The sequence below is a fragment of the Dietzia sp. Die43 genome (genome assembly GCF_024519835.1).
GTDB lineage: Bacteria > Actinomycetota > Actinomycetes > Mycobacteriales > Mycobacteriaceae > Dietzia > Dietzia kunjamensis.
The window spans coordinates 114,023-171,693 of sequence record NZ_JALJRF010000005.1; the positions used below are offsets into that span (position 1 = coordinate 114,023).

General features: G+C 69.9%; 49 protein-coding genes and 2 pseudogenes (2 of these 51 running past the window's edge). 13 read left to right on the plus strand and 38 right to left on the minus strand.

Features of this window, described 5'->3' with window-relative positions:
• The 3 genes in view from NR111_RS05705 to NR111_RS05715 are tightly spaced (at most 30 nt apart) and all read right to left on the minus strand, a layout consistent with a single transcriptional unit that may run on beyond the window.
• On the minus strand, window positions 1-366 hold the start of the coding sequence (locus NR111_RS05705) for a phosphotransferase family protein (protein ID WP_256820215.1). It extends 651 nt beyond the left edge of the window; the window shows 366 of its 1,017 coding nt (coding positions 1-366); it begins with the start codon at window positions 364-366; the stop codon falls past the left edge of the window.
• Window positions 363-1,586 carry an acyl-CoA dehydrogenase family protein gene (locus tag NR111_RS05710; protein WP_154830040.1) on the minus strand — a complete coding sequence of 408 codons (1,224 nt, stop codon included), beginning with the start codon at window positions 1,584-1,586 and terminating at the stop codon, window positions 363-365. Before NR111_RS05710 ends, NR111_RS05705 begins: the two co-directional genes overlap by 4 nt.
• Window positions 1,587-1,616: 30 nt before the next feature.
• Window positions 1,617-2,294: an HAD family hydrolase gene (locus NR111_RS05715; RefSeq protein WP_154830039.1), complete on the minus strand. Its 678-nt coding sequence runs from the start codon at window positions 2,292-2,294 to the stop codon at window positions 1,617-1,619.
• On the opposite strand from NR111_RS05715, the gene NR111_RS05720 reads away from it, so the two are divergent.
• A complete protein-coding gene (locus NR111_RS05720) occupies window positions 2,293-3,741 on the plus strand; it encodes an MFS transporter (protein ID WP_256820216.1) in 1,449 nt (482 codons plus the stop codon). The two genes, NR111_RS05715 and NR111_RS05720, sit on opposite strands and share 2 nt — an antisense overlap.
• Complete coding sequence (locus tag NR111_RS05725) at window positions 3,738-4,547, plus strand: enoyl-CoA hydratase-related protein (RefSeq protein ID WP_120285570.1); 810 nt, start codon at window positions 3,738-3,740, stop codon at window positions 4,545-4,547. Before NR111_RS05720 ends, NR111_RS05725 begins: the two co-directional genes overlap by 4 nt.
• A 46-nt stretch (window positions 4,548-4,593) precedes the next feature.
• Here NR111_RS05725 and NR111_RS05730 read toward each other — a convergent pair whose 3' ends face one another.
• The 11 genes from NR111_RS05730 to NR111_RS05780 all read right to left on the minus strand — a co-directional run bounded on the left by NR111_RS05730 (window position 4,594) and on the right by NR111_RS05780 (window position 20,348).
• Complete coding sequence (locus NR111_RS05730; RefSeq protein WP_154830038.1) at window positions 4,594-5,556, minus strand: phosphotriesterase; 963 nt, start codon at window positions 5,554-5,556, stop codon at window positions 4,594-4,596.
• A gap of 175 nt (window positions 5,557-5,731) precedes the next feature.
• Complete coding sequence (locus tag NR111_RS05735; protein WP_256820217.1) at window positions 5,732-7,078, minus strand: MFS transporter; 1,347 nt, start codon at window positions 7,076-7,078, stop codon at window positions 5,732-5,734.
• Window positions 7,079-7,634: 556 nt separating this feature from the next.
• Window positions 7,635-9,311, minus strand: coding sequence for an AMP-binding protein (locus NR111_RS05740; RefSeq protein WP_154830037.1), 1,677 nt, complete (start codon window positions 9,309-9,311; stop codon window positions 7,635-7,637).
• Window positions 9,312-9,328: 17 nt separating this feature from the next.
• Complete coding sequence (locus tag NR111_RS05745; protein ID WP_256820218.1) at window positions 9,329-12,520, minus strand: carboxyl transferase domain-containing protein; 3,192 nt, start codon at window positions 12,518-12,520, stop codon at window positions 9,329-9,331.
• Window positions 12,521-12,545: 25 nt separating this feature from the next.
• Entirely contained in the window at window positions 12,546-13,742 is a 1,197-nt protein-coding gene (locus NR111_RS05750) for an acetyl-CoA C-acyltransferase (RefSeq protein ID WP_154830035.1), read from the minus strand.
• Window positions 13,743-13,782: 40 nt separating this feature from the next.
• Window positions 13,783-14,853: an acyl-CoA dehydrogenase family protein gene (locus tag NR111_RS05755; protein WP_256820219.1), complete on the minus strand. Its 1,071-nt coding sequence runs from the start codon at window positions 14,851-14,853 to the stop codon at window positions 13,783-13,785.
• Window positions 14,850-16,019 (minus strand): acyl-CoA dehydrogenase family protein, encoded by a 1,170-nt coding sequence (locus NR111_RS05760; RefSeq protein ID WP_256820220.1) that lies wholly within the window; start codon window positions 16,017-16,019, stop codon window positions 14,850-14,852. The genes NR111_RS05755 and NR111_RS05760 overlap by 4 nt, the downstream gene beginning before the upstream one ends.
• On the minus strand, window positions 16,012-17,229 hold the full coding sequence (locus NR111_RS05765; protein ID WP_256820221.1) for an acyl-CoA dehydrogenase family protein: 1,218 nt from the start codon (window positions 17,227-17,229) through the stop codon (window positions 16,012-16,014). Before NR111_RS05765 ends, NR111_RS05760 begins: the two co-directional genes overlap by 8 nt.
• Window positions 17,230-17,245: 16 nt before the next feature.
• The gene (locus tag NR111_RS05770) at window positions 17,246-18,772 is read right to left on the minus strand and encodes a class I adenylate-forming enzyme family protein (protein ID WP_256820222.1); all 1,527 of its coding nucleotides are present in this window, start codon (window positions 18,770-18,772) and stop codon (window positions 17,246-17,248) included.
• Window positions 18,769-19,575, minus strand: a complete 807-nt coding sequence (locus NR111_RS05775) for an SDR family oxidoreductase (protein ID WP_154830030.1) — start codon at window positions 19,573-19,575, stop codon at window positions 18,769-18,771. The genes NR111_RS05770 and NR111_RS05775 overlap by 4 nt, the downstream gene beginning before the upstream one ends.
• An 11-nt stretch (window positions 19,576-19,586) precedes the next feature.
• Window positions 19,587-20,348, minus strand: coding sequence for an SDR family oxidoreductase (locus NR111_RS05780; RefSeq protein WP_256820223.1), 762 nt, complete (start codon window positions 20,346-20,348; stop codon window positions 19,587-19,589).
• A 108-nt stretch (window positions 20,349-20,456) separates the two neighbouring features.
• Here NR111_RS05780 and NR111_RS05785 point away from each other — a divergent pair, with 108 nt between their 5' ends.
• Window positions 20,457-20,927 carry a MaoC family dehydratase gene (locus NR111_RS05785; protein ID WP_154830028.1) on the plus strand — a complete coding sequence of 157 codons (471 nt, stop codon included), beginning with the start codon at window positions 20,457-20,459 and terminating at the stop codon, window positions 20,925-20,927.
• 89 nt (window positions 20,928-21,016) lie between these two features.
• Here NR111_RS05785 and NR111_RS05790 read toward each other — a convergent pair whose 3' ends face one another.
• Genes NR111_RS05790 through NR111_RS05800 form a run of 3 tightly spaced genes read right to left on the minus strand, consistent with a single transcriptional unit; the run spans window position 21,017 to window position 23,483 of the window.
• Window positions 21,017-21,520 (minus strand): thioesterase family protein, encoded by a 504-nt coding sequence (locus NR111_RS05790; RefSeq protein WP_154830027.1) that lies wholly within the window; start codon window positions 21,518-21,520, stop codon window positions 21,017-21,019.
• Window positions 21,517-22,470: an NADPH:quinone oxidoreductase family protein gene (locus NR111_RS05795; RefSeq protein ID WP_256820224.1), complete on the minus strand. Its 954-nt coding sequence runs from the start codon at window positions 22,468-22,470 to the stop codon at window positions 21,517-21,519. The genes NR111_RS05790 and NR111_RS05795 overlap by 4 nt, the downstream gene beginning before the upstream one ends.
• Before the next feature lie 11 nt (window positions 22,471-22,481).
• Window positions 22,482-23,483 (minus strand): NADP-dependent oxidoreductase, encoded by a 1,002-nt coding sequence (locus tag NR111_RS05800; protein WP_256820225.1) that lies wholly within the window; start codon window positions 23,481-23,483, stop codon window positions 22,482-22,484.
• 131 nt (window positions 23,484-23,614) lie between these two features.
• On the opposite strand from NR111_RS05800, the gene NR111_RS05805 reads away from it, so the two are divergent.
• Window positions 23,615-24,400, plus strand: coding sequence for an SDR family oxidoreductase (locus NR111_RS05805; RefSeq protein WP_256820226.1), 786 nt, complete (start codon window positions 23,615-23,617; stop codon window positions 24,398-24,400).
• A gap of 28 nt (window positions 24,401-24,428) precedes the next feature.
• Here NR111_RS05805 and NR111_RS05810 read toward each other — a convergent pair whose 3' ends face one another.
• Window positions 24,429-25,058, minus strand: a complete 630-nt coding sequence (locus tag NR111_RS05810) for a TetR/AcrR family transcriptional regulator (protein WP_206680941.1) — start codon at window positions 25,056-25,058, stop codon at window positions 24,429-24,431.
• A 206-nt stretch (window positions 25,059-25,264) separates the two neighbouring features.
• A pseudogene (locus tag NR111_RS05815) lies at window positions 25,265-25,503 on the minus strand (integrase core domain-containing protein); the annotation flags it as partial.
• 293 nt (window positions 25,504-25,796) lie between these two features.
• Here NR111_RS05815 and NR111_RS05820 point away from each other — a divergent pair.
• Both NR111_RS05820 and NR111_RS05825 read left to right on the plus strand, forming a co-directional pair.
• Window positions 25,797-26,780: an IS110 family transposase gene (locus NR111_RS05820; protein WP_256820227.1), complete on the plus strand. Its 984-nt coding sequence runs from the start codon at window positions 25,797-25,799 to the stop codon at window positions 26,778-26,780.
• Window positions 26,713-27,997: pseudogene (locus NR111_RS05825) on the plus strand (IS3 family transposase). Before NR111_RS05820 ends, NR111_RS05825 begins: the two are co-directional and overlap by 68 nt.
• A 156-nt stretch (window positions 27,998-28,153) precedes the next feature.
• On the opposite strand, the gene NR111_RS05830 reads toward NR111_RS05825, so the two are convergent.
• The 13 genes from NR111_RS05830 to NR111_RS05890 form a co-directional block, all read right to left on the minus strand.
• Window positions 28,154-29,749 carry an ABC transporter substrate-binding protein gene (locus NR111_RS05830; RefSeq protein WP_256820228.1) on the minus strand — a complete coding sequence of 532 codons (1,596 nt, stop codon included), beginning with the start codon at window positions 29,747-29,749 and terminating at the stop codon, window positions 28,154-28,156.
• Between the two features lie 60 nt (window positions 29,750-29,809).
• Window positions 29,810-31,189: an aldehyde dehydrogenase family protein gene (locus NR111_RS05835; RefSeq protein ID WP_256820229.1), complete on the minus strand. Its 1,380-nt coding sequence runs from the start codon at window positions 31,187-31,189 to the stop codon at window positions 29,810-29,812.
• 49 nt (window positions 31,190-31,238) lie between these two features.
• Complete coding sequence (locus NR111_RS05840) at window positions 31,239-31,988, minus strand: enoyl-CoA hydratase-related protein (RefSeq protein WP_256820230.1); 750 nt, start codon at window positions 31,986-31,988, stop codon at window positions 31,239-31,241.
• On the minus strand, window positions 31,985-33,586 hold the full coding sequence (locus NR111_RS05845) for an acyl-CoA synthetase (protein ID WP_256820231.1): 1,602 nt from the start codon (window positions 33,584-33,586) through the stop codon (window positions 31,985-31,987). The genes NR111_RS05840 and NR111_RS05845 overlap by 4 nt, the downstream gene beginning before the upstream one ends.
• 35 nt (window positions 33,587-33,621) lie before the next feature.
• A complete protein-coding gene (locus NR111_RS05850) occupies window positions 33,622-34,314 on the minus strand; it encodes a nitroreductase (RefSeq protein ID WP_256820232.1) in 693 nt (230 codons plus the stop codon).
• Between the two features lie 208 nt (window positions 34,315-34,522).
• A complete protein-coding gene (locus NR111_RS05855) occupies window positions 34,523-35,470 on the minus strand; it encodes a TauD/TfdA family dioxygenase (protein ID WP_256820233.1) in 948 nt (315 codons plus the stop codon).
• A gap of 4 nt (window positions 35,471-35,474) precedes the next feature.
• Window positions 35,475-36,110, minus strand: a complete 636-nt coding sequence (locus NR111_RS05860; RefSeq protein ID WP_244294238.1) for a TetR/AcrR family transcriptional regulator — start codon at window positions 36,108-36,110, stop codon at window positions 35,475-35,477.
• A 474-nt stretch (window positions 36,111-36,584) separates the two neighbouring features.
• Complete coding sequence (locus tag NR111_RS05865) at window positions 36,585-37,385, minus strand: metal-dependent hydrolase (RefSeq protein ID WP_256820234.1); 801 nt, start codon at window positions 37,383-37,385, stop codon at window positions 36,585-36,587.
• 91 nt (window positions 37,386-37,476) lie between these two features.
• Window positions 37,477-39,300, minus strand: a complete 1,824-nt coding sequence (gene dnaB, locus NR111_RS05870) for a replicative DNA helicase (protein ID WP_372509951.1) — start codon at window positions 39,298-39,300, stop codon at window positions 37,477-37,479.
• Window positions 39,301-39,786: 486 nt separating this feature from the next.
• Window positions 39,787-40,239: a 50S ribosomal protein L9 gene (rplI, locus tag NR111_RS05875; protein ID WP_067720010.1), complete on the minus strand. Its 453-nt coding sequence runs from the start codon at window positions 40,237-40,239 to the stop codon at window positions 39,787-39,789.
• A 115-nt stretch (window positions 40,240-40,354) separates the two neighbouring features.
• Entirely contained in the window at window positions 40,355-40,936 is a 582-nt protein-coding gene (locus tag NR111_RS05880; protein ID WP_256820235.1) for a single-stranded DNA-binding protein, read from the minus strand.
• A gap of 105 nt (window positions 40,937-41,041) precedes the next feature.
• Window positions 41,042-41,329, minus strand: coding sequence for a 30S ribosomal protein S6 (rpsF, locus tag NR111_RS05885; protein WP_067720016.1), 288 nt, complete (start codon window positions 41,327-41,329; stop codon window positions 41,042-41,044).
• Window positions 41,330-41,486: 157 nt separating this feature from the next.
• Window positions 41,487-41,747, minus strand: coding sequence for a LuxR C-terminal-related transcriptional regulator (locus tag NR111_RS05890; RefSeq protein ID WP_067720216.1), 261 nt, complete (start codon window positions 41,745-41,747; stop codon window positions 41,487-41,489).
• A 177-nt stretch (window positions 41,748-41,924) separates the two neighbouring features.
• On the opposite strand from NR111_RS05890, the gene NR111_RS05895 reads away from it, so the two are divergent.
• A complete protein-coding gene (locus NR111_RS05895) occupies window positions 41,925-45,908 on the plus strand; it encodes a hypothetical protein (protein WP_256820236.1) in 3,984 nt (1,327 codons plus the stop codon).
• 60 nt (window positions 45,909-45,968) lie between these two features.
• Here the strand turns inward: NR111_RS05895 and NR111_RS05900 are convergent, their stop codons facing one another.
• From NR111_RS05900 to NR111_RS05915, 4 genes are all read right to left on the minus strand, one after another.
• A complete protein-coding gene (locus NR111_RS05900; RefSeq protein WP_067720022.1) occupies window positions 45,969-46,160 on the minus strand; it encodes a hypothetical protein in 192 nt (63 codons plus the stop codon).
• Window positions 46,157-47,725 carry a glycosyltransferase family 87 protein gene (locus NR111_RS05905; protein ID WP_067720024.1) on the minus strand — a complete coding sequence of 523 codons (1,569 nt, stop codon included), beginning with the start codon at window positions 47,723-47,725 and terminating at the stop codon, window positions 46,157-46,159. The genes NR111_RS05900 and NR111_RS05905 overlap by 4 nt, the downstream gene beginning before the upstream one ends.
• A gap of 36 nt (window positions 47,726-47,761) precedes the next feature.
• A complete protein-coding gene (locus NR111_RS05910; protein ID WP_256820237.1) occupies window positions 47,762-50,059 on the minus strand; it encodes a transglycosylase domain-containing protein in 2,298 nt (765 codons plus the stop codon).
• 130 nt (window positions 50,060-50,189) lie between these two features.
• A complete protein-coding gene (locus tag NR111_RS05915; RefSeq protein WP_256820280.1) occupies window positions 50,190-50,588 on the minus strand; it encodes a DUF5318 family protein in 399 nt (132 codons plus the stop codon).
• A 278-nt stretch (window positions 50,589-50,866) separates the two neighbouring features.
• Between NR111_RS05915 and NR111_RS05920 the strand changes: the two genes are divergently transcribed.
• The 5 genes from NR111_RS05920 to NR111_RS05940 all read left to right on the plus strand — a co-directional run bounded on the left by NR111_RS05920 (window position 50,867) and on the right by NR111_RS05940 (window position 54,073).
• Window positions 50,867-51,418 carry a PadR family transcriptional regulator gene (locus tag NR111_RS05920; RefSeq protein ID WP_067720031.1) on the plus strand — a complete coding sequence of 184 codons (552 nt, stop codon included), beginning with the start codon at window positions 50,867-50,869 and terminating at the stop codon, window positions 51,416-51,418.
• Window positions 51,415-52,503, plus strand: a complete 1,089-nt coding sequence (locus NR111_RS05925; protein ID WP_067720034.1) for an inositol-3-phosphate synthase — start codon at window positions 51,415-51,417, stop codon at window positions 52,501-52,503. The genes NR111_RS05920 and NR111_RS05925 overlap by 4 nt, the downstream gene beginning before the upstream one ends.
• A 21-nt stretch (window positions 52,504-52,524) precedes the next feature.
• Window positions 52,525-53,091 (plus strand): hypothetical protein, encoded by a 567-nt coding sequence (locus tag NR111_RS05930; protein ID WP_256820238.1) that lies wholly within the window; start codon window positions 52,525-52,527, stop codon window positions 53,089-53,091.
• A 108-nt stretch (window positions 53,092-53,199) separates the two neighbouring features.
• Window positions 53,200-53,868, plus strand: a complete 669-nt coding sequence (locus NR111_RS05935) for a HemK2/MTQ2 family protein methyltransferase (RefSeq protein ID WP_132063497.1) — start codon at window positions 53,200-53,202, stop codon at window positions 53,866-53,868.
• A gap of 34 nt (window positions 53,869-53,902) precedes the next feature.
• Entirely contained in the window at window positions 53,903-54,073 is a 171-nt protein-coding gene (locus tag NR111_RS05940; RefSeq protein WP_067720218.1) for a CDGSH iron-sulfur domain-containing protein, read from the plus strand.
• Window positions 54,074-54,229: 156 nt separating this feature from the next.
• On the opposite strand, the gene NR111_RS05945 is transcribed toward NR111_RS05940, so the two are convergent.
• Together NR111_RS05945 and NR111_RS05950 are read right to left on the minus strand one after the other, a co-directional pair.
• Window positions 54,230-55,267: an iron-containing redox enzyme family protein gene (locus NR111_RS05945; protein ID WP_206473952.1), complete on the minus strand. Its 1,038-nt coding sequence runs from the start codon at window positions 55,265-55,267 to the stop codon at window positions 54,230-54,232.
• Between the two features lie 9 nt (window positions 55,268-55,276).
• On the minus strand, window positions 55,277-56,533 hold the full coding sequence (locus NR111_RS05950) for a hypothetical protein (RefSeq protein WP_256820239.1): 1,257 nt from the start codon (window positions 56,531-56,533) through the stop codon (window positions 55,277-55,279).
• Window positions 56,534-56,726: 193 nt separating this feature from the next.
• Between NR111_RS05950 and fdh the strand changes: the two genes are divergently transcribed.
• Window positions 56,727-57,671: the 5' end (the start) of a formate dehydrogenase gene (fdh, locus tag NR111_RS05955; RefSeq protein ID WP_256820281.1), read on the plus strand. It continues 2,310 nt past the right edge of the window; only the first 945 of its 3,255 coding nucleotides appear in the window; the start codon lies at window positions 56,727-56,729; the stop codon falls past the right edge of the window.

Here is a 57,671-nt window from a genome sequence, read left to right on the forward strand (position 1 = left end):
GGCCGGCGACAGGTGCTCCGCGTCGACCCGGTGGTCGAGCACGAGCCCGTCGACAAAGGACACGACGAGCACCGGGCGGTCGGCGACCGCCGGGTCCTCGCACAACCCGTGGACGACAGGAAGCGGCACCCCGGTCCCCTGGAGCGCCGAGAGGATCCGGTGCTCCCGGGCGACGTCGTGCGCGGAGGCGAGCAGTTCGCCCATCGGCGGGCGTCGCAAGACCACCCGTCGGCCCCGGACGTCCTTCGCCAGGTAGGTGAGGTTGGACTGCCCCAGGCCCACGCGTTCATAGGTCAGCGGCTGCTCGACCTCGACCCGTTCGGCGAGCCACGCCGTCATCGCGGTCGTGTGGATGCCCTCGATCATTTCTGCCGGCCCCACTCGGGGCTGCGCCGGCGGTATTCGCGACGCGCGATGGTCATCTTGTGCACCTCGTCCGGGCCGTCCGCGAGGCGAAGGGTGCGCATGTGGGCGTACCAGAGGGCGAGCGGGAAGTCGTCACTCACGCCACCGCCACCGTGGACCTGGATGGCGCGGTCGATCACCTTGAGCGCGACCGCGGGGGCCGCGACCTTGATTGCCGCGATCTCCGTGCGCGCCACCTTGTTGCCGACGGTGTCCATCATGTGCGCCGCCTTGAGGGTGAGCAGACGGGCCATCTCGATCTCGATGCGCGACTCGGCGACCCAGTCCATGATGTTGGCCCGGTTGGCCACGGGCTCACCGAAGGTCACCCGCGACTGAGCGCGGTCGATCATCAGGTCAAGGGACCGCTCGGCGACACCAATCGCGCGCATGCAGTGGTGGATGCGCCCCGGACCGAGCCGGGCCTGGCTGATCATGAAGCCGTCGCCCTCGCCGGCGAGGAGGGCCTCGCGGGGCACGCGCACGTCAGTGAAGGTCACCTCGGCGTGGCCCTCGCGGTCCATGTAACCGAAGACGGGCAGACCGCGCTCGATCGTCACTCCCGGGGTGTCGACCGGGACGACCATCATCGACTGCTGGCGGTGGGGTGGGGCGTCCGGGTCGGTCTTGCCCATGACGATCATGACCTTGCAGTTCTTGTGCAAAGCGTTCGACGTCCACCACTTGCGGCCGTTGATGACGTACTCGTCACCGTCGCGCTCCATGCGCGTCTCGACGTTGGTGGCGTCGGAGCTGGCGACGGCCGGCTCGGTCATGGCGAAGGCGGAGGCCATCTCGCCGGCGAGGAGCGGCCCCAGGTACTTCTCCTTGTGCTCGTCGGTGCCGAAGAGCGTGAGCACCTCCATGTTGCCGGTGTCCGGGGCGTTGCAGTTGATGGCCTCGGGCGCGATCTCGAGACTGCGGCCGGTGATCTCGGCGAGGTGCGCGTACTCGAGGTTGGTCAGGCCCGGCCCCCACTCGGGGTGCGGGTGGAAGAGGTTCCACAGGCCCTGGCTGCGCGCCTCGGCCTTGAGGTCCTCGAGCACCTGCGGCTGGTGGTTGGCATCACCGGAGGCGCGCATCTGCTCGCGGTAGACGCTCTCCGCGGGGTAGACGTGCTCGTCCATGAAGGTGAGGAGACGGTCGCGGTAGTCCTGTCCGCGTTGGCTGAGTTCGAACATCGTGGTCGTCCTTGTCTGGAGGTGTGCAGGTCAGGTGGTGACACCAGACGGTGCCGGGAGGGAGAGGGCCTCGTGGACCCGGGGGATCGTGTCCTCGGCGGTCCGGTGGTGGATGCCGCGGATGCCGAGGCGGGCGGAGCCGGCGAGGTTGTGCTCGAGGTCGTCGACGAGGACGCACTCGTCCGGGTCGACGCCGAGCTGGTCGCAGGCGATGCGGTAGATCTCGCGGGAGGGCTTGCGCACGCCGACCTGGCCGGAGACCACGCTGACGTCGAAGAGTTCCTCGAGGTCGACCCGGGCGTAGCAGTCCCGCCCGAGGGAGTTGGAGACGAGCGCCACCGGCGTGCCCGCGGCGCGGACCCGGCGCACCAGGTCGACCATCGGCGGGTCGAGTTCGAGGTGGGCGGCCAGACGGGCGAGCAGGCCCCGCGCCTCGACCCGGCCGCCCGCCTCGACGAGCGCCGCGGCGAAGGCATCCTCGAAGCCCTCGTCGTCGAGCCGGCCCACCTCGTGCTCGACGAGTGCGCGGCGGGCCCCCTCGTGGGTGGCGAGCACGCCGAGCGCCCGGTCCGGTTCGAGCCCAACGTCGGCGGCAAGCGCGCGGAAGGCGGTGCTGATCGGGACGGTGAGCACTCCCCCGAAGTCGATGAGCAGTGCCTGGACGGGGCGCGCGTCGGACGGGGTCGACTCCGGTGACGTCGACGTCATGGCGTGGCTCCTTCGGTACTTCGTGGTGACAACAGGTATACTTGAACCCAGATTCATATTCAAGTCCCGGATCGCCGCTACCCGAGGAGCCACCATCCCCAGCGCCAGCCTGCCGTCGACGCCACACCGCGGGGCGCTCGCCGGCGCCCTCGCCGTGCTCTTCGGCGTGACCGGCCTCGGCAGCGCCGCGGTCGCCGTCGCCCTGCCGGCGATCTCCGCGGACCTCGGCCTGACCACGGGGCGTGCCGCGCTCGTCGTCAGCTGCTACTCGCTCGCTCTCGCCGTCGGCAGCGCGATCTTCGGGCGGCTCGGCGACCTCTTCGGCATCCGGCCGCCCCTCATCATCGGGATCTCGGTCATGGTGACCGCGGCCTGCGCGGGGTCGCTCGTCGACTCCCTTCCCGCCCTCGTCGCCACCCGGACCCTGCAGGGCCTGGGTGCAGCCGCCGTCCCAGCGCTCACCATTGCCGCGATCCAGGCGCTCTTCGCCGGTGACTCGCGAGCCCGGGCCATGGCTACGTACTCGGGAGTCGGCGCGACGATCAACGTCCTCGGACCGGTCGTCGGCGCCCTGCTCGTCGACCCCTTCGGCTGGCGACCTGTCGTCGCCATCCCGCTGCTCACCCTGCTCGTCGTACCGCTCGTGTGGCGCGACCTGCCGACGCAGCGGCAGCAGGGCGCGACCCTCGACCCCGTCGGGGCGGCACTCGTCGGCGGGGCGGCCATCGGCGCCGTGCTGTCCCTGCAGGCAGCGACCCTCGGCCCGGTCGTCGCGGTCGCCGGCGGGGTGCTTCTCCTCGCCTGCGCGCCCACCGCCGTCCTGCGCTCGCGCAGGCGGCCGCACGGCGTCGTCCCCGCCGCCCTGGTCCACAACCGGGCCGCCCGCCGGAGCCTGCTCACCGCGGCGAGCCTTCCGGCGGCGTGGTTCGGCATGCTCGTCACCGTGCCGACGGTGCTCATCGCCCACGGTTGGTCGGGCACTGCGGTGGGGATGCTCCTGCTGCCCTGCGCTGCGCTAGGCCTCATCGCTCCGCGCATCACCGGGCCGGCGCTCATCAGGTTCGGCGCGGCGCGCAGTCAGCTACTCTCCGCGATCGGCACCACCCTGGCCATCGTCCTGGCCGCGTTCGGGGCCGACCGGGTCGACGCCCTCGCCCTCATCGCCGCCACGCTCGTGCTCATGCTCGCCTTCGGCCTGGGCCAGCCGGCGATGACCGCGCTCGTGGCCGACTCGGTGTCCGTGCACCACCGCGGTGGGGCGCTCGGCCTGCTCACTCTGGTCTTCCTGCTGGGCGGCAGCCTCGGCGCCGCCGCGGTCGGTGGCCTCGGTGAGGCCATCGGCTTTCCCCGCGCCCTGCTCGTCCTGGCCGTCCTCCCGCTGACGGCCGCCCTCGCCTTTGCCCGTCCACTTCCGTCAACCCGACCACGACCCCAGGAGAACCCATGACCACTACCGATCACGTCCTGTACGAGCTGACCGACGGCATCGCGACGATCACACTCAACCGGCCCGACCGGCGCAACGCCATGTCCGTGCCGATGATCGAACGGCTCGGCGAGTTGCTCGCCAGGGCCGACGAGGATCCCGCCGTGCGCGTCCTCGTGCTCACCGGCGCGGGGCGCTCCTTCTGCGCTGGCGGCGACGTCCAGCAGTTCGACGAGAACGGCGGAGAAGGGGGCGGCGCGAGCGAGGTCGACCCCACGGCGGTCGCCGCGCAGCTGCACCACCAGGAGCTCACCGTCGGGCGCCTGCACGCCTTCACCAAGCCGACGATCGCAGCCCTGCCCGGCGCGGCCGCTGGGGCCGGCCTCGGCCTGGCACTCGCGACCGATCTGCGCATCGGGACCCCGCGAACCGTCGCCGCGACGGCTTTCGCCGCGGTCGCCCTGTCCGGCGACTTCGGTGTCGCGTGGCTGCTCGACCGGCTCGTCGGTCCTGCGCGCGCGCGTGAGCTGATGCTCCTTAACCCGCGCCTCGACGGGCAGGCCTGTCTCGACATGGGCCTGCTCACGCGGCTCGTCCCCGAGGAGGAGCTCGCACAGGCGACCACCGAGCTCGCGACCCGTCTGGCCCACGGTCCGGCGCTGACCCTGGCGCACATCAAGAGCAACCTGCGCGAGGCCCCGCACCAGACGCTGTCGGAGTCGATGGCCGGCGAGGTCCCGCGGCACAAGGAGTGCGGCCTGACCGACGACCACGTCGAGGCGGCCCGCGCCTTCGTCGAGAAGCGCCCCCCGGTCTTCGTGCACTGACGGCTCGACCGGAGGCGGCCACAGCGAGACGCGGCCGTCGGGTGAGCTACCCCTCGAAGTAGGCGCGCGGGTTCTTCACCAGCATCGTGTCGATGTCGTCCTGCGACGCGCCGCCCTCGAGCAGCGCCGGGATGACGTCCTCGCTGATGTGCCGGTAGTTCCAGCGCGGGACCACCTGGCGCTTGGCCTCGGGGTCGAACCAGTCGATGAAGCACGCCGCGTCATGTGCGAGCACCATCCGCTCGGCGTAGCCGCGGCGCAGCAGCTCCAGCACCGTCGCCACGCGGTCCTCGAACGGCAGGAGAACGTCGAGGCCGAAGCGGTCCATGCCCAGGTAAGAGCCTGCGTCGGCGACCTTGCAGAGGTAGTCGAGGTCGGTCGTGTCGCCACTGTGGCCGATGACGATCTTCGCCAGGTCGGCACCCTCCTCGGCGAGGACGCGCTGCGCGACGAGTCCGGACCCGGTGTGCGGGTTGGTGTGCACGGTGATCGGAGCCCCGCTCTCGGCGCTCGCCGCACCGACCGCCCGCATGGCCCGCTCGACGCCCGGGGTGAGCCCCTGCTCCTCGATCGCGCACTTGAGGAATCCGGCGCGCACGCCCGTGTCGGCGATGCCCTCGCGCAGGTCCTTGAGGAAGAGCTGCGTGAGCGGCTCGGGCACGTCGAAGAGCAGGCCGGGGCCGGTGTAGTGGAACTGGAAGGGGATCTCGTTGTACGTGTACAGACCGGTGGCGACGACGATGTTGACGTCGACCTGCTCAGCGACGCGCTGCACGCGCGGGAGGTAGCGCCCCAGCCCGAGGACGGTCGGGTCGAGGATCGTGTCGATGCCGAGGGCCGGCAGCTGCCCGAGCTCGACGACGGCCTCGGCCACCTTGACGTCCTCGTCCCAGTCGCCCTGGTAGTTCTCCCGGTACTCCTCCCCCAGCACGAAGATGTGTTCGTGGGCCAGCACGCGGCCCAGGTCGGCGGAGTCGATGCTCCCTGTCACGGTCGGTACGGCCACCATGGCGCTCTCCTTCGGGTCGGTCCTCGGAGCATAGGTCTACTTGAACTTGAATTCAAGTACTAATCGAGGCCCGGTTCGTGTGGCGATCGTCGGCGAGAGACGCGCCGGCGGCACGAGAGAGCCGGCCGCACCGACCAGCGGGTCGGTACGGCCGGCTGCCTCGTTCAGGGCCGGGTCAGATCGCCTGGGCGGGGACGACCTCCGGCTGCGCCACCGGGTGGTCGCGGTCGTGGCGGGCGAGCTTGCCCTTCAGGAGCGGAAGAAGGAGCAGACCGAGGATGGTCGCACCCACGAGCACCCACAACCCGGAGGACGGCGAGCCGGTCGCCTTCTCCGTGAGGCCGAACGCGTACGGTCCGACAAAGGCACCGGTGAGCCCAATCGTGTTGACGAAGGCCAGGCCCGCGGCCGCGGCCACCCCCCCGAGGCGGGCCATGAGGACTGACCAGTAGAGGGGCTGGACGCCGACGATGAAGACCATCGTCGCGCTGAGCAGGAGCATCTTGGCCACCGGGTTCTCCGTGGAGACGAAGGCGAGAGCCATGACGATCGCGGCGGCGGTCGTGATGCCGATGAGCCGCACCTCGGTGCCGGGGTTGCGCTTGAGCAACCGTGGCACCACGAGGACGCCGATGACGGCACCGACACCCACGACGCCCGAGATGAGCCCGATCATGAAGCTGTCGGTGACCTCCATCGCCTCGACGATGGAGGGGACGAAGAAGACGACGCCGTAGGTCGCGATCTGGTTCATGAAGTAGATCGCCGCGATGGTCAACAGAAAGGGCTTGGACATCGCGGTGCGGACGATCGCGCCGGGGCGCGACTCCTCGGGCTGCTCGCCGACGGCCCGGCGGGTCAGCTCGCGCGCCTCCTCCGGCTCGAGCCACGGCGCCGTCTCCGGCGAGTTGGGCAGGGCGAAGAATATGAAGATGCCGAGGAGGACGGTGGGGATGCCCTCGAGGACGAAGAGCCACTGCCAGCCGTGCAGGCCGGCGATGCCGTCCATCTTCATGAGCGCACCGCCGATGGGGTTGGCGACGATGAAGGCGACGGACGAGGCGGTGAGGATGAGGCCGACGGCGGTGGCGCGATCCTTTTGCGCGAACCAGGTCGTGATCAAGTACATGATTCCCGGGTAGAGGCCGGCCTCGGCCGCACCGAGCAGCAGCCGCAGGATGTAGAAGACCATCGGGCTGGAGATGAACATCATCGCCATGGTGATCAGGCCCCACGTGACCGCGATGCGGCTGATCCAGACCTTGGCTCCGATCCGGTGGAGGATGAGGTTGCTCGGCACCTCGAGGGCCGCGTAGGTGATGAAGAACAGGCCCGCCCCGAGCCCGTAGGCCGCGGCGTCGATCCCCGCGTCGATCTCGAGCGAGGTCTTGGCCAGGCCGACGTTGGTCCGGTCGACGAAGGCCATGAAGTAGGCCGCCATCAACAGGGGCATCAGGCGCACGAAGGCTTTCCTGGTCGCCCTGGCGTGCACGAGGTCCGACGGGGTTGTCGGTGCAGTCATGTGAACTCCTGGATCTGAATGATCATTCAGGTTCATATTGAACCCGGATTCAGATTGTGTCAAGGGTCACAGAATTTGAGCCCCTGGACGCGTCGAGACGACCGGCACGGTGCCGTGTTCGTCGACCGGGATGGCGGCGCGGGGATCAGGGACGAGGTGGTACTTGTGCGACGGTTCCCCGGCGTTCACGAACACCACGTACTCGTGTCCGGCCCGCCAGTCGACGCCTCGGGCACGGTCGTTCTCGAACTCGACGTCGGGTACAGCGGCCCCGTTGTGCTGGGCTCGCTGGGCCTGTCGCAGCGAGCACGAACGCGATGCCGGCCGCCACGGAGAGGGCTACGAGGGTCGCCGTGACAGGGATATGGCCACGGGCAGGCCGCGGGTGGGGCTCTCCGTCGCACAGGTCCTTCCTGCAGCGGCACACCCAGCAGTGCGGCAACCAGGATCCGGCGCCCGCTCACCCCCCACACCCGGCGAGGCGCGGCCACTGGAAGGTATCGAGAGACGACGGTAGTGGCCTTGACCGCTGACCGCCGCGCACCCCTCATCACTGTCAGTCCCGGGTGTCGGCGAGCTCCTGCGCGCGGGCGAGCAGCTGGGGCTTGCGGATCTTGCCCGTGTCGGTGAGCGGGAATGCCTCGACGACCTCGACGAGGGGCACCTTGTAGCCCGCCATCCGGCCGCGCGCCCACTCCTCCACGGTGTCGGCGCTCAGTGACCCCCCGGCCCGCGCGCTGACAAAGGCGACCGGCCGCTGACCGCTGGTCGCGTCCTCGGCGGGCACGACGGCGACCGAGCCGATCTCGGGGTGGTCGGCGAGCATCATCTCCACCTCGGCGGGGAAGACGCTCATTCCCTTGACCTTGATCATGTCTTTACTGCGCGCCAGGTAGTGCAGGCACCCGTCGTCGTCGAGGTACCCGGTGTCGCCCGTGTGCAGCCAACCGTCGCGGAGCTGCTCGGCGCTCGCGGCCGGGTTGCCCCAATAACCGGTCATGATGGAGGGACTGCGAAGGAGGATCTCCCCCGCCTCGCCGAAGGGAATCGGCGCGGCGGTCACCGGGTCCACGACGATCACGTCGGTGCCGGGCACGGGCAGCCCGCAGAAGACCGGTTCCGTCAGCAGGTCGTGGTCGTCCTCGTGGAAACCGTGGGGCACGACGTCGACGGTGTGGCTCTCGGTCATGCCGTAGGACCCCTCCCGCAGGATCGACCCCGCGCCGACGACCTGCGACCAGCGACGCCGGATCTCGGGGGTCAGCTTGCGGATGAAGGACATCGCCATGGGGGCGGTGAAGGAGGTCAGGTCGCGCTGCTCCACCCCCGGCACCTGCAGGATGTCGAGGTAGCTCTCGACGGTCGCCGCGGTCATCGTCACCCCGTGACGCTCGATCAGGTCGACCACCGTCGCTGCGTCCCAGCGTTCGAGGAGGACCGTCGTGCCACCCATGACGAGTGGGATGAGGATGCCCAGGTCCTCCCCCGCGATCCAGAAGACCGGGATGAAGCACAGCGACACGATGTCGCGGCCGGCGAGCCCGTTGGCCCCCGTCGCGCTCACCGCGGTGTAGACCATGTGTCGCTGAGCGTGCTCGCAGCCCTTGGGCAGGCCAGTCGTTCCCCCGGTGTAGTTGAGCGCGGCGAGGGCGTCGAGGTCCCCGGCCGGCTCGAGCAGCGGTTCCGCGCCGACTGTCTCGGACCAGCGCACGACCTCGACACCGTCGGCGGAGGGCAGGGGCTCCCCCTCCCCCCCGACGACGACGATGGTGCGCACCTCGGTCTCGACGGCCGCGCCGCAGAGCCGCTCGGCAAGCGCAGCGCTCGTCACGACGACCCGGGCGCCGGAGTCGCCGAGCTCGTGGACGAGCTCGGCGTGCTGGAACATCGGGTTGACCGGGACGTGCACGCAGCCCGCCCGCAGGGTCCCGAGGAAGGCCACGACGAACTCCGGAACGTTGCCCAGGTGGACGCCGACGCGGTCTCCGGGAGCCACCCCCTTCGCCCGCAGCCAGCCGGCCCACCGTGCGTGCCGGTCGGCGAGCGCGCGGTAGTCGATGACGACGTCGTCGTGGACCACGGCGGACCGGTCGGGGCGCTGCCGGGCCCAGGCGTCGATGTACTCGGGCACCGTGAGGTCGCCCAGGGGGTGGACGACGTCACGCGGCGTGTCCGCAGGACGGACCCGCTCCTGCCGGCGTCGGACGTCCTCGAGGTGCTGGGTGTATTCCATTCCTGCGCTCCTTCGCGTCACCAGGTGTCGATGTAGCGGGTCGGTCCGTCGACCGGGGTCGCGGTCGCCATCGCGGTGAGGATCCACCGTCGGGTGTCGGCCGGGTCGATGACGTCGTCGAGCTCGACGACGGCGGCCGCGTTGACGGCCCGTCCGCGTTCGTACAGGTCGGCGAGGAGTCGGTCCTCGAGCTCACGCCGCTCGGTCGGGTCGGCGACGGCCTCGAGCTCGCGACGGAAGCCGAGCCGCACGGCCCCCTCGAGCCCCATCCCCCCGACTTCGCCGGTGGGCCAGGCGAGCGTCGCGGCCGGTCGGTGGAAGCTGCCGGCGGCCATCGCCTGCGCTCCCAGTCCGTAGGCCTTGCGCAGGACGACGGTGACGATCGGCACCCGAAGGTGGGCTCCGATGACGAAGAGCCGGGCGAAGTGCCGCACGGTCGCAGTGCGCTCGTGATCGGGTCCGACCATGAAGCCGGGGGTGTCGCACAGGGAGACGACGGGCAGCCCGTGAGCGTCGCAGAGCTGCAGGAAGCGCGCGAGCTTGTCGGCGGCCGGCGTGTCGATCGCCCCGCCGAGGTGCCGCGGGTTGTTGGCGACCAGACCCATCGGCCTCCCCTCGATGCGCACCAGGGCAGTGACGACACCGGGGGCGAAGCCCGCCCTCAGCTCGAGCACCGACCCCTCGTCGGCCAGGGCGTCGATCGCGGCGTGGATGTCGTAGGCGCGCACCCTGTTCTCGGGGACGACGTGGCGCAGCGCGCGCTGGTCGGCCGCGGTCCACTCCTCGTGCACACCCTGAAAGTAACCGAGGTAGCGCCGCGCCACCGTGACGGCCTCCGCCTCGTCCTCGACGACGACGTCGACGACCCCGTTGCTGCTCTGGACGTCGATCGGGCCGACCTGCTCCGGGGAGAATGCCCCGAGGCCACCGCCCTCGATCATCGCCGGGCCGCCCATGCCGATCGTCGAGTCGCGGGTGGCGACGACGACGTCGCAGCACCCGAGAAGAGCGGCGTTGCCGGCGAAGCAGCGTCCGGCGGCGATGCCGACCGTCGGCACCTGCCCGCTGAGCCGTCCCATCGTCGCGAAGGTCGGCACGTCGAGGCCGCTGGCCACGGTCGTGTCGGTGTCGCCGGGGCGGCCGCCGCCCCCTTCGGCGAAGAGGACGACCGGCAGCCGCTGCCGCTCGGCGATCTCGAGTATGCGGTCGGTCTTCTTGTGGTTTAGGTAGCCCTGGGTGCCGGCGAGAACCGTGTAGTCGTAGGCGAGGACGGCGCAGCGGGTGTCCTCGGCGGGTGCCGACGTGATCCGCCCGATCCCGGTGACGATGCCGTCGGCCGGGGTGTTCGCGATGAGGTCCTCCTCGCTGCGTCGGGCCCGCTGGGCCGCCACCGCGAGACCGCCGTACTCGACGAAGCTCCCCTCGTCGACGAGGTCGGCGATGTTCTCCCGCGCGGTCCGCTGACCGCGGGCGTGGCGCCTGGCGACGGCCTCGGGGCGCGCGTCGTCCATGCGCCGGTCGCGGCGCTCGAGCACACGCGTGAGGTCGGGTCGCTCGGCGTCGAGGTCGGGGCGGTCGTCGACGGCACCGGCCGCGGACTGGTCTACCGACGGGAGGAGCCGCACGAGCAGGTCGCCGGCGGCGACGGTCGCGCCGGCGGCCGCCCGGACCGCCGTCACCTCCCCCGAGACCGGCGCGGGTACGAGGTGCTCCATCTTCATCGCCTCGACGACGACCAGCGGCATCCCCGCGGCGACGTCCTGCCCCTCCTCGACGAGGACCGCGACGACGGTCCCGCCCATCTCGGCGAGGACCTCGCCGTCGACGCCGTCGGCGGGTCCCGCGGCGCGTGACAGGCCGGCGGAGGCGAACCACTGGGTCGTCACCGCCCATGTTGCTACGTCGTCGTGCCCGAGCAGCTCGCGCAGCACGGGCAGGGTGGTCTCCAGGCCCCCGACCGCGCACTCGTCCACCGCCTGGCGCGCCTTGGCGAGCGCCCCGGCGTGCCCACCGTGGCTGTGGGTGACGATCTTGGCGACGAGGGAGTCGAAGGAGCCGTCCACCCGGGTGCCCTCGACGAGGTGGGTGTCGACGCGCACCCCCGGGCCGGCCGGGAGCGCGAGGCCGGAGACGACACCCTGCGCGGGGAGGGTCTCGCCGCTGCTGCCGGTGCGCTCGGCCGCGACCCGCACCTCCACCGCCGCGCCGGTGACGCGGGGAGGGGATGACAGACCGAGGTCGGCGAGCGTCTCACCCGAGGCGAGGCGCAGCTGGGCGAGCACGAGGTCGACGCCGGTGACGAGTTCGGTCACCGGGTGCTCGACCTGCAGGCGGGGGTTGACCTCGATGAACCACCACCGGGTCGGGTCGTCGGCGTCGACGAGGAACTCGACCGTCGCCAGCCCGCGGTAGCCGCGGCCGGCCAGGATCCGCAGCGCTGCCGCGTGGAGATCGGCGCGCACCTCCTCGGGCAGGTGGGGCGCGGGGGCGACCTCGACGACCTTCTGGAAGCGCCGCTGCAGGGTGCAGTCACGCTCGCCGAGGTGGCTGACGCCCCCGTCGCCGTCGGCGACCACCTGGACCTCGAGATGACGGGCCCTCTCGACGTAGAGCTCGGCGAAGAGGGCGCCGGAGCCGACGCTGCGCTCGGCCTCCGAGCGAGCCCGCTCCCACGCGTCGGCGAGCGGCTCACCGGCGGGGACGGCCCGCATGCCGCGGCCCCCGCCTCCGGCCGCCGCCTTGACCATGACACCGGCGGGCTCGTGCTCCCGGGCGAAGGCCTCCGCCTGCTCCCGGGTGACCCCGACGTCGGTGGCGGGCAGGACCGGCACACCGGCCTCGTGCGCCGCCGCCCGGGCGCTGCCCTTGTCGCCGAAGAGCTCGAGAAGCGACGCGTCCGGGCCGACGAAGGTCACGCCCGCGGCGGCGCAGGCCCGGGCGAGCACCGGGCTCTCGCTGAGGAACCCGTAGCCGGGGTGGAGTAGGGTGCACCCGTGCTCCGCCGCCCCGGCGACGAGGGACTCGGCGTCGAGATAGGCGCCCGCCCCCTCGCCGGGGAGTATGTGGACCCCCGTGGCGACCCGAGCGGCGAGCGAGTCGACCTCCGCCCGGGTCACGGCCACGACGACGTCGAGACCGATCTCCCTGGCGGCACGGACGATGCGGAGGGCGATCTCTCCACGGTTGGCGACGAAGACGGACTCAGGCACGCGGGCTCCTCAGCGAGACAGGGGGTCAGAAGATCTCGAACAGGCCGGCGGCGCCCATGCCGCCTCCGACGCACATCGTCACGATGCCGTACCCGGCGCCCCGGCGGCGGCCCTCGATGAGGAGGTGGCCGGCCATGCGGGCGCCGCTCATGCCGTACGGGTGGCCGACGGAGATGGCCCCGCCGTTGACGTTGTACTTCTCTGGGTCAATGCCGAGCGTGTCGCGGCAGTAGAGGGCCTGGACGGCGAAGGCCTCGTTGAGCTCCCACAGGTCGATGTCGTCGACGGTCAGGCCGTGCTGTGCGAGCAGCTTCGGCACGGCGACAACCGGCCCGATTCCCATCTCATCGGGCTCGCACCCCGCGACGGCCATCCCGCGGAAGGCGCCGAGCGGGGTCAGTCCCCGGCGCGAGGCCTCCCCGGCCTCCATGACGACCGCGGCGGAGGCACCGTCGGACAGCTGGGAGGCGTTGCCCGCGGTGATCGAGAAGCCCTCGGTGCCGTCCTTGGCGAGCACCGGTCCGAGCGTAGCCAGATCATCGATCGTCGTGGTCGGCCGATTGCCCTCGTCCCGGGTGAGCGTGACCTGCTGCGAGCCGACCTCGCCGGTGGCCCGGTCCCTGGTGAGCATCGTCGACTCCAGCGGGACGATCTCGTCGTCGAAGGCCCCGGCCGCCTGGGCGGCCGCGGTGCGCAGCTGCGACTGCAGGGCGTACTCGTCCTGCGCGTCGCGGCTGATGCCGTAGCGCTTGGCCACGACCTCTGCGGTCTCGAGCATCGACATGTACGTCGCGGGCACGTGCTCGACGAGCCACGGGTCCTGCGCGCGGTAGGTGTTGAGGTGCTCGTTCTGCACGAGCGAGATCGAGTCGACGCCACCGCCGACGGCGACGTCCATGCCGTCGAGGACGACCTGCTTGGCCGCGGTCGCGATGGCCATGAGGCCACTCGCGCACTGGCGGTCGACGGACATGCCGGCGACGGACACGGGAAGGCCGGCGCGCAGGGCGGCCTGCCGTCCGATGTTCATCGCGGTGGAGCCCTGCTGCAATGCGGCTCCGATGACGACGTCCTCGATGCGGTCGCCCTCGGCACCGGCGCGCTCGACGGCGTGCCGGACGGCGTGGCCGATGAGCTCCTGGGCCTGGGTGTCGTTGAATGCGCCGCGGTAGGCGCGACCGATCGGGGTTCGGGCGGTAGAGACGATGACTGCGTCGCGCATGGTCACTCCTGTGTTGACTGGGGTGGGGTCGGGTGGGCGGTCAGCTCGCGGGGAGGTCCACGAGCGCTGCGAGGTCGGTGCGGTGGCGGTCCGGCGTACCGAGGGCGAGTTGGTCGGACTTGGCCCGCTTGAGCCGGGTGTGGACCGGCGCCTCCCACGTCATGCCGATGCCGCCGTGCAGTTGCAGGGCCTCCTCGGTGGCGTTGACGGCCGCGTCGGAGCAGAAGGACTGGGCGAGGGCCTGCGCGACGTACTGGTCGGGGTCCTCGTCGGCGAGCGTGGCGGCGGCGTACCGGGCGGCCGCCTGTGTGGTGACGAGGAGCAGGTAGAGATCGGCCAGCCGGTGCTTGATCGCCTGGAAGGAGCCGATCGGGCGGGCGAACTGCACGCGGGTCTTCGCGTACTCCACCGTGGTCTCGAGGCTCCACCGGGTCAGCCCGAGCTGCTCGGAGGCCAGCAACGCGGCCCCCGCCGCGAGGGCGGCGTCGACGGCGTCGTCGGCCCGGCCCCCGGAGGCGACCTCGGTGCCGGTGCCGGCCACGGTGACCCGGGCCAGCGGCCGGGTCACATCGAGCGAGGTGATCGGCGTGAGGTCCACTTCGTCCCGGCCGCACACGCGAAGGGAGGGCGCGCCCCCTTCGTCCCGGGTCGGGACGAGGAAGAGGTCGGCGCCGAGCGCACCGGCGACCGGCTCGGCCGAGTGGCCCACCGGCGTCCACGCCCCCCGCCGCGCGGTCCACGGCAGGACGAGCGCGGCGGTGCGCTCACCGGCGGCGAGCGCCGGCAGATGTACCTCGTCGCCGGCGTGGACGAGGGCGGTGGTGGCGACGACGGCGCTGGTGAGGAAGGGGACGGGCGCGACGGCGGCACCCAGCTCCTCGAGGACGACCGCGGCCTCGCGCGCGCTCGCCCCGGCTCCCCCGAGGCTCTCGGGAACGAGCAGACCGGCGAGGCCGAGCTGCTCGGCGAGCGCGCTCCACAGGCCGGTGACGTCGGCGTCGGGCTCGTCGGCCAGGCGGGCGGGCAGCGCGTCGTCGAGCGTTCGCTGGAGCGCCGAGCGGACGCTCGAGCGCAGGGACTCCTCGACGTCGGAGTGGAGAAGGTCGATCATCGCGGCACGTCCTTGAAGGCGATCCCCTTGTCGGGGCGGTGGTCGGGGGGTAGGCCGAGCACCCGCTCGGCGATGACATTGCGCATGATCTCGCTCGTGCCCCCCTCGATCGAGTTGCCCTTGGCGCGCAGGTAGCGGTAGCCGGGGCCGTGCCCGAGGAAGGACCCTCCGTCGGGGCGGACCATCGTCCAGTCGTGGTAGGTCAGCCCCTCCTCGGGCGCGACCTCGAGGGCGAAGCCGCTCACCTGCTGCGCCTGGTGGGCGAAGGCGAGCTTCATGGCCGAACTCTCCGGGCCGGGCTGACCGGCCTCGAGGGACTGGCGCAGGCGCTCCCCGGCCAGCCGGGTCACCTCGGTCTCGACCCACCACTGCATGAGCTCGGCGTGGTGGCCGGGCGTGCGCACGGAGGGATCCTCGCGCCAGCGCTGCGCGACGAGGCCGATCTGGCCCGCCTCGCGGTCGCTGCCGGCGCCGATGGCGACGCGCTCGTTGTTGAGGGTCGTCGTCGCGACCTTCCACCCCTGACCGATGGCGCCGACCCGGTGGGTGTCGGGCACGCGGACGCCGGTGAGGAAGACCTCATTGAACTCCGCCTCGCCGGTGATCTGGCGCAGAGGACGCACCTCGACGCCGGGATCGGTCATGTCGAGCACGAAGTAGGTCATCCCCGCGTGCTTGGGCACGGAGGTGTCGGTCCGGGCGAGGAGGATCGCCAGGTGGGCGTTGTGGGCACCGGAGGTCCAGACCTTCTGCCCATCGACGACCCAGTCGTCGCCGTCACGGACCGCCCGGGTGGCGACGCCCGCGAGGTCGGACCCGGCGCCCGGTTCACTGAAGAGCTGGCACCAGACCTCGGTCCCCGCGAAGATCGGCCGCAGGTAACGCTGCTGCATCTCCTCGCCACCGAAGGCGAGAATCGTCGGTGCGGCCATCCCCAGGCCGATGCTGTTGCGTCCGAGGTCCGGCCGCGGTGCCCCCGCAGCGTCGAGCAGTGCGTCGACCTCCAGTTGTCGACCCCGGGCCAGGCCCAGCCCGCCCTTGCCCTCGGGGAAGTGAACCCATGCCAGGCCCTCGTCGAACTGCGCGGCGAGGAACTCCGCAGCCGCGGTGTTCTGCGGGTCGTGACTCGCGAGGAGTCGCTCGACCCGCTCGCGCAGATCAGACATCGGCAGTCATCCTGCGAATCTCATTCCGGGCGAGGGCATTCTTGTGCACCTCGTCGGGCCCGTCGGCGAACCGGAGGGTGCGCACCTGCGCATACCACTCCGCCACAGGGAAGTCCTGGCTCAGACCGCCGGCGCCGTGCACCTGGACCGCCTTGTCGAGAATCCATTCGACGGTGGCGGGCGCGGCGATCTTGATCGCCTGGATCTCTGTGTGTGCGCCCTTGTTGCCCACGGTGTCCATCAGCCAGGCGGTCTTGAACGTGAGTAGGCGGAGCTGCTCGATCCGCACCCGCGACTCCGCGATCCAGTCACGGACGACTCCCTGCTCGGACAACGGCTTGCCGAAGCTGACGCGGCTCGCGGCCCGCGCGATCATGAGCTCGAGCGAGCGCTCGGCGATACCGATGAGGCGCATGCAGTGGTGGATGCGGCCGGGCCCGAGTCGGGCCTGGGCTATCGCGAATCCCGCCCCCTCCTGGCCGATGAGGTTGCTCGCCGGAACTCGAACGTCGGAGAAGTCGATCTCCGCATGTCCACCGTGGTCGCGGTCGTCGTAACCGAACACCTTCATCCCGCGCCGAACGTCGACTCCCGGGGTGTCGCGTGGAACGAGGATCATCGACTGCTGCTTGTTGCGCGCGGCGGTGGGATCGGTCTTTCCCATGACGATGAAGACCTTGGCGTTGGGGTTCATCGCACCGGAGATGTACCACTTGCGACCGTTGATGATGTACTCGTCGCCGTCACGGACGATCGAGCTCTCGATGTTGGTCGCATCGGAACTGGCCACACGCGGCTCAGTCATGGCGAAAGCCGAGCGGATTTCGCCGGCGAGCAGCGGCTGGAGCCACTGCTCCTTCTGTTCCGGGGTGCCGAACATGTGCAGCACCTCCATGTTGCCGGTGTCGGGGGCCGCGCAGTTGGTCGCGACGGGGGCGATGTGCAGGCTGCGTCCGAGCGTCTCGCATAACGGCGCGTACTGGAGGTTGGTCAGTCCGGCACCGTCGTCCCCGGGGAGGAAGAGGTTCCACAGTCCCTGTCGGCGGGCTTCCTCCTTCGCCTGCTCGATGATCGGCGGCGGCGACCAGCGGTCGGGGGCCGCGTCGAGCTGCTCCTGGTAGGTCGCCTCGATGGGGTAGACGTGCTCGTCCATGAAGGCGTTGAGCTGCTCCTGCAGTTCGGCGGTCCTGGCGTCCGTCGTGAAGTCCACGGGTCGCTCCCTTCGCTCAGGTGGTGGCGGTGGTGGCCCGGGCGGGCCGCTCACCGGTGGTCGCGATGTCGTCGCGGTCGATCTGGCGTTTGAGGATCTTGCCGGTCGCCCCCTTGGGGAGCGCCTCGACGAGGCGGTAGATCCGCGGGACCTTGTAGGAGGCGAGCCGCTCCGCGAGCCAGGCCCGCAGGGCTGCGGGGTCGATCGTCGCGCCGGGCTGTGGGGTGACCACCGCGGCGATCTCCTCGCCGAGCCGCTCGTCGGGGACCCCGATGACCGCCACCTCGAGGACGTCGGGGTGGCCGTAGAGGACCTCCTCGACCTCGCGCGGGTAGACGTTGTAGCCGCCGCGGATGACGAGGTCCTTTTTGCGGTCGAGGATCCACAGGTCCCCGTCCTCGTCCATCCGGCCGATGTCGCCGGTGAAGAACCACTCGCCCTCGCGCACGTCGGCCGTGGCATCGGGCCGGCCCCAGTACTCGCGCATGACCACCGGCCCCGCGATGGCGACCTCGCCGACCTCGCCGGGAGGCAGGTGGTTGCGGTCGTCGTCGACGATCGAGAGCCGGCACCCGTCGAGGGCCCGGCCGACGCTCATCTCCTTGCGCGGGTGGATCGCGCGGTTGAAGCTCGCTGCGCCGGTCGTCTCGCTCAGCCCGTAGCCGTCGAGGACCATCGCGCCGAAGCGGTCGCGGAAGGCCTTGGCGACCTTGAGGGGGAGGGCGGCACCGCCGGAGCAGGCCAGCCGCAGGTGGGCCAGGTCCTCGGCGGTGACGTCGGTGTCGGCGTGGAGCATGGCGTTCCACATCGTCGGCACGCCGGCGAGCGCGGTGAGCTGCTGGTCGGCGGCCAGGCGCAGTAGTGCCGAGGCATCGAAGGGACGCATGAGTGACAGGCTGCCGCCGGGCGTGAAGACGGTGAACATCACCGCGGCCTGGCCGAAGACGTGGAAGAGGGGAAGGGCGGTGCCCATCCGGTCCTCGCGCGTCACCTCGAGCGCCTCGGCGAAGCCGGCGCCGCAGGCGAGCAGGTTGCCGTGGGTGAGCACGGCGCCCTTGGGCGCGCCGGTGGTCCCGGAGGTGTAGAGCAGCACCGCGGCGTCCTCCGGCGACACGTCGGCGAGGGCGGGCTGCCCCTGGGGGGCGGCGACGCACCCCGGCTCGAGCAGCCACAGGGGCAGGTCGGCCGCGTTCGCGGTCGCCTCCACCGGCTCGCGGCCCTCGTGCCAGCCGAGCGCGGTGGTGCACCCGGCGTCGTCGACGAAGTGGGTCAACTCACGCTGCGTGCACAGCGGGTTGACGGTCACGGCGGTCGCGCCGAGCGCGAGGACCGCGTGGTAGGCGAGGACGAACTCGGCGCTCGTCGGCAGGACCACGAGGACGCGGTCGCCCGGACCGACGCCGAGCTCGACGAGACGCTCCATCGCCCCGCGCACCCCGGTGCGCAACTGCGCATAGGTCCAGTCTCGCTCCCCCTCGCGCAGGGCCACGGCCTCGGGAGTCTCGTCGGCCCAGGTCCACACCAGTCCGGCTGCGTTGGTCATCGGGTCCCTCCCTGAAGGTGTCGCTGGTAGCGCTGCATGCCGTGGATCCACCGGTCGTGGTCGTCCACTTTGCGACGCAGGAACTCCCGCACGTCGGCGTGCGGCGTGACGAGAAAGGTCCCCTCGGCGACCGCGGCGAGCACCTGGTCGGCCACGTCGCGCGGGGCGAGGACCTCTCCTGCGCTCGTCACGGCGGCCGCGGCCACCCGGCCGCCGTCGCCCTCGGTCGAGCTCATGCCGGAGTGGAGCATGTCGGTGTCGACGCCCATCGGGCACAGACAGCTGACGCCGACACCGTCGGCGCCGTAGGTGACGGCGAGCCACTCCGCGAAGCCGACGGCGCCGTGCTTGGTCACCGAGTAGGTGGCCGAGCCGATCTGGGTGAGCAGTCCCGCGGCCGAGGCGGTGGAGACGAAGTACCCGCTCCCCCGCTCGACCCAACCCGGCACGAGCTGCCGGGCGGCGCGCACGTGCGCGAGCAGGTTGACGTCGAGCGCGAGCTGCCACTGCTCGTCGGTGGCGGCCAGGCCGGAGCCGTCGCCGACCCCGGCGTTGGCGAAGAAGAGGTCGACCGGGCCGTGGTGATCCTGCGCGGCGGCGATCATCGCGGCGATCGTCGTGTCGCTGGAGGCGTCCCCCGCGACCGCGACCACGCCGAGCCGCTCGGCCGTGGTGGTCAGCCGCGCCTCGTCGAGGTCGGAGACGACGACCCGCGCGCCGGCCTCGACGAGCGCCTCGGCGAGGGCGGCACCGATGCCGCCCGCGGCGCCGGTGACGACGGCCACCTTGTCCTGCACCTGCATCGCGGCGCCCATCAGTCGCACGGCCCGCCGGCGACGTAGAGGACCTGGCCGGTGGTGAAACCGGCGCCCTCGCTCGCGAAGAAGGAGACGGCGTGCGCGATGTCGTGCGGCGTGCCGGTGCGGGCCACTGCCGCTTGCTCGCTCGCCATCTTCTTCAGGTCATCGAAGGCGATGCCGATGCGCGCCGCGGTCTCCGCGGTCATCTCGGTCTCGATGAAGCCGGGGGCGATCGCGTTGGCGGTGACGCCGAACCTGCCGAGCTCGATGGCCAGGGTCTTGGTGAGACCCTGCATGCCGGCCTTGGCGGCCGAGTAGTTGGCCTGGCCGCGGTTTCCCTGCGCCGACGTCGAGGAGAGGTTGACGATTCGACCGAAGCGCTCCTGCGTCATGTACGCCTGGCAGGCCCTGGTCATGAGGAAGGCTCCGCGCAGGTGGACCGCCATGACGGCGTCCCAGTCCTCGACGGACATCTTGAAGATCAGGTTGTCGCGGATGATGCCGGCGTTGTTGACCAGGACCGTGGGCGCACCGAGTGCGTCGGCGACGCGTGCGACGGCCGCCTCGACCTGCTCGGGATCCGACACGTCGGCGCCGACGGCGAGCGCCCGGCCCCCGCTCGCGACGATCTCCTCGACAACGCCCGCGCAGGCGGATTCGTCGAGATCGAGGACGGCGACGGCCATCCCGTCGTCGGCCAGGCGACGGGCGACGCCCGCGCCGATACCTCGGGCCGCGCCGGTGACGACGGCGATGCGCTGGTGGTCAGTGGTCATGTGAGAACTCCTGTGGTCTCGACTGCCGGATGACTCGAAACATACTTGAATCCGGCTTCAGGTTCAACTAGATTCGAAGAGAATCGTCCGCGACCGAAGGAGCTCATCGTGACCCAGACCACCCAGCGCCGCCCGACCTCCGTGCAGGACCTCCAGGACCTCGTGGGGGTGGAGCTCGGCCCCACCGAGTGGCACGTCGTCGACCAGTCGCGCATCGACGGCTTCGCCGACCTCACCGGCGACCACCAGTGGATCCACGTCGACCCCGCGCGGGCGGCGGACTCCCCCTTCGGGTCGACGATCGCGCACGGCCTCTACAGCCTCTCGCGCACACCCGCCTTCCTCGAGGAGCTCATGGCCTTCGACGGGTTCGCGCACAGCCTCAACTACGGCTACGACAAGGTCCGCTTCATCCACCCGCTGCCGGTGGATTCGCGGATCCGGCTGCGCGCCAGCCTGACGTCGGTCGAGGAGACGTCACCGGGCGCGGTCAAGGTCATCACCATGCTGACCGTCGAGGCGGAGGGCATCGACAAGCCGATCCTCATCGCCGAGTCGATCGGCCGCTTCACCGTCTGATCCCGGCGTCACCGTCTGACCCCTGCACGCACGAGAGGACCGCACCTGCCGAGCAGGTGCGGTCCTCGTTCGTCAGGGCCGGGGTCCGGTCAGCGGCGCACGCCCATGGCCCCCGAGAGCGGCAGCTGCCACCCGAGGGCCCGGTGGGCCGCCACCTCGTCGTCGATCCGCTGCGCGACGTCGGCCGGGAAGGACGCGGTGCGGCGCGTGGCCAGGTCGACGTGGCCCTCGATCACCTCGAGCGTGTTGGCGATGCGCCCGGTCGTGCGGTTCACGATGACCGAGAGGCCGTGGACGACCTTGTCCCCGCGGTCGAGCCACCGCACGTGCGCGGAGACCTCCTCGCCGATGTGGACCTCGTGGAAGAAACGCAGGTGCTGTTCCATGCTGAAGACCCCCAGGTGCCGGCTGGTGCGGTAGGCGTCGTCGATCCCCACCCGGCGCAGCGCCTCCTCGGCGCCCCGGATGTGGAAGCCGTAGAAGTGGGCGACGTTGACGTGGCCGTTGCCGTCCTCCCACTCGCGCCCGGCGACGGTGCTGCAGGCCGCCGGGATTCGGTCGATCTCCTCGACGGGGGGCAGGCTCCCGCTCACGGCACCAGCACGACCTTGCCGGTGACCGTCCGGCCCTCGAGGGAGCCCAGCGCCGCCGCCGCGTCCTCGAGCGGGTGGGCCGCCCCGACGACGGGCCGTAGGGCCCCGCTGCGCAGGTGCGGGAGCATCGCCTCCCACTCCGTGCCGATGTGGCCGGGACGGGACAGGGCGTAGGCACCCCAGCCGACCCCCACGACGGAGACGTTGTTGAGCAGTAGCCGGTTGACCTTGACCTCGGGGATCGAGCCGGCGGTGAAGCCGATGACGAGGAGGCGGCCGTGCTCGCGCAGACAGCGCAGCGAGTCGGTGAACCGGTCGCCACCGACGGGATCGACCACGACGTCGACGCTCGCCTTGCCGACGGCCTCGAGGAAGCCGTCGGCGAGGACCACCTCGTCCGCACCCGCGGCCCGGGCGATCTCCCCCTTCTCCTGCGTGGAGACCACTCCGATTACCGTGCTCGCCCCGAAGGCCTTGGCCATCTGGATGGCCGCGGTCCCGATGCCACCGGCGGCGCCGTGGACGAGGACGGTCTCCCCCTCGGCGAGGTGGCCGCGCTCGACGAGCGCGAAGTAGACCGTCGCGTAGTTGAAGAGGAAGGAGGCCCCCTCCTCGAAGCCGACCTCGTCTGGCAGGACAAAGGTGAGGTCGGGGCGGGCCAGGGCCTGCTCCGCGAACCCTCCGAGCAGCGTGAGGGCGGCGACGCGGTCACCGACGGACAGGCCACTGCCCTCGGGGGCGGCGGTGACGACGCCGGCGACCTCTGCCCCCGGGACAAAGGGGAGGTCGGGCTTGACCTGGTACAGGCCGCGCGTCTGGAGCAGCTCGGGGAAGGCGACCCCGGCCGCCTTGACCTCGATGGTCACGAGGTCCTCGTGGTGCGGGTCGGGCAGGTCGACGACCTCGACGGCGTCCGGGCCGTCGAGCGAGGAGATGTGGATGGCGCGCATGGTGGGTCCCTTCAGATCTTCAGGAGGAGCTTGCCGGTGTTGACCCCGTCGAAGAGGCCGAGCAATGCGTCGGGGAAGGCGGGGACCCCGCCCTCGAGGACGGTCTCGCTAGGGACGAGGCGGTCCTCGGCGATGAGCCGGGAGATCTCGGCGACGCCCTCGGGGTAGCGGTCCGCGTAGTCGAACACGACGAAGCCCTGCATCGTCGCGCGAAAGACCAGCAGCGACATGTAGCGTCGAGGCCCCTCTGCGAGGGTCTCGTCGTTGTAGGCCGAGATCGCGCCGCAGAGGACGACCCGAGCGCCGCGGCGCAGGTTGGCCAGTGCGGCGTCGAGGAGCTCGCCGCCCACGTTATCGAAGTAGACGTCGATCCCGTTGGGGGCGGCCTTGCGAACCTGGCGCAGCAGGTCGCCCTCCCGCCGGTCGATGACCTCGTCGAGACCGAGCTCACGCAACCAGGCGACCTTGTCCGGGCCGCCGGCGACACCGATGACCCGGGCCCCCATGGCCTTGGCCAACTGGGCGACGGTACTGCCGACCGCGCCGGCCGCCGCGGACACGAGGACGGTGTCACCGGCCCGCACCCGACCGACGTCGACGAGACCGAAGTATGCGGTCATGCCGGGCATGCCGAGTGCGCCCAGCCAGGTGCTCATCGGCGCGACGTCGAGGTCGAGGTGGGTGACCCCGTCCGTGTCCGACAGGGCGTACTCGCACACGCCGAAGCTGCCGCTGACCACGTCGCCGACGGCGAAGTCGGGGTGCTGCGAGGCGATGACCTCGCCGGCGCCCAGGGCTCGCATGACATCGCCGATACCGACCGGAGGGATGTAGGAGCGCACGTCGTTGAGCCAACCGCGCATCGCCGGGTCGAGTGAGACGAGGTCGACGCGCACGAGGATCTCGCCGGGTCCGGGGTCGGGCACCTCGCTCGTCGTGAGGTCCCAGGTGCTCGCGTCGGGGCGGCCCTGCGGGCGGGCGGCGAGGCGGATCTCCTGCGAGGTCCGTGTCATGGGGCTGCTCCTGTGCTCGATCGAATGTTCCCGCCACCCTCCCACAACGTGAATCGTGGTTCAACTACTATTGAATCCAGATTCAAGTCCGGTTAACGTCAACCCACCACCACCCGACGCGAAGGACCACCATGGACATCCCCGCCCTCTTCTCCCTCGACGGACGAGTCGCCCTCGTCACCGGCGGCTCCCGCGGCATCGGCAGCATGATCGCCGAGGGCCTGCTCGCCCAGGGCGCGACCGTCTACATCACCGCACGCAAGGAGGAGGCCTGCCGGGCCACCGCGGCCGAACTGTCCTCGATCCACGGCGACGGGCGGTGCGTCGCCCTGCCCCACGACATCTCGACGACCGCCGGCATCGCCGCCCTCCTGGAGGCCTTCCGTGAGCATGAGGACCACCTCGATGTGCTCGTCAACAACGCCGGGGCGGCCTGGGGCGAGCCCTTCGACGATTTCTCCGAGAGCGGCTGGGACAAGGTCATGGACCTCAACGTCAAGGCGCCCTTCTTCCTCACCCAGGCCGCCAAGGGCCTGCTGCTCGCCGGCCGCGAGCGGACCGGCCACCTGGCCAAGGTCATCAACATCGCCTCGATCGACGGACTCTCACTCAACCCGATGGAGACGTACTCGTACCACGCGAGCAAGGCCGGCATCGTCCACCTGACCAAGCGGATGGCGGTGCGCCTGGCGCCCGAGGGCATCATCGTCAGCGCGATCGCCCCCGGCGCCTTCGCCTCGAACATGAACAAGGAGGCACGCGACCACGGCGACGAGATCACCGGCCAGATCCCCTCCGGACGCATCGGCCGCCCCGAGGACATGGCGGGCGCAGCGGTCTACCTGGCCTCGGACGCCGGCGACTACGTCGTCGGCAGCACCCTCACCGTCGACGGCGGGGTCACCATCGCCCGCTGACCGCGCACGGGGCTGCGCGCCGGACGGCTCAATCCTCGCGCAGCTCCGGCGTCGTCAGCCCCAGGGCATTGGTCCACAGCCTGGTCGCTGTCTCGACGAGGTCGTCGACGGATTCGACGACCGCGCCCCCGGTGAAGGCCTCGTAGGCCAGTCGGGCGACCATCCCGGACAGGGCCATCGCGGCCATCGAGGCATCGACACCGCGATCGGCGAGACCCCGCTCCTGCAGGTCCGCGATGGCGCGTGCGTTGCGCGTGACGAACGCCATCGAGCGCGCGTTGCGCAGGTCGCGGAAGCGTGGGTTGAGCGCCGCAACCTGTTGGAGGAGCATGTTAAGGCGGGCATTGCGCCGGTAGGCCTCGAAGTAAGCGCGGTTGCTCGCGGCGATGATCGCCACGGGGTCATCGCTCGCCTCGATGCGGCCAGTCCCGGGGTGGAGCATGTCGCTCTGCGCCTGGTAGAGGACGGCGGCGAAGACCTCGTCCTTGCTGTCGAACCACGTGTAGAAGCTGCCGATCGAGCACTTTGCCTCGGCGGCGATGTCGATCAACCGGGAGTCGACGTAGCCGTCGCGCTCGAAGACCGTGCGGGCCGCCGCGATGAGCGCCTCGCGCGTGCGCCGACCCCGCGCCGTCTGCGGCTGCGGCTGGGTGCCCATACGCGCGGCGTCGACGAGGTCGGGGGCCTCCGTGCTGGTGTCGCTGTCGCCGGGCATGGCGTTAATGCTAGCGGGTGCTTCTACTTGTTCGTCGGGGGTCAGGCGCTGCACGGAGGAGCCTGTCAAGATCCCTGTGTATGCGGATGGCCGGAGGCAGGGTTTGATTCGGTTGAATCGCCCTGGCCCCGTCGGAGGGTCTTGCTGAATCAGGCGGCCCGAGGTTCGGTCGCCTGGTTGGGACGGTACATCCCCTCATACTCGATGGGGGTCGGTATTCGATCGCCGAGTGCAGTCGCTCGTCGTTGAAGCACTTCACCCAGTCCGCGGTCTCGCGCTCGACCTCGTTGCGGCCGGTCCACCTGCGCGTGGTCTCCAGGTCGATCAGCTCGGTCTTGCACAGCCCGATCGCGGACTCCATGAGGGCGTTGTCCAAGTCGTCGCCGACGCGTCTTCCCTGTTAGATCGGAACCCTCCGACGTTGATGATGGAAGTGCCACGTCCTCCGGGGTGACTCGCCCTCCGACTGGCGCTCGACGAGCTGCCTTTGATCTGATCTGTCCCCCGGGTGGCATGGCGCAAGAAGAGTGCGCCGACCGAACGGACATGACCTCATAGGAGCCTGACCCAACCAGGTCCCATCAACGTCTTCTCTGCCCGCCCGGCCGGTGCGCGCCTGTCCGAAATCACGAATGGAAGGCACCATCCATCATGACAACCAAGTGTTCTGCGGCCAAGGTCGTGGCCGGGGTTGATACCCACGCCGACACCCACCACGTCGCGGTCGTCGACGCCGCGACCGGTGGCGTCCTGGGCGACAACAAGTTCCCCACCGGACGAGCGGGTTACACCGCGCTGCTCGCGTTCGTGTGCGCTTTCGGTCAGGTGCTGCGATTCGGGGTGGAAGGCACCAACTCCTACGGAGCAGGCCTGTCCCGGCATCTGCGCGCAGCCGGACACACCGTGGCCGAGGTCGTGCGACCGAACCGTGCCGATCGGCGTCTGCGCGGCAAATCCGACCCCCTCGATGCAATCAGTGCAGCACGCACTGCGATGGCGCCTGACCGCCTGCCCACACCCAAGACCAGCGACGGCGTCGTCGAGGCGGTCCGCGTTCTGCTCACCACCCGCCGATCGGCGGTTAAAGCCCGGACCGGCGCAATGCAGCAGATCTGCTCGATCCTCGTCAGCGCGCCCGACTCGGTGCGCGAACAGTACGAACCCCTACCCGCCAAGACCCGCCTGGAGAGGTTACGACGCCTGCGTCCCAGCGGCGATTCCACCGACGTGCACGCCGTGACCAGCCGCTGTCTCAAGCAGCTCGCCACCCGATGCGGCGACCTCGACCGCGAAATCGATTCCATCGACGCCAGCCTGCGACAGGCGATCGGTGACACCGCCCCGGCACTGCTGGCCGCCCACGGCATTGGCGTCGTCACCGCCGCGACCCTCCTGGTCACTGCCGACGACAACCCCGAACGCGTCACCACCGAGGCCGGCTTGGCAGCACTATGCGGCGTCAGCCCGATCCTCGCAAGCTCCGGCAAAACCACCCGACACCGCCTCAACCGCGGCAGGGACCGCCAAGCCAACTGCGCCATCCTGAACCACCCCAGGTTTCCCGCCGCCTCCTTTTCGAGTCGAGGAGGATGGTTGTATGCCGAAGAAGATCGATCCCGCGGTCAAGGAGCGGGCGCTGCGGATGGTGGCCGAGCACCGCGGTGAGTACGCGTCGCTGACGGCCTGCTGTGACCAGGTGGGCCGCCGGTTGGGGCTGGGCAAGGAGACGGTCCGGAGGTGGGCGGTGCAGGCCGACATCGACGCCGGCGCCCGGCCGGGCGTTAGCACCGAGGAGAGCGCCGAGATCAAGCGCCTCAAGGCCGAGAACCGGCGGCTGACCGAGGACCTGGAGATCATGCGCCGGGCCTCGATTTTCTTCGCGGGGTAGCTCGACCCCCCGCAACCGGTGATCTGCGAGTTCATCGACCAGATGAGGTCCGAGGGGCACGGGGCCCGAGTCGATCTGCCGAGGCCTGCGCAACGCGGGCCCGCAGATTGCCGCACGGACCTACCGCGAGTGGACTTCGCCGCAGCGCGTGGTGGCGGCCAGGACCGTCAGCGACGCCGAGGTCGAGGACACCGTCCGCAAGCTCGTGTGGCAACCCGATGGGCAGGGCCGGCGGAAGATGCAGCCTGCGGGCCTGTACGGGCGCCGCAAGATGCTTGCCGAGGTGCGCCGGGCCGGTCTGACCACAGCCAGCCCAGGAGCAGTGGACCGTGTGATGCGAACGCTCGGACTATCAGGCGTACTCCGGTCCAAGAAGGTGTACACCACTTCCTCGGATCCGGACGGTGTTCGGGCGCCGGACCTTGTCGATCGCGACTTCACCTCGGATCGGCCATATCGGCTCTGGGCCGCCGATTTCACATACGTCCGAACGTGGGCCGGCTTCACCTACGTGGCGTTCATCGTCGACGTGTTCGCCCAGCGCATCGTGGCGTGGAACGCGGCCACCACCATGGCCACGGACCTCGTCATGACTCCGCTGCGGATGGCGCTGTGGCAACGCGACCGCGAAGGGCACCCAATCGAGCCGAAATCGCTGATCAGCCACTCGGACGTAGGCAGCCAGTAGACATCTGTAGCGTTCACCGAACGCCTCTCCCTCGAGGGGATCGAACCGTCGATCGGCAGCGTCGGCGACGCGTACGACAACGCGCTCATGGAGACGATCAACGGCCTCTACAAGGCCGAGTGCATCCGCTCGTCGATCTTCCACGACGGGCCGTACAAGACGCTTGCCGACGTCGAGTACGCCACCGCCGCATGGGTCGAGTGGTACAACAATGACCGGCTGCACTCGAGCCTGGGATACGTCCCGCCCGTCGAGTTCGAGCTGAGTTGCTACGCCGCTCTCAACCGAGAGTTGCAACCCACATAGGGAGCGGCGGGAAACCTGGGGCGGTTCACCGCTCGTTTCGAATTTTCTGGTGGTGGTCGGCACTTCCATTGGTAGGTCAGACCGTTCTGGGTCGGAACGTTTCCCGGGCCGTCCACGTTGTGTGAACGGCCCGGGAAGGGGCGTATCTGGGCGTTCTTACTTCTCGAGGTAGGCGCCGTCGAAAAGCATCGTCGAGGACAGAGTCGGCTCCACGCCCTTGACCGACTCGGCGATCGCGACGAACATCTCGGCGTTGGCGATCACGGTGAAGGGCATGACCCGGTTGTAGACCTCCTGGAGGTCTGTGAAGGCCGCCTGCTGGGCCTCCAGATCATCCGCTGCCTTCAACGCGGTGATCGCCTCGGTCAGTTCGGGGTCGTCGACCCCGGTGAGGTTCGTCGCGCCTCCGGGGGTCATCCCACTGGCGAAGGCGGCGACGGGATCGGCGTCGGAGGTGGCCAGACCGCCCATGACGATCTCATAGTCGCCGGTGAACTGCCGTGCGGTGACCTGGGCGATGGGGGCGTTCTGGATGGTGACGTCGAACCCGACGGAATCGAGCATCGCCTTGACGACCACTCCGGACTCGATGACCTCCGGACTGTCGCCGATGAGCAGGGTCAGCGACCCGTCCCATCCGGTCTCCGCCTTGAGCTCGTCCACCATGGCGCGGGCCTTCTCGACGTCGTAGTCCAGCCCCTGCTGCCCGTCATAGAAGCGCGAGGACTCGGCCAGCAGTGAGGATGTCGGCTGCCCCTTGCCGTCGGTGACACGCTGGTTGTAGAGATCGCGGTCGATCGCGTAGGCGACCGCCTGTCGCGCCCGCTCATCGGTCATGATGCCGTCATAGCCCCCCTTTCCGGTGTTCATGTTGATCACCGAGCCCGAGCTGGTGACTTCCTCGAACCCCGCCACATCGGCGTCTTTCGCCATGGAGACGAACTTCGCGTTGCGCAGGAACGCCACCTGGACCTCGCCGGTCTGGAAGGCGTCGAACGTGCCCTGGGATCCGGGGATGTTGATGAACCGCAGCGAGGGGCACACCGGGCCGCCGTAGTAGTCGGGGTTCGGGGAGAGGACGACTTCCTGGTTGGGGATGTAGTTGTCCAGCACGAACGCCCCGGCGCCGATCGGGTTGCGTGCCCACTCCTCCGGGGTGCTGGCCTCGTAGGCCTTCTGCGGGATGACCTCTCCCGCTGCGCCGGCTAGCACGATCGGGAATCCCGCCCACGACTCGTTCAGCGTGAACTCCACGGTCCGCGGGTCGAGCACCTCGGCACTCTTGACCTGCATCGCATCGGTCATGACCACCGACCGGGTCGCCGGGTCCTGGTGGAGCCCCATGGTGAAGGCGACATCGTCGGCGGTGAGCGGATCACCATTGGAGAACCGCACGTCGTCGCGCAACGTCAGGGTCCATACCGTGTTGTCGTCGTTCGATTCGAGGGACTCGGCGAGCTTGGGCACGAATTCCTGAGCCTCGGGATCCCACCGCATTAGCCGGTCGTAGACGGCGGCGGACTCGGCGGCTCCCCGTACACCGTAGTTCCCCTGCCCGGGCGCGAAGCTGGGGAGCATGACGAACTCGCCCATGGTGATCGTGCCGCCGACGTTGTCCTCGGTGCAGCGGCCTGCGTCGGCCGGTGCCTGCGCCTCCGCGCGATCGGAGGCGGTGGTGGAGGTCTCGCCTCCACCTCCGCAGGCGGTCAGGGTCAGCGCCAGGGCTGCCAGGGTGGTGACTGCGAGTTTCATGTGTGCTCCTTGCACGAGGGGGTGGGACCGGGTGACTGCTGACAGTTCCGGGGACGAAGGTCAGGTGTGGACGTTCTTGCGGCTGATCACCCTGGTCTGGAGGAACTCGTTGATCCCCTCCATCCCGCCTTCACGGCCGAAGCCGCTCGACTTGGTTCCGCCGAAGGGGAGCTCGACTTCCAGTGCGTTGTGTTGGTTGATCCACACCTGCCCGGCGTCGATGCGTGACGCGATGGCCTCAGCGGCGTCGGGACTGCCCCACACCGACGCACCGAGGCCGAACTCCTGGGAATCCAGCGTTGCCAGGACGTCGTCGACCTCGTCGTAGGCGACGACGGGAAAGACGGGACCGAACTGCTCCTTCGAGACGATGTCCGCGGTGTCGTCCACGTCGCGGATGAGCGTGGGTTCGAGGAAGTACCCGGGCAGGTCGGTGCCCCGCCCGCCACCGCGGACGACGACTCCCCCGTCTCCTACCGCCTTGTCGAGGAGACTGCGCACGTAGTCGAGCTGGGCTCGATTGTGGAGCGGGCCCACCTTCACCCCGGGGTCGAGTCCCCGCCCGACCGGCAGTTCGTCCATCACGGATGCGAACACGCGACAGAAGTGATCCACCTTGTCGGCCGGGACGTAGGCCCGCTTGGGAGCGATGCACATCTGGCCCGTGTTGAAGAACGCGCTGTGTGCCAGCGACTGCGCGGCGAAGTCCACGTCGGCGTCGTCGAGGACGATCGCGGGGTCGTTGCCGCCGAGCTCGAGTGTCACCGGCGTGAGGGTGTCGGCCGCCTGGCGCATAATCTGGCGTCCCACCTGGGTGGATCCGGTGAAGGAGACCTTCCGGACGTGCCGATGGGCGATAACGGCTCGCCCCACCTCCGGGCCCCCGTGCACGATGTTAGGCACCTGCGGAGGCAGAATTCCCTGTAGGACGCCCACGACCTCGTCGAGCGCCATGGAGACCGATTCCGCGGGCTTGACGACCACGGTGTTGCCGGCAGCGAGCGCCGGGGCGATCTTGGCCGCCATGAGGAAGATGGGAAAGTTCCAGGGCACGATGGCCGCGACGACTCCGAGGGGGCGGTATTCGATGCTCGCCCGCCTCTCGGGGGTCTCCGGCGCCTCGATGCCGGATTGCCAGTCGAGCTCGGCGTAGTGCGCGAAGCAGTGCGCGGCGATCCACACCTCGCCACTGGCGACTTCGAGGGTCTTGCCCTGCTCACGGCTGAGGATCTCGGCGAGCTCGGGGAGCTGGGCCATCAACCGCTCGGAACACTTCGCCAGCAGACTCTGACGGTGGGCCCGGTCGCTGCGCCAGGTCATGAACGCGTCCTGGGCACCGGTGATCCGGGTGTCGATCTCCTCCGGCGTGGTGACGGGAGTGCGGCCGATCTCTTCCAGCGTGGCGGGGTCGATCGAGATGAGATGAGTGTCGGGGGTCATTTCGGGGCGTGTCCGTTCTCGGGGGTAAGGGAGTGCGCAGCGGTACGCGTCAGCGGCCCTGCCAGCGCGGGGCGCGCTTGTCGAAGAAGGCACTGATGCCTTCCTGCATGTCCTGGGAGGCCAGAACCGTCTCCAGTGCCTGACCGGTCACCTGCCAACCGTGGTCGTCTTCGGCTTCGGTGATCGCCCGCAGGGCCCGCAGCGTCTCGCGGACCGCCACCGGGGAGGATCGGCATATGTCCTCGGCGAACACCAGCGCTCGATCGAGCGCCTGTCCGGGCTCGGTGACCTCGTTGACCAGTCCCAGTTCGTACCCGCGTAGTGCGCTCAGGGTGCGCCCGGTAACGAGGAGTTCGCGGGCGATGTTCGGGGGCAACGCTCGGGCGGCCCGGAACAGTGCTCCCGAGGAGGCCACGAGTCCGCGGCGGGTCTCGGGGAGCCCGAACGCCGCCGTACCGGAGGCGATGATGGCATCGCAGGCCAGGGCTATCTCCATTCCCCCGCCGAGAGCCATGCCCTCGACCGCGGCGATGACCGGCGTGTCCCGCTGCCTGCGGATGATCCCGTATTCGCCACCGCGTTCAGTGCGCAGATGCTCCCGCTCGGAGAGGTCGGTGCCGGCGCTGAAGATGTTCGCGGTGCCGGTCAGGACGCCAACCCACAGGTCCGGGTCGTCGTCCAGTCGGTTGAGCGCGGCATCGATCCCCTCCGCGGTCGCGCGGTCGATCGCATTGCGTTTGGTTTCGCGCTCGATGCGGATGATGAGAACGTGGTCGCGGCGTTCTTCGATGACGCTCATGCCGGTACTCCGGCTGTGGCGATCGACTTGGCCCACCGGTAGTCGGCCTTGCCCGCAGGGGAACGGACGATGTGGGGGACGAGAGTGATCGCGCGAGGCACCTTGTAGCCGGCGATCGAGTGCCGGCAGTGTTCGGCGAGTCGGTCGGTGTCGTAGTCGGCCATGTCGTCGCGCAGCTGCACGATTGCGGTGACCTGCTCGCCGTAGCGTTCGTGGGGGATGCCAGTGACCACGGCGTCCATGACATCCGGGTGGCTCTTGAGTGCGGCTTCGACTTCCTCGGGGAAGACCTTTTCCCCTCCGGTGTTGATGCAGCCCGAACCTCGGCCGAGCAGGACGATCGCGCCGTCGGCCTCGATCCGACCCATGTCCCCCAGGATCGACATCCGCACCCCGTCGATGACGGGGAACGTCGTGGCGGTCTTGGCCTCGTCGTTGAAGTAGCCCAGCGGGACATGGCCTCTGCGGGCGAGGTAACCGAGTTCATCGGATCCGGGCTCGATGACGCGCAGGTCGGCGTCGACCAGCGTCATGTTGGGGTTGCCGCGGACACGGGTGATCCCGTCCGCATCGGTGTCGAGGGTGCCGTCGACACCGGACTCGGAGGCACCGAATCCGTCACGGAGGTACAGCCCGGGAAGCAGCTCCAGGAGCTTGTTCTTCGAGCTCGCCGACCAGAGGGCGCCACCGGAGCTGACCAGCACCAGGGAACTCAGATCGAACGATGTCCCGTGACTGGCGATCGCGTCGGTCAGTGGTCTGGCCATCGCGTCACCGACGACGATGACGCACGAGACCTTCTCGTCCTGGATGAGTTGCAGCGCCTGGTCAGGGTCGAACGCACGCATCAAGACTTGTTTGGATCCGGTGAAGAAGCCACTGAACAGCGAGTACACGGCCGCGCCGTGCATCAGCGGTGCCGGCAGGAGCGTGGTCATCGGATGCGGATTCGCAGCCGCAGCGGCGGCGAGCGACACGGCGTCGGTGAACGGTGGGCCATCGTGGTTTCCGCCCGCCAGCGCGGCCATGAAGAAGTCCTCCTGCCGCCACACCACGCCCTTGGGCATCCCGGTGGTGCCGCCGGTGTAGATGATGAACCGGTCATCGCCACTCCGGGTGGGGAAGTCTCTGGTGGACGGTTGCTCTGCGAGCAGGGTCTCGAAGTCGAGATGCTTGACCGCCCCGAGATCGGCGCCGGGGCCGGAGCCGAGCGTGACGAGGGTGTCGATGGCCGGACACGCGGGCAGTGCGGTCGCGATGACCGGCAGGAATTCACTGTCGGCGATGAGGGCGGTGAGCTGGGCGTCGGTGTAGAGGTAGGTCAGCTCCGCTTCGGTGTACCGGTAGTTGATGTTCACCGGCACCGCCCGCAGTTTCAGGCACGCCAGCATCGCCTCGACGAACTGGGGGCTGTTGCGCATGTGGATCCCCACATGCCGGCCTGGCCGCACCCCCGTGGCGGCGAGTGCGTGGGCCAGCTGAGTCGACCGCCGGTCGAGCTGGGTGAACGTGCGGCGCTCGTCGCCACAGACCAGGCAGCAGCGATCCGGTAGCTCATCGGCGACGGCTTCGAACAGGTCAGCAAGATTGAGTGTCATCGAACGGTGTCCTTTGTTTCACGAAGTGAGTTCGCTCAGGTGGCCCACGTGGCGACGGTCTCGACGTCGGCCCGAGGCGTGCGGAAGGTGTTGGCCGGGTGGTCCGTGTCGGGGTAGCCGAAGGAGATCGCGCACACGACGTCGCGGTCCTCCGGCATGTCGAAGAAGTCGCGCAGATAGGGTGCGCAGCCGGCGAGAGCTGCCTGGGCGACGGTGGCTACGCCGAGGCTGTGCGCGGCCATGAGGAAGGTGCCCACGTAGACGCCGCAGTCGACCGCACCGTAGGTACCGAGGGACTTCGCGGTGGTGATCACGGCGACGTGCGGGGCACCGAACAGGTCGAAGTTCTTCATCGTCTGCTCGAGCGATGCCGCCCGGTCGCCGTCGGCGATGCCCAGACTCGAGTACAGCTGCATCGCGCAGTCCTTGCGCCGGGCGCGATACTGGCCTTCGTAGCTGGGCGGGAACGCGATGTCGGGCTCCTGCGCCGAGGAGCGGACGAAGTCGGCCAGGCCGCGCCGCAGACGTTCGGTCCCGTCCCCTGCGGTCAGAGCGACTTGCCACGGCTGCGTGTTGCACCAGGAGGGTGCCTGCTGGGACAGCTCGAGAATGCGGGTGATGATGTCGGGCTCGACCGGGTCGGGCAGAAATGCCCGACAACTGCGGCGGCTGGTGATCACTGACGCCACGTCGGTCGGATCGGTGGTGGTGGGCAGCTGGACGGTCATGGAACCTTCTCGGTTGGGCCGACCGGAGCCGACAGGAGTCGGGGGTCGAGAGGGGTGGGCGGCAGCGAGCCGCCGGGCACGGTGAAGCGCTCGGTGCGCAGGTGGTCCCGCCCCGCCTCGATGGGCCTCGAGTGATGGGGCCCACCTCGACGGCGCGGGTGCGTTCTGGGGGGGTCGGTCCGGCGTCGGCCAGGGTCGGCCGAGAGTGCTAGCGAGCGATGCCTTGCGGTGCGTCACCAACGATGGAGATGCGCTCCATGACACGCCTGGCCGGGAAGTAGTCGCTCGAGGCGTAGTGCTGGCAGGCGCGGTTGTCCCAGAAGGCGATGGTGTTCGGCTTCCACCGCAGACGCACCTGCAGTTCAGGACGCATGACGTGGCGGTAGAGCAGACGCAGTAGCTCGTTGGACTCGTCCTCGCTCACCCCGAGGATCCGCTGGGTGAAGGCGACGTTGACGAACAGGACCCGCCGCCCGGTCTCGGGAATGACCCGGACCACCGGATGGGTCACCGGCGGGAAGTGCGGGCGCAGCGTGTCGATCGCGTCCTGGGGCATCCCGGAGCCGAACGAGACGATCCAGTCGTGCTCGGCTTCGAGGTGATCGATGCGGTTCTTGACGTCCTCGGGCAGCAGGTCGTACGCCGCACCGGTGTCTGCCCACAGGGTGTCTCCGCCCACCGGGGGGACTTCCACGGCACGCAGCACCGCGGCAAATGACGGCGTGGCGTGCCAGGTGACGTCGTTGTGCCAGATGTTCTCCGCCGCCGCGCTCGTGGCGTCCTTGGCCAGGGTGGCCACGTCGATGTCGGTCTGGCCGGGTTGGGTGTACTTGTAGAACGGGTGCTGCTCCAGCGGGCCCCACGACTGCGCGAAGGCCCGGTGCTCGTCCCGGCTGATGTCCTGATCGCGGAAGAACAGCACCTTCCACTCCAGCAGGGCCCGCCGCAGCTCGGCCTTCACCTCGGCGGAGAGGTCGCCGCCGAGGCGGATCCCGGAGATCTCCGCCCCGATGGTGGGGGTGGCGGGTTCCAGCGAGAACAGCTCGTACGGGCGGTCCTCCATCGACTCGGACAGCCGCGGTGCGACGATCGGGCCGAAGCACGCCAGCGGGTCGGTAGGGGTGGTGATCGCGGCGGTGGGAAGGGCGTAGGTCATGAGGTCACTCCTGGAGATGGGTTTCCGATGAGACAGGCGGAGAGATCGGCGCAGCGAGCGCGGCAACACAGGTGGTGACCAGGTCCGAGACGATCGCGTCAGTCTCCTCCAGCGTCCGCTCGACACCCTCGTGGGCGGCGAGCGCCGTCATGTTGAGCATCACCACGTTCTGGACCCGCCAGCGGCAGACCTCGGGTGGCGCCCAACACCGATCGGTGATCAGCTGCACCACTGCGGTGTAGCTGTCGGACTGAAGGTGCTTGGTGAGCAGCTCGGCCAGAGCGGGATCGAAGACGGCCTGGACGAGAAAGCGGGCATAGCGGCTCTCCGGACGCCCCAGGGTCTCTGCCGCCAGCGGCCGAACCAGTGCCTCCACCAGCTGCCGGGAGGTCGGGACGTCAGGTGATTCCCGCAAGGCGGTCAACATCTCGTGTCGACGAGCATTGACCCGGGACATCCGCGCATCCACCACCGCGTCGAGCAACCCTTCACGAGAGCCGAAGTGATACTTCGCCGCCGACTTGTTGGACTGATTCGCTGCGATCTGCACGTCCTTCAACGTGAGCGCGGGCAGCCCCCGCTCGGCAACTATCTGCTCAGCGGCATCGATCATCAACTGGCGCGAGGTGGTCCTGGTCACACAACGAACCTAAGGTCGAAACCTTAAACTGTCAATAGTCGCGGAGATCCGCGTTTGGTCGGGGCAGCCTCGGGGCAGATACCGGAGGTGCGCATCAGACGAGTCCAGCTGGTTCCAGCAGGAGATATTCGCTGGTAGAGACCCTGGCCGCCAAGGATTCTCGGCACTGACCGCGGGCCTGTCATCGCGGTGTGAACCCGTGGGTGCGATAGGCCCGGCCGGTGTCGGGTCGGTACCGGTCCAAAACGCCCACACGGCGCCTGAACCTCGCCGGATTGTCGAGCACATCGGCTCCGCACTCACCGAGGCCGAATACGCGGCGTCTCCGCCGCGACCTTGGCGACTGTCCTGTCTCTCATCCGGATCACCCGATTTGAACGAACCGAAGCGTATCGAGCGGGCGGTCCACGATCGCGCTGCACGACTCGTGCAGGTGCCGCGCTTCGTTCTCGCCCGTGGGTCAGCCCTCCGCTGTCAGGTGAGAGTGCCCGCCACCCAGGGCGCGCCGAGAAGGTGTGGCGCCCACACTACGCAGTAGGCCAGAAACGCCACTACGGTAGCGCAGGCAACGGCCAACATCGCGTCCATGCCAGCGCCTGCGCGAATACGGAGCGGTCCCGGCAGACGGAAGTTCCGCCATCGCTTGCCTCCGATGCTGACGACACCGCCGAGAAGAGGAACGCCCCGCTTGGTGACCATGTCGCCGAGGATGTGCACCACGACACCGGTGGTGACAGCTGCGCCGAGCGCTGCACTGCCAGCCGAGGCCGGCAATGCGAACCACACCGCTACCGCGAGCGCCAGCGAGAGCCCGGTGACGAAAGTCCAATCCTGTTTCCCGGTCCAGTTCGGCACCAAGCCGCGTATGCCCAGGCCAAGCATGAAGAACAGGATTCCGATAGCACTGTTCTTGCCGTACGCCGAGACGAGGGCAGCGGTGCCGGCACCCGCAAGAACTGCGAACCATAAGGTGTGAGTCGCCGTGCGATGGCCGTTGGTGATCCGGGCGTCTCTGCGAGTCCTCGTCAGATCGTAGATGGCCTTCGAGACGTTCTCAGTGATGTGGGCGAGGGCCTTGGAGGCCAGCCCGAAGCTACGAGCCAGCGTGCTTTGCGGCGTATCGAGGTCCGGAAGAAGCGCCGCTCCGGCGGTGACGCCGGCAAACACGAACACCTCGGTCGCGGAGGTGGCCCCGCCCCATTCCACGGGGAGAAATGCCCCGATAGCCAGCCCCGCGGCGGCGCCGCTCATCGCATGCGTAGGTCCCATCACCATGCGCCACACACCTCACAGTCCACCGAGATTCGCCTCAGGATCCGGAAGAAGAGACTCCCTCAGCAAGAGCTTCGGCAACCGACAGCGGCAGCTACAGCCCCCGCGCCATGTCCACGAAACGCGAGTAATGCAGCTGATGCGCCACCGTGATCGTGGACGTGGGACCACCACGGTGCTTACCCAGGATCAGGTCGGCCTCTCCGGCCCGCGGATCGTCGCGCTCGGAGGCGTCCGGGCGGTGCAGCAGCATGACGATGTCGGCGTCCTGCTCCAGTGAGCCGGACTCACGGAGGTCGGACACCTGGGGCCGCTTGTCGGTCCGCTGCTCGGGGCCACGGTTCAGCTGGGAGATAGCGATCAATGGGACGTCGATCTCCTTTGCCAACAGCTTGAGCTGACGAGAGAACTCGGAGACCTCCTGCTGACGGGACTCCACCTTCTTGCCCGACGACATCAGCTGGAGGTAGTCCACCACGATCAGCCGCAGGTCGTGCTTCTGCTTGAGCCGGCGGGCCTTGGCGCGGATCTCCATCATCGTCATATTGGGCGAGTCATCGATGAATAGCGGCGCCTCGGAGATCTCCCCCATACGCCGGGCCATCCGGGTCCAGTCCTCATCGCTCATCTTGCCCGACTTCATATCGGACAGCTTCACGCGCGCCTCCGCGCTCATGAGACGCATGACGATCTCCGTGCGGCTCATCTCCAGCGAGAACACCACCGAGGAGAGCCCGTGCTTGATGGAGCAGGACCGCATGATGTCCAGGCCGATGGTCGAGTTGTGCGTGGGGATCGCCGTGGGGCCGGCCAGGTACAGGTGATCGGAGGCGGCGACCTCGATGCACCTGACCGGGACGCTCTCCGCACTGCGCACGTCGGTGATGAGCCGGGCCACCCGGTCGGAGCCGGGACTCTCGGGGACGACGATGCCGAAGTCGCAGACCAGCATGAGGGTGTCGAGCGACTTGGTGGTGACGATCTGCTCGGTGCCGCCCATCTCGATACGCCACTCGTGCTCGGCGTCGGCGACCAGCTCGGTGCCGTCGTTGAACCGCACTGTGAAGCATGGACGGTCCTGCCACACCTCGGTCACGGCGACGACCTCGGTGGGCTGCCCGTCGGCACCCAGCACCCGGTCCCCCACCGCGACCTCGCCCATGGTGGTCTGCCCGTCGGGCGTGGGCAGGACGGTGTCGAGGGCCAGCGCCTTACCCACGCCGGGGCGGGCGGCGATGATGATCATCTGGCCACCGTGCAGGCCGTTGGTCACGGCGTCCAGGTCGGCGAATCCGGTGGGCACACCCTGGGCGAGCCCGCCCGCGGTGTGGATCGCGTCGATCTCGTCCATCGTGGGCTGCAGCAGCTCCTCGATGATCACGAAGTCCTCGGTGGTGCGCCGCTCGGTGACCTCGAAGATCTCCGCCTGGGCGCGGTCCACCACCTCGGCGACATCCGCGCCCTCGGACCCCGAGTAGCCGAACTGCACGATCCGGGTGCCGGCGTCGACCAGGCGGCGCAGCACCGCCTTCTCCGCGACGATCTGCGCGTAATACCCGGCGTTGGCCGCGGTGGGGACGGTGGAGATGAGCGTGTGCAGGTAGGGGGCACCGCCGGCACGACGGAGATCACCCCGGCGGTCGAGCTCGGCCGCCACGGTGACGGCGTCGGCCGGCTCACCGCGTGCGTACAGGTCGAGGATGACGTCGTAGATCGCCTGGTGCGCGGGCTTGTAGAAGTCGCCCGGCTGGATCTCCTCCACCACGTCCGCGATGGCGTCCTTGCTCAACAGCATCCCGCCGAGCACGGACTGCTCGGCGGTGAGGTCCTGCGGCGGGGTGCGGCCGAACTCTCCGCCGCCACCCTCGTCCGGCGGAGGCGGCATCTCGCCGGGACCGCTGAATCCCCCCTGCGCCATGACCGCTCCTCTCCGCTGTAGAACTCGTACCGCCACCGACCCCGATCGGGCGCCAACCCGAATGGGCACCGGCCCTGAACAGGCGCCGAGCGACCTCTCCACTGTAGGTCACCCCGCCGACACGCCCGGCGCCCCGTCCACCCGGTTATCCACAGGCCTATCCACATTTGCGAGAGAGCACCTGTGGACAACTGTGAATGGATGTGAGTTGCGCAGGGCCGATGGGCGTATCACTGTGGACAACCGGTGGAAACCGCTGGCCACTTTCAGCAAAACCGCAGGTCACCATCATCGTCGCAGGTCGCGGCGCCGGTGGAGAACGGTACTTACCACGTCACAAACAGGGACACAATGGATAACGAAAGATGAACGGCACTGATCCGAGAACCGTCCGGACCCTAGGCATTACAACTAGTTATCCACAGGCCGTCCACAAAAGCGAGGGCCCCGACCGTCACTGTGACGGTCGGGGCCCTTCGCGGTGAATCAGGCGGGGACGACCTCGACCGCGACGCGCGCGGTGGTGTCGTGACCCAGGTCGACGACGACGCTGTGGGCGCCGGTCGACTTGATGTGCTCCTTGGGCATCTCGACGGCACGCTTGTCGAGAGTCGGTCCGCCCGCGGCCTTGATGGCGGAGGCGACATCGCCCGCGGTGACCGAACCGAACAGCTTGCCGGTGTCCGAGGTCTTGACCGCGACCTTGACGTCGGCCAGCGACTCGAGCTTCTGCTTGAGCTCGTTGGCGTGGTCCGAGTCGCGCACCTCACGAGCCTCCTGGGCCCGCTTGATGGAGTCGACCTGACGCTCGGCGCCACGGGTGGCCACGATGGCCAGCCCGCGCGGGAGCAGGAAGTTACGACCGTATCCGCCCTTGACCTCGACGATGTCGCCCGGCGCACCGAGCTTGTCGACGTCGGCGGTGAGGATCAGCTTCATGATCCGTCTACCTTTCTTTCCTCCGACGGACCCGACCGGGGCCGGGATGTCGCGAGGTCATGTCTCATGCTTATGGGGTGGGACGCGGGTGGCGTCCCGGGGAAATCGACTCGCCCTAGAACGGAGGCTCGTCGTCCATGCCACCGAAGCCACCGGAACCGCCGGCCTGCGGGGCGCTGCCCCACGGGTCGTCGTTCTGCTGACCACGGCCCTGGCCGCCGCCGTATCCGCCCTGCGGCTGACCGCCGCCCTGGAATCCGCCGCCGCCCTGCGGCTGGCCGCCACCCTGGAATCCGCCGCCCTGCTGGCCGCCGCCCCCGCCGCCTTCGCGGTTGGTGCGGGTCACCTTGGCGGTGGCGTACTTGAGCGACGGGCCGACCTCGTCGACCTCCACCTCATAGACGGTGCGCTTCTCGCCCTCACGGGTTTCGTACGACCGCTGGCGCAGCCGACCGTTGACGATGACGCGCATGCCCTTCTGGAGCGACTCGGCGACGTTCTCCGCCGCCTGCCGCCAGACGTTGCAGGTGAGGAACAGGCCTTCGCCGTCCTCCCACTGGTTGGTCTGCGAATTGAAGCGACGTGGCGTGGAGGCGATCCGGAAGTTCGCCACCGCGGCACCCGACGGCGTGAACCGCAGCTCGGGGTCCGCGACGATGTTCCCGACCACTGTGATAGGGGTGTCGCCCTGTGCCATGCGCTTGTCCTCCGTGTTGAAGCCGGCGTATTACAGCCTGAGGTGGATGGTGATCGAAGGCCGACCGACCGCGCCCAGATTACCGGTGCGGTCGGACACTCCGGGTCACTTGTCGGCGCGGAGCACCTTGGTGCGGAGAACGTTCTCGTTCAGACCGAGCTGACGATCCAGCTCCTTGACCGCGTCCGGCTCGGACTTGATCTGCGCGACGGCGTAGATGCCCTCGGTCTGCTTGTTGATCTCGTAGGCGAAGCGGCGCTTCCCCCAGACATCGACCTTGTCGACCGATCCGCCCTCTTGCCGGATCACGTTGAGGAACGTGTCCAGCGACGGCGCCACGGTGCGCTCGTCGAGACTCGGATCGAGGATGACCATCACTTCGTATTGACGCATGGGACCTCATCACCTCCTGTGGACTACAGATTCGGCCACGGTGTCTCCGTGGCAGGAGGGTCGTTGCGTCAGCAACCGCTCAAGGCTACCCCGGTGACCTCGGCAGACGAAATCCCCGTCGGCGGTGGCAGCGCCGTCGTGCGGGCGTGCCACCCCCTCACAGGTCGTCGAGTCTGACGTAACCGTCCTCCACCGCCCGCAGCAGCAACCGGACCTTGGTCCGCGCGGGCCGGCCGACGGCGTCGTACTTGGAACGCACCCGCTGGATGTACGTGCTGACGGTGGAGTCGGCCAGGAACAGCCGCTCGGTGACCTCGCGCTTGCTGTCCGAGGCGAGCCAGGCGATGAGGACCTCGACCTCCCGGTCACTGAGGTCCGGACGGGCCGCGGCGGGGCGGAAAGGGATCGTGGCGGTCATGGCGCCCTCTCGTTCGATGAGTTCCGACTCATTCTGGCGACGCCCGGTCACGGCGTGAACTTCCCCCGAAATATCAGTACAAGTCCGTACGGATGCGTCCTACGATCGTATGAAACCCCAGCACATGACCTCCGAATCCCTTCCGTACGCCGGTCGGCCGGCCGTACGATGTTGACCGTGCACACCCCCCGCGAGCCCGTCGAGGGCGCAGTTGGACGATCAGCTCCTTCTCAGATTCAGACTCGTGAGGAGCTCGGCACCGCGCTCACCGCGCTCCGGGTGGCGGCCGGACTCTCGGTCCGCGACGTCGTGCGGCTGGTCCCCTCCCTGACCCTCGGGACCGCCTCCGGCTGGTTCTCGGGCCAGCACGTGCCGACCCGAGCGAGCGAGGCGACACTGGTGGAGCTGCTCCGTCTACTCGGGGTCGGCGGGGACGCGGGCTCCGATACGGACCCGGCCGGCACGGACCCTGCCGGCACGGACCCCGCCCGCGCAGACTCCGCCGCCGCCACCACCATCGACGAGTGGCGTGCAGCCGTCGAGCGGGTCCGGATGCGACCCGGCCCCCGCCGCACCACCCGCCGCGGGCAGAACGGCACCGGCCCCGGGGAGACCGGATCGTCGGCGGACCCCGCTGCTCCGACCGGGTCCGACCCGACCGACGCCCGACCGACGCCCCGCTCGGCCGTGCCCCAGCCCGACGACACCGGCAGCCCGTATGTCGGTCTGCGCTCCTACCTCAGTGACGACGCCGCCCTCTTCCACGGTCGCGCGGCCGAGATCGACCAGGTCCTGGCCCGCGTGACCGCCTCACGGACGCGGCCGCTCGTCGTGGTGGGCGCCTCCGGCTCGGGCAAGTCGTCGCTGCTCGCCGCCGGTCTCGCCCCGCGATGGGTCGCCGAGGGCTCGACCGTGGCGATCGTGCGCCCGGCCGGGATCACCGCCGAGGTCGCGAGCAGCACCGGCCACCTCGTCGTCGACCAGCTCGAGGAGCTCTGGGCGGACGAGGTGAGCCCCGCGCGCCGCGCGGAGGTGCTCGACGCGCTGGCCACCCGCGCCGCCGAGGGCCGGCCGACGATCCTCGCCCTGCGCGCGGACTTCTTCCAGCCCGCCCTCGCCGAGCCCGTCCTGCGCGACGCCCTCGACGACCCGGTGGTGATCGGCCCGCCCAGCCGCGAGCAGCTCGCCGAGATCATCGTCGAACCCGCACGCTCCCTCGGCTACACGGTCGAGCCGTCGCTGGTGAACCTGCTGCTCGACGCGGTCGCCCCCGCCGACGGCGGCGCCGACGAGCGCTCCCTCCTGCCGCTGCTGTCCCATGTGCTGCTGGTGTGCTGGGAGCGCAGCCGCCGCCGCCGCATCACCGTGGACGACTACTATTCCTCCGGCGGGGTGGAAGGCGCCGTCCGCGCGTCGGCGGAATCCGTCTACCAGGAACTGGATCCGGCCGGCCGGGCCGCGTGCAGGACCCTGTTCCTCCGGCTGGTCGACGTCCGTTCCGCCCGTCCCGTCCGCCGCCACGCCCCGCTCGCCGAGCTGTCCGAGGACCTCCTCGTCGTCGCCACCCCCTTCGCCCACGCGGGCCTGCTCACCGTCGACGGCGAGGCGGTGACCCCCACCCACGAGGTCCTCTTCTCCTCGTGGCCGCGCCTGGTCGACTGGATCGACGCGGACCGGGAGGGCCTGCGCACCCTGGCGCGCGTGCGCTCCGCCGCCGCTGACTGGGAGGGGTCGGGGCGCGACGAGTCCGCGTTGCCCCCCGCGTCGGCGACCGCGGACTACCTGAGGTGGAGGGACGACGACGACGGCCCCAGCGCCCACCTGGCGGAATCGGAGCGGCAATTCCTCGCCGCCGCCGAATCCCATCATCGATCCGTCGCCCGGAGGGACCGCAGGCGCATCCGTACGCTGACCGTGCTGGCGGCGTCGTTGGCGGTGGTGACCGTACTGGCCCTGGTCGCGAGCGGTGTCGCACTCCGCGCCGGTGCGGACGCCCGCCACACCCGCGACGTGGCCCTGTCCCGCTCCGGCTCGGTCTCCTCCACCACCGCCTTCTCCCGCGACCCCGGCCTGGGCCGCGCGTTGGCCCTGGCCGCCTACCGGATCCACCCCACCACCGAGGCGCGCTCGGCGCTGCTCAACACCAGCCGCGCCGACGTGCCACTGCGGTTCGAGGCCGCCCCCGGCAGTGGACGGGTCATCGCGCTGCCGGACGACGGCGGTGTCGCCGCCGTCAGCTCGGACGGCGTCCTGCGGATCTTCCGCGCGGGCGACCCCGCGGCGGTCGCGACCCTCGCCCTGGGCGTCGGGGAGCGCCACGAGCTGTACGCCGCCGACCTGTCGCCGGGCGGCTCGGTCCTCGGGGTCGCCGGACAGGGCGCGGTGCACCTGGTCGACCTGCGCGATCCCACGGGGCCCACGATCCTGGCCGCCCTCGAAGAGGGCGCCGGGCCGTTCCACTCCGTCGCGTTCTCCCCCGACGGCACCACCCTCGCGGCCGGTACCGGTGACGGCCGTGTCCTGCGGTGGCCGCTGGGTATGCGCGGCGGGGCGCTGGCCGTCACCGACCAGCGCGCGCGGGTCGCCGTCCCCGATCCCGGGGCCGAGGTCGCCAAGCCCGTCGAGGCACTGGAATGGCTGCCCGACTCCCAGACCCTGCTGGCGGCCAACCGCACCGCGGGCGTCAAGACGCTGCTCGACGCCGATGCGTCCGGCCGGGGTCGCCGCGGGCCGGACCTCGACACCGGGCCGGTCGCGATCCCGCTCGCCCTCGCGGTGAGCCCCGACGGGACCCGGATCGCGGCCGGGACCACCGACCGGTCGGTGCAGCGCTGGCAGCTGGACGGCGCCGGTGGTGCTGACGGTGCCGCGGCCCTCAAGGGTGCCCGCCCGCTGCCCGAACTGACCGGATGGAACGCCTACGTCCACGACGTCACCTACGACGACCGGGGGCGGCTCGCCGCCGCCGGGTCGGACGAGCGGGTCCGCGTCTACGACCCCGTCGGGCGGATGCTCACCGAATTGCCGGCCTCGCAGGTCGCGACCGGGGTCCGCTTCACCGACTCCGACCACCTCGTGACGTATTCGGTCGACGGCCTGGTCCGGCTCTGGCCTCTGGGGCGCCTAGGGGCGGCCTCGGAGTCCAACTCGATCTTCCAGACCGCGTCCTCGGCGGATCGGACCACCGGGGTCCTCGGCGTCACCGCCGCGGAACTGCACCACACCGTCGTCGACACCACCGGCCCGGTCCCGCGCGAGACCGGCCGCGTCGTCCCCGACGCCGGGACCCGGTTCTCCGGCTCCCTGGCCATGTCCCCCGACGGCCGCGTCGTCTACGCCGGGCTCGCCGACGGGGGCCTGCAGGTGTTCACCGCGCCGTTCGGGCCCGCCACCCGCCCGGTGGCGGCCCTGCCCGTGACCTCCGGGGTGGTGGTGGCCAGCCCGCTCAGCCCCGACGGGCGCACCCTGGCCGTGTGCAGCGACACCAGCCCCGACCTGGGACTGGTCGACGTCACCGATCCCGCCGAGCCCACGCTCCGGGTCACGGTGCCGCTGCCCGACCCGTGCGTCGTCGCCGAGTTCTCGGCCGATTCCGGGCAACTCGTCGTGCCGACCCTCGGGCCCGAGACGGTCGTCCTCGACACCACCGACCCCGACCGGCCGACCGTCGCCCACCGGCTCACCACCGGGATCGGCGCCTCGCCGTCGGCCGGGTACGCGCACGGCTCGCCACTGCTGGCCACCTCCGGCGGGGACAAGACGATCCGACTGTGGGACATGGCCGACGCGACCGCGCCCCGCGAACTGTCCTCGTTCACCGCGCCGCCCGGGGAGATCTACTGGACCGCGTTCTCCGCGGACGACGACCTGCTCATGCTCACCTCGAGCACCGGCCAGGTCACCGTGGTGGACGTGTCCGACCCTGCCGGGCCGCAACCGTGGGCGGTTCTGGGATCGACCACCGATCCCCTGCTCTACCAGGGCCGCAGCGCCTCGCCCACGGGCGGCCTGCTCGCGGTGGGCGTCGAGGGCGCCATGTGGATGTGGCAGCTCGACCCGGACCGGGTGGTGAGCGAGGCCTGCGCCGGTGGCGTGCAGCTCACCGCCGAGGAGTGGGATCGGCACTTCCCGGACACCGAGCCGTTCGACCTGTGTGGCTGACCGGGTCGCGCAGTGGGAGCGCCGGGCCGCTGACCGGGGGCGGGGGCGGTGCGGGGGCGGTCAGCCGTGTTGGAGGCCGATCGTCAACGCCTGCGTGACCGGGATGACGGTGAGGAACAGGAAGGCCGCCACCGTCCAGCCGATCCACACGGGTTGGCGCCACCCGGCCCGGTAGCCGCCGGCAGCGGTGACCATGCAGATGAAGCCGATCAGGATGTAGACGAACATCCAGATCATGGAGTTGGTGCTCATGGGGCGGCGTCCTCTTTCCGGGGGGCGTCGACGGGGTCGCGCCTCGCGGGCGGGGCGACGACGAGGGGTTCGTCCGGGTCGGCGAGCACCCCGGCCAGCGGGTCCGGGCCCTCGGGCGTGCCCTGGTGCGTCATGCGGACGCGGTCCAGGTGGGGGCGGTAGATCTCGAGGATGACCACGGCGCAGATCGCCACGACCAGCAGGTCGCGGACCAGGACGAGTGGGTGGAACACGTCCGCGCCGATCCCCTTGTTGTCCACGCCGTGGAAGTACGACATGTGCGCCACCCAGAGCAGGGCGTCGAACGCCATCCACGGCAGCAGGAGCCGCACGCGGGGGACGGCGAGCACCGCGAGGGGCACCAGCCAGAGCGAGTACTGCGGACTCCACACCTTGTTCGTGAGCAGGAAGAACGCCACGATGAGGAACGCCAACTGCGCGACCCGGGGGGTGACGGGCGCAGTGAGTCCGATGACGAGCACCGCGATGCAGCCGAGCGCGAACAACACCAACGACACCAGGTTGAGGGTCGCGGGGGCCTCCCCCGCCGCGCGGGCCGCGTCGAAGCCCTGCCACCCGGTGAGGGTCTGGATGACCGCGTAGATGCTCTCGGGATTGGCGGGCCTGTCCGAGTTGAGTCGGTAGAACTCCCGCCAGCCCTCGGGGAACGGGATCATGATCGGCAGGTTCACGGCCAGCCAGGCCACCACCGCCGCCGCGGCCGCCTTACCCAGCTCGGCGAAGCGCCGACGGCGCAGGGCCACCACCAGAAGTGCGCCGAACAGGAACAGCGGGTACAGCTTCGCCGCCACGCCCAGGCCCAGCACGACCCCGGCCCAGACCGGGCGCGAACGGGCCCACAGCAACAGCGCGACGGAGGCGAACGCGATCGCCATCAGGTCGTAGTTGGTGAAGGCCTGGAAGATGATGAGCGGGCTGGCCGCCATGAGCAGCGTGTCCCAGGGCCTGCGCCCCGCGGACTGGTAGGTGGCCCATACGGCGATCATCCACGCCATCGCGAGCAGGACGCTGCCCAGGACGAAGTACTTGGCCACCTCGATGAGCCCGCCGGGGAAGACCGCGTGCCAGGCCTGGGCCGCCTGGGCCGTGACGTACTGGAACATCCCGGACAACACCGGGTACTCCATGTAGCGGACCTCGCCGTTGTCGGCGATCCACATGTACTTGTACGGGAAGGCGCCGGTGTCCAACCCCTCGGCCGAGTACAGCGGCAGCGGGTCCGCGTAACACGCCTTGTAGTACTGGCGGCCGTCCCAGTTGAGGCCCGGCTGCGAACCGTCGGTGGGGTGGGTGGTCTCCAGGCAGGCGGACTTGGAGAAGAACCCGAACGCCAGGAAGATCACGGCGAACAGCATGATCACGCGCAGCGGCGTCCAGAACCGTTGACGGCCGACCACCGCGTGACGACCGACCGGCCCACCCCACGCCGCGATGGCCTCCGCGCCGACCCCGTCACCGGGGCGGACCCGCTCGTGCGGCTCCAGGGAGCGGAGGTCGTCGTCGAGCGGCAGCGGGGAGATACGGCCGTTGCTCTGCACGGTCACACCCTAGCGGCGGGGGCGGGGGCCGGTCGCCCGGGATCAGGCCCCGTCGTCCCCGCCGCCTGCGCCACCGGTGCCTCCGTCTCCGCCGGTGCCGCCACCGGCATCAGCACCACCGCCGCCGGGGACCGGGGCGGGCTCGGGCGCGGGCGCCGGGGCGGGTGCGGGTGCCGGCGCACCGGCGCCCGGGATGACGATCTCCGGCAGTCCGGGGACCTGGAGCGTGAGCGGGCCGGGAGCCTGCGGCGCCGGCGCGGGCTGGACCGGGGCCGGGGCCTGACTGGCCTGGGGGACGTAGTCATCGGTGCCGGCACCGGTACCGGTCCCGCCCGTGGTGCCCGAACCGCTCCCGTAGGACTGCCCCTGGGACGCGCCGGCCTGGCCGCCGATGTACCCGGGCTCGGGGAAGCTCTCCCATTCCGTGCCGGACAGGGCGCCGTCCATCGCGGACTTCCAGATGTCGGCGGGCAGCGACGCGCCGTACATGGTGCCGCCCCAGGCGTTGAGCAGCGGCTGGTTGTCGTCGGTCCCCACCCAGACGGCCGTCGCGATCGACGGGGTGTAGCCGACGAACCAGGCGTCCTTGTTGTACCCGGTCTCGCCGAGCTGGGTGGTGCCCGATTTCGAGGCCGAGGGCCGCCCGCCGGCCAGCGAGTGACCGTTCGAATAGGCAGCGATGGGCTGCATCGCGGAGGTGAGGTTGTTGGCGACGTCGGGGTCGACCACCTCCTCGCCCTCGATCGAGGAGTTGTCCAACAGCACCTCGCCGTCGGCGGTCTCGACCCGCTCGATGAAGTGGGTCGGCCGGTGGACGCCCTCTGCGGCGAAGGTCGCCAGGCCGGTCGCCATGTCCCGCACGCGGATCGGGTACTGGCCCAGGATGAGGCCGTCGTAGGGATCCTCGCCCTGCTCGCTCAGCGTCTCCCACGGTAGACCCGGGATCTGCTTGGGGATGCCGGTGCGGTGGGCCATGTCGCGGACGTCGTTGGCCCCGTTGTCCAGCATGCGCTGGAGCCGGATGAACGAGGTGTTGAGCGACAGCAGCAACGCCTGGGAGATGGAGCACGAGCCACAGGACCGGCCGTCGACGTTGGTGACCGTGACGTTGCCGGTGGTCACCGGTGCGGACGAGATCTGGGTCCCCAGGCCGATGCCCTGATCGAGAGCGGCGGCGACGCCGAAGATCTTGAACGTCGAACCGGTCTGCAGGGGGGCGTTGGCGTAGTCCCAGCCCTCGGCCTCCTCGCCGCCGTAGTACCCGATCACGCCGCCCGTCTTGGGATTGATCGAGACGATGGCGGTCCGGTTCTCCGGCCTCTCGCCCTGCATGTTCGACCGGGCGGCGTCGACGACCGCCGACTGGGTCTGGGGGTCGATCGTCGTGGTGATCTTCAGGCCCCGCGTGTTGAGCATCTGCTCGTCGATCCCGGCGGCCGCGAGCTCGCCCAGCACCTGACGGCGGATGGGTCCGTTGCTCGGGTCGCCGACGTTCTGCTCGATCGCCTGCGGGTCCTCGACGACCTGCGGGAACGCGGCGTTGCCGCGCTGCTGGGCGTCGATCGCGCCCATCTCCCGCATCCCGTCCATGACGTAGTTCCAGCGGCCCTCCGCCGCGGCCCGGTTGTTGAGCGGGTCGAGCGCGGACGGCGACTGGATGACGCCGGCGAGCAGCGCGCCCTCCTCGATCGTGAGCGCCTCGACCGGCTTGTTGAAGTAGGCGGTGGACGCGGCGGCGATGCCGTAGGCGCCGCGGCCGAAGTAGATGGTGTTGAGGTAGGCCTCGAGGATCTGGTCCTTGGACCACTCGTTCGTCATCTTGGCCGCGATGACGATCTCCTTGGCCTTGCGTTGGTACGTGGGGGCGTCACCGACCATCGTGTTCTTGACGTACTGCTGCGTGATGGTCGAGCCACCGCCCGCACCGGCCTCGCCGGTGATCTGCCCGATCACCGCGCGACCGATGCCGGTGGGGTCGTACCCCTCGTTGGTGTAGAAACTGCGGTCCTCGGCGGCGATCACCGCGTTGCGCACGTGGACGGGGATCGCGTCGAGCTCGATGAGCGTGCGGTTGCCCTCCGGGGGCACGATCCGGCCGATCATCGTGGTGCCGTCGCTGGAGTAGATCTCGGAGATCTGTTCGGTGCGGACGCTGCCGGGGCTGGGGATCTCGGTGCGGTTGTACATCACCCCCGCGATGGCCAGGGGGATCACGAGGACGACGACGGCGAGGAGGATCACCGTCGTCCAGACCGGATGGCGACGGGCCCAGCCGCGCCGGTCCGAGCTGGAGCTCCGGCCCTCGTCGGCGGACCGGTTCGTCCTGCCATTCTGCGACATGTTCTACCCTCCTGCGAGCCGACCCGTCTGGCCCGGGAGTCCCCCGGTTGCGGTGCTCTGGCGACCATTGTGTACGAAATCGCGACCGATTCTGTACTCCGGAACCCGCGTCGGGCACTCCGGGCGGGCGTCAGCTGTGTCGGCGGAGCTCTCGCGCCGCTCGTCGCACGCGCTTTCCGGCACCCGGGGTGAGCCCCACCTCGTAGGAGAGGATCAGGTGGTTCCAGGAGCAGCTGCGGCACACCTCCACCACGTGGACGGTGAACTCGTCGTGGGTCAAGGCGAGGTGCTCTATCTCGTCCCGACCGCGGGCCGACCCGGACGCCGGACCGAGGTCGTCGCCGAACACCCAGGAGACCTCCGTGAGGTTCTCCTTGCGGCACACCGGGCAGACCGTCTCCGTCTCCACGCCGTGGAAACCGGCGGCCCGCAGGAGGTAGACGGCCGCGTCGCACACCTCGCGCAGCGAGAGCGCGCCCTCGCGCAGGCCCCCCAGGACGCCGCGGCGGCGCAGCGCGAAGTCCACCACCCGTCGACGCTGTAGCGCCGCACGGCCGGTGGGGTCCTCGGGCCCCGGCGGGGGGCCGGGTCGCGGGGAGCGGGAGTCGGCCTGGTCCACGGCGTCCAGCCTACGGCCCCCGCAGCGGGCCCGGGCCGGAGCGAGCCGCGGAGCGTGCCGACACCTCGGACCGATGCCACTACTCGGTATATCGACCCGATACATTAGCGGGTGTACAGTCTGAAACCGTCGCATGACACACGGCGCATGACGCGCACAGGCACGATTCGCGGGAAGGGGGAGGTGGAGTGCTCGAACTGGCCATCCTGGGTCTGCTCGACGAACGGCCGATGCACGGCTACGAGCTGCGCAAGCGACTCTCCGAGATGCTCGGGACGGTCCGGACCGTGTCCTTCGGATCCCTCTACCCCACTCTGCGCCGCCTCCAGCAGCAGGGCGACATCGTCGAGGACTCCTCCGCCGCCACCGCCACCAGGCCGCCCGCCACCGCGCGGCGCGGGCGCAAGACCTACCGCATCACCACCCGCGGCAAGGGGACGTTGGCGGCCCTGCTCGACGAGCCGGTGTCGGCGTCGTTCGCCGACGACGGTTTCGGCGTCCACCTCGCGTTCTTCGACCGCACTCCCGGGCCCGCCCGGGTGCGCCTTCTCGAGGGCCGGCGTCGGGTGCTGGAGGAGCGTCGCGAGAGCCAACGCGACGCCGCCACCCGCGCCGGACCCACCGAACTGCGCTACGCCCGGCAACTCACGTTGCTCGGGCTGGAGACCAGCGAGCGCGAGCTGCGCTGGATCAACGAACTCATCCGGACAGAGAACCCATCACAAGGAGATCCCCAATGACCGACAAGAAGGTGCGCGTCGCGATCGTCGGCGTCGGCAACTGCGCGTCCTCGCTCGTGCAGGGCGTCGAGTTCTACGCCGGCGCCGCGATCGACCAGACCGTCCCCGGACTCATGCACGTCAAGTTCGGCGACTACCACGTGGGCGACGTCGAGTTCGTCGCCGCGTTCGACGTGGACGGCAAGAAGGTCGGCATGGACCTCGCCGAGGCGATCAACGCCTCCGAGAACAACACCCTGAAGCTGTGCGACGTGCCGCCGACCGGCGTCACCGTGCAGCGCGGACCCACCCTCGACGGCCTGGGCAAGTACTACCGCGAGACCATCGAGGAGTCCGCCGCCGAGCCCGTCGACATCGTGCAGGCCCTGCGTGACGCCGAGGTCGACGTCGTGGTCAGCTACCTGCCCGTCGGTTCGGAAGAGGCCGACAAGTTCTACGCGCAGTGCTGCATCGACGCGGGCGTCGCGTTCGTCAACGCCCTGCCCGTGTTCATCGCCTCCGACCCGGAGTGGGCCGAGAAGTTCCGCAGCGCCGGCGTCCCGATCGTCGGCGACGACATCAAGAGCCAGGTCGGTGCCACCATCACCCACCGCGTCATGGCCAAGCTCTTCGAGGACCGCGGCGTCGCGCTGGACCGCACGTACCAGCTCAACGTCGGCGGCAACATGGACTTCAAGAACATGCTCGAGCGTGACCGCCTGGAGTCCAAGAAGGTCTCCAAGACCCAGGCCGTGACCTCCAACCTGGAGGGGTCGCTCAAGGACAAGATCCACGACCGCAACGTCCACATCGGCCCCTCCGACTACGTGGAGTGGCTCGACGACCGCAAGTGGGCGTACGTTCGTCTCGAGGGACGCGCGTTCGGCGACGCCCCGATCAACCTCGAGTACAAGCTCGAGGTGTGGGACTCCCCCAACTCGGCGGGCATCATCATCGACGCCGTCCGCGCGGCCAAGATCGCCAAGGACCGCGGCATCGGGGGACCGATCCTGCCCGCCTCGGCGTACCTGATGAAGTCGCCGCCGGAGCAGATGGCGGACGACAAGGCCCGCGCCGAGCTCGAGGCCTTCATCATCGGGGCCTGACCAGCGCAGCAGAAGGATCGTATGAACACAGCGACGAACCACCCGCACACCACCCCGGGGCGTCGTCGTGTCTTGGCCGTCATCGCACTCGCGATGGCGGCCGGTGTCGCACTCTCGGCCTGTTCCGCCGACACCGCCGACGACTCCGCCACCTCGCCGACGACGCGGCCCGACACCTCGTCGTCGTCCTCGACCCCGGCTCCCACCACCACGGCCCCCGACACCGCGGAGCCCGTCTCCGCGCCACCCGCGCCGGCACCGCCCGTCTCCGCCGCCCCCGCGCCCCGACTGCCCGCCAACGTCGTCGGCACCGGTGGGCCCTGCCAGATGCTCGGCGAGGTCGCCCAGGCCGAGGACGGTTCGGCCCTGTTCTGCACCGAGGACCCCGGCGGCGCCGGCCCACTGTGGCTGCCGCAGGGCGGCACGGGTGGGACAGGCGGGGCCGCGGTCGCGGACGCCACCGGACAGGCGCGACCCGGCGGACCGTGCGCCCAGGAGGGCCTCGCGGTCACCTCCGCCGACGGCGCCGTGCTCACCTGCCGTCTCACCGGCGGCGGCGACGTCCCCGGCGGCCTCTACTGGCAGTAAGACCCCCGGGGCGCCGGCCGGGCCCGATGGGACCGCATCCGGTTGCAGGTGGGGCGCTTCGCCGATTGACTGGACAACATCTGTCCCGAAGATCAACCGGAGGCCCCGATGACCCAGACCCGGTTCACCCATATCGAGGTCGACGACGGTGTCTACGCGCCCCAGGACGACTCCTGGCTCATCTGTGAGGCGCTCGACCAGTGCGATCTGGTCGCCGGGCGGCGGGTCCTCGACATCTGTACAGGCAGCGGCATCCTCGCCATCGAGACCGCGCTCAAGGGCGCACGGGAAGTATTCGCCTACGACATCTCCCCCGCCGCCGTCGCGTGCGCGTCCCGCAACGCCGACCGGGCCGGAGTGCAGGTGGACGTCCGGCTCGGCACCCTCGACGACGCCCGCCGGGCCGGCCCCTACGACGTGGTGGTCTCCAACCCGCCGTACGTCCCGTCCGACGCCCCGCTCGAGGGCACCGGACCCAACCGGGCGTGGGACGCCGGCGCCAACGGCCGCGTGGTGCTGGACCAGCTGTGCGACCTCGCCCCGGACCTGGTCTCGCCCGGCGGGAGCATGATGATCGTGCACTCGGAGTTCTCGGACCCCCCGCAGACCATCCGCAAGCTCGAGCAGTCGGGATTCACCGCGCGGGCCGTCGCCACCCGCGTCGTGGACTTCGGTCCCGTCATGACCTCGTACGCCGAGCGACTCGAGGCCGCCGGCCTGCTCGAGCCCGGTCGCCGCGAGGAGGAGCTGGTGGTGATCCGCGTTGACCGCGTCTGACGCCCGGCGGGTGCGGATCGTGCCCGGGGGACCGATGCTCATCGAGGGCCCGGTCGACATGACGACGCCCGACGGGGAGCGCGTGTGCTCGGACCGCTTCATGGTGGCCGTGTGCACGTGTCGGCGCAGCAAGACCTACCCGTTGTGCGACACGAGCCACCGCCGCAAGGTCCGGGCAACCGACCCGGCCCGCGACGACGACTGAGCGCGGCCCCGGGGCGGCGGCGGACCCCTTCCCGCGAATCCGCTACCCGGAATCGGGATCTGCTACCCCGATGCGCATAGCGGATCCCGATTCGGAGTAGCCGATTTTCCGGGGCGGTGGGGCGGGCGGCTCGCCGGGAGAGTGGCCGGGAGAGTGTCAGGACAGGAGCGAGGACTCGCCGCGCTTCCACGCGGCGAGCATCTTCTCCGCGGCCAGGTCGTCGAGATAGTCCAGCGCGCGCATACCGAACACCACGTCGGCGGCCAGTTCCGGCTCGCGGCGCACCAGATCGCCCACGACGTCGTGCCGCATGACCTGCTCGTGGACCGCATCGGCCTCCACGTGCTCGGCGTAGAAGTGGACGCACTCCTCGGGAGCGCCCAGCCGACGCAGTCCGGCCACCAGTCGGGCCGATCCCGGCGACGAGGTGATCTCGATGGCCGCGAAGTGGCCGATCGCCGCGCCCCGCAGTGACCGGTGCAGGCCGAACATCGACATGAGGTTGACCGTTGACAACGTCTCGGCCGAGACCCGGTCGAGGTAACCCAGGTAGGTCGGGTCCAGCTCGGCGGCGCTCATGAGGTCGGCCCACAACTGCTGGTGCACGCGCTCACCCCGCCCACCGCCGAACTCGTCGAACTCCACCGCGACGAACGAGGCCTTGGCCTGACCCTGCAGACGCGGGATGGTGAACGCGTGCGGGTCGCCCTCCTTGAGGTGGTACAGGGACCGGTGGGCGAAGTACTCGCGCAACTGGTCCCACGACCCCTCGTCCTTGAAGTACCAGGACGGGCCGGTGCCGGAGGTCGCCTCGACCGACAGTGCGTCCATCTCTGCCACGGGGTCGTCGCCCGGCTCGACGGCCGACCGCAGGTGCCCGAGGAAGACCCGCTCGAGGTCCCGCCGCAGCCGCAGCACGTCCGGCTCCCACTCCAGCTCCGCGTCGACCCCGTCGAAACCCCGGTAGTGCAGTTCGTACAGCGTGTACAGGGCGAGCTGCAGGTCCCGGCCCAGCGGATCGGTGTCCGCCGGTACCGGCGGCAGGTCCTGCACGGCGCCAGACGACAACGCCGCGACGACCGCCTCGGACAGTGGACCACAGGCGACGGGAAGCGACGGCGCGGTCGTGGCCGAGTCCTGCGCGGTCGTGGCGGAGCCCTGCGCGGGGGCGGCGTCGATCGGTGCAGCTGTCATATCCCTTGTCTACCCCCTCGGCCGGTCGTCCTCCACCTCGCGCGGCCCCCCGTCGCGGGAGCTCTGGCTCCCGTTCCCGCTCTCGCCGCCGTCGTCGTTGTCGTCGCCCTCGTCCCCGCTCTCGCCGTCGTCGTTCTCGTCGTCGTTCTCGTCGTCGTTCTCGTCGTCGTCGTCGTACTCGCGCTCGATCCGCTCCTGTTCCTCCTGCTCGTCGCTGTCGGCATCCCCACTCTCGTAGCTGTCGAACATCTTGCGGCGTTCGTGCCAACGCAGGCTGTAGGTGGCTTCGCGGACGGCGTCCTCGTCGTCGAAGTTCGACCCGAGCGCCCCGGCGAAGGCGCCGAGACAACTGGACAGCCAGGCCAGGTGGACGTAGTCCCAGATTGAGACGGGCCGCTCGAGCTGCGTCTCCAGGTATCCGGCGTCCATCACGGCGATCGCCAGCACGAACATGGCGGCCAGCAGGCCGAGGTACATGATGCCGACGCCGGTACCGACCGTCAGGACGGTGGCCGCGTTGTCCATCCGCCGGTTGCTCGCCGTGAGCCCGTCATCCGGGCGGGTCCACAGGCCGTTGCGGAGGATGAGCCACACCACCAGGGTGAGCACGCCCATCACGCTGATCAGCAGCAGCCGGAGCGGATGCAACGCCACCGCGAGCGAGGCGATACTCCCGTAGAAGATGCCGAACGCGCCCGTCCCCGCCCCGGCGGCCACGACACCGGTCAGCGCCGTCATCATCCGGGTGGGCCGGTTGTTGCGCACCATCCCCGTCAGCAACCGGGCCTTATTGAGGAAGCCTCGGCAGTGCTCGGGGGGCAGGTCGTCCGTCGCGGGCGCGCCCAGTCCACTCTGGTGGGTGCCCGCGCGCACCAGTTTGAGGGCGAGCTTCCGGACCTTCGACCGCACTCTGACGATGCCGAACACCGGAATACACACCAGCGCCGCGGTGGTCGAGCCGCTCACGTCGTAGAGCAGCGGGTCCCCGTCGGAACGGGTGGCGAGGTCCGTCAGATAGAGGACGAAATCCCAGTCATGTTCCTGCAGGAGCCGGGGGGCGTGCTCGGTGAGCCGGATCTCGCCGTCCGGTCCGAGCGGGAGGGTCTCCTGGTCGACCTCCACCCGCCACCGACCCCCGAGTTCGCGCGTCAGGTCGTCGGCGAGGTCGTCCGCGATCGCCTCCGCGACCCGGCGGGGCACTCCGGGGTCGGCCATGAGACCGACCGTCGCCCACGGCTCGTGCTGGTTCGATGTCTGCTCGTCCACCCCTCCATCATGCGTCCGGGAGAGGTTTCGCCAAATCGGTTGCGACGGTCATCGTGCTGGCGTTACATCGGACGGAACCCACGTGGTGCGGACAGGAGAACGGGAGGTGACGATGTCGGAACAGGCGAGGTCGGAACAGGCGAGGTCGGAACACCAGCCCGACCCCGGTCGGCTGCGGGCGTCGCGGCCGGAACTGGCCCGCCGCGGTTCACCGCTGAACTGGCCCGTGTGGCGACAGTTCACCGGCGAGGATCTTCTCGGTCGTGGCTCCGCGACCCGCTCCCGGCGCTCCCTCGAGATCACCCCCCGCACCACCACCGCCGACAAGGTGGTCAAGAGCGTCTGCCCGTTCTGTGCGGTCGGGTGCGCCCAGGACGTCTACGTCTCCGGTGGCAAGGTCACCCAGATCGAGGGCGACGACGACAGCCCCATCTCCCGCGGCCGCCTGTGCCCCAAGGGTTCGGCGAGCAAGCAGCTCGTCACCAACCCGGACCGCATCACCACGGTGCTCCACCGCAAGCCGTACGCGACAGACTGGGAGGAACTCGCCCTCGAAACGGCCCTGGAGATGGTCGCCGACCGCGTGCTGGAGTCGCGGAAGGAGTTCTGGGAGGAGACGGACTCGAACGGAGACACCGTCCGGCGCACCCGGGGTCTCGCCAGCCTGGGCGGGGCGACGCTGGACAACGAGGAAAACTACCTCATGAAGAAGCTCTACACGGCGCTCGGCGCCATCGAGGTGGAGAACCAGGCGCGCATTTGACACTCCTCCACCGTTCCCGGTCTGGGAACCTCATTCGGGCGTGGTGGTGCCACGAACTACCAGCAGGACCTCGCGAACGCCGACTGCATCGTCATCCAGGGTTCCAACATGGCCGAGGCGCACCCGGTGGGGTTCCAGTGGGTCATGGAGGCCAAGCGCCGTGGCGCCACGATCATCCACGTCGACCCCCGGTTCACGCGCACCAGTGCGCTCGCTGACCAGCACGTACCCATCCGTGCGGGGTCGGATATCGCGTTCCTCGGCGGGCTGATCAACCACGTCCTGACCAACGACGCCTGGTTCTCGGAGTACGTGCTGGCCTACACCAACGCGTCGACGATCATCGGCGAGGACTTCGAGGACACCGAGGACCTC

Excerpts from the sequence above, each read along its gene's own strand:
- NR111_RS05770 (WP_256820222.1), bottom strand. The coding sequence starts at position 18,772 with ATGACCAACGCAGCCGGACTGGTGTGGACCTGGGCCGACGAGACTCCC.
- NR111_RS05930 (WP_256820238.1), top strand. The coding sequence starts at position 52,525 with ATGAACACAGCGACGAACCACCCGCACACCACCCCGGGGCGTCGTCGT.
- NR111_RS05845 (WP_256820231.1), bottom strand. The coding sequence starts at position 33,586 with ATGACACTCAATCTTGCTGACCTGTTCGAAGCCGTCGCCGATGAGCTA.
- rplI (WP_067720010.1), bottom strand. The coding sequence starts at position 40,239 with ATGAAGCTGATCCTCACCGCCGACGTCGACAAGCTCGGTGCGCCGGGC.
- NR111_RS05830 (WP_256820228.1), bottom strand. The coding sequence starts at position 29,749 with ATGAAACTCGCAGTCACCACCCTGGCAGCCCTGGCGCTGACCCTGACC.
- NR111_RS05735 (WP_256820217.1), bottom strand. The coding sequence starts at position 7,078 with ATGACTGCACCGACAACCCCGTCGGACCTCGTGCACGCCAGGGCGACC.
- NR111_RS05780 (WP_256820223.1), bottom strand. The coding sequence starts at position 20,348 with ATGACCACTGACCACCAGCGCATCGCCGTCGTCACCGGCGCGGCCCGA.
- NR111_RS05710 (WP_154830040.1), bottom strand. The coding sequence starts at position 1,586 with ATGTTCGAACTCAGCCAACGCGGACAGGACTACCGCGACCGTCTCCTC.
- dnaB (WP_372509951.1), bottom strand. The coding sequence starts at position 39,300 with ATGGCGCAGGGGGGATTCAGCGGTCCCGGCGAGATGCCGCCTCCGCCG.
- NR111_RS05800 (WP_256820225.1), bottom strand. The coding sequence starts at position 23,483 with ATGACACGGACCTCGCAGGAGATCCGCCTCGCCGCCCGCCCGCAGGGC.
- NR111_RS05725 (WP_120285570.1), top strand. The coding sequence starts at position 3,738 with ATGACCACTACCGATCACGTCCTGTACGAGCTGACCGACGGCATCGCG.
- NR111_RS05855 (WP_256820233.1), bottom strand. The coding sequence starts at position 35,470 with ATGACCTACGCCCTTCCCACCGCCGCGATCACCACCCCTACCGACCCG.
- NR111_RS05715 (WP_154830039.1), bottom strand. The coding sequence starts at position 2,294 with ATGACGTCGACGTCACCGGAGTCGACCCCGTCCGACGCGCGCCCCGTC.
- NR111_RS05940 (WP_067720218.1), top strand. The coding sequence starts at position 53,903 with ATGCTCATCGAGGGCCCGGTCGACATGACGACGCCCGACGGGGAGCGC.
- NR111_RS05730 (WP_154830038.1), bottom strand. The coding sequence starts at position 5,556 with ATGGTGGCCGTACCGACCGTGACAGGGAGCATCGACTCCGCCGACCTG.
- NR111_RS05935 (WP_132063497.1), top strand. The coding sequence starts at position 53,200 with ATGACCCAGACCCGGTTCACCCATATCGAGGTCGACGACGGTGTCTAC.
- NR111_RS05760 (WP_256820220.1), bottom strand. The coding sequence starts at position 16,019 with ATGTCTGATCTGCGCGAGCGGGTCGAGCGACTCCTCGCGAGTCACGAC.
- NR111_RS05890 (WP_067720216.1), bottom strand. The coding sequence starts at position 41,747 with ATGACCGCCACGATCCCTTTCCGCCCCGCCGCGGCCCGTCCGGACCTC.
- NR111_RS05755 (WP_256820219.1), bottom strand. The coding sequence starts at position 14,853 with ATGATCGACCTTCTCCACTCCGACGTCGAGGAGTCCCTGCGCTCGAGC.
- NR111_RS05925 (WP_067720034.1), top strand. The coding sequence starts at position 51,415 with ATGACCGACAAGAAGGTGCGCGTCGCGATCGTCGGCGTCGGCAACTGC.
- NR111_RS05805 (WP_256820226.1), top strand. The coding sequence starts at position 23,615 with ATGGACATCCCCGCCCTCTTCTCCCTCGACGGACGAGTCGCCCTCGTC.
- NR111_RS05775 (WP_154830030.1), bottom strand. The coding sequence starts at position 19,575 with ATGCAGGTGCAGGACAAGGTGGCCGTCGTCACCGGCGCCGCGGGCGGC.
- NR111_RS05795 (WP_256820224.1), bottom strand. The coding sequence starts at position 22,470 with ATGCGCGCCATCCACATCTCCTCGCTCGACGGCCCGGACGCCGTCGAG.
- NR111_RS05750 (WP_154830035.1), bottom strand. The coding sequence starts at position 13,742 with ATGCGCGACGCAGTCATCGTCTCTACCGCCCGAACCCCGATCGGTCGC.
- NR111_RS05880 (WP_256820235.1), bottom strand. The coding sequence starts at position 40,936 with ATGGCACAGGGCGACACCCCTATCACAGTGGTCGGGAACATCGTCGCG.
- NR111_RS05840 (WP_256820230.1), bottom strand. The coding sequence starts at position 31,988 with ATGAGCGTCATCGAAGAACGCCGCGACCACGTTCTCATCATCCGCATC.
- NR111_RS05835 (WP_256820229.1), bottom strand. The coding sequence starts at position 31,189 with ATGACCCCCGACACTCATCTCATCTCGATCGACCCCGCCACGCTGGAA.
- NR111_RS05740 (WP_154830037.1), bottom strand. The coding sequence starts at position 9,311 with ATGGAATACACCCAGCACCTCGAGGACGTCCGACGCCGGCAGGAGCGG.
- NR111_RS05945 (WP_206473952.1), bottom strand. The coding sequence starts at position 55,267 with ATGACAGCTGCACCGATCGACGCCGCCCCCGCGCAGGGCTCCGCCACG.
- NR111_RS05810 (WP_206680941.1), bottom strand. The coding sequence starts at position 25,058 with ATGGGCACCCAGCCGCAGCCGCAGACGGCGCGGGGTCGGCGCACGCGC.
- NR111_RS05720 (WP_256820216.1), top strand. The coding sequence starts at position 2,293 with ATGGCGTGGCTCCTTCGGTACTTCGTGGTGACAACAGGTATACTTGAA.
- NR111_RS05850 (WP_256820232.1), bottom strand. The coding sequence starts at position 34,314 with ATGACCGTCCAGCTGCCCACCACCACCGATCCGACCGACGTGGCGTCA.
- NR111_RS05900 (WP_067720022.1), bottom strand. The coding sequence starts at position 46,160 with ATGAGCACCAACTCCATGATCTGGATGTTCGTCTACATCCTGATCGGC.
- rpsF (WP_067720016.1), bottom strand. The coding sequence starts at position 41,329 with ATGCGTCAATACGAAGTGATGGTCATCCTCGATCCGAGTCTCGACGAG.
- NR111_RS05910 (WP_256820237.1), bottom strand. The coding sequence starts at position 50,059 with ATGTCGCAGAATGGCAGGACGAACCGGTCCGCCGACGAGGGCCGGAGC.
- NR111_RS05865 (WP_256820234.1), bottom strand. The coding sequence starts at position 37,385 with ATGGTGATGGGACCTACGCATGCGATGAGCGGCGCCGCCGCGGGGCTG.